Origin of the sequence: Shewanella sp. GD04112, assembly GCF_029835735.1 — a bacterium.
Lineage (GTDB): Bacteria > Pseudomonadota > Gammaproteobacteria > Enterobacterales > Shewanellaceae > Shewanella.
The window spans coordinates 286178-343848 of record NZ_JAOEAL010000001.1 but is presented as its reverse complement, the minus strand read 5'-3'; the positions used below and the strand labels follow the sequence as shown (position 1 = coordinate 343848).

Annotated in this window: 52 protein-coding genes, 1 pseudogene and 1 riboswitch (2 of these 54 running past the window's edge); of the genes and pseudogenes, 23 read left to right on the top strand and 30 right to left on the bottom strand. The window is 48.6% G+C overall.

The genetic code is table 11. From position 1 onward, the window contains the following. Positions 1 to 692 carry the 3' portion of an aspartyl/asparaginyl beta-hydroxylase domain-containing protein gene (locus N7386_RS01630; RefSeq protein ID WP_279766844.1) on the top strand. It extends 319 nt beyond the left edge of the window, so the window shows 692 of its 1011 coding nt (coding positions 320–1011); its start codon lies beyond the left edge, outside the window; it ends in the stop codon at positions 690 to 692. Further along, the gene (locus N7386_RS23495; protein ID WP_347815248.1) at positions 658 to 750 is read left to right on the top strand and encodes an SEC-C metal-binding domain-containing protein; all 93 of its coding nucleotides are present in this window, start codon (positions 658 to 660) and stop codon (positions 748 to 750) included. Before N7386_RS01630 ends, N7386_RS23495 begins: the two co-directional genes overlap by 35 nt. A 351-nt stretch (positions 751 to 1101) precedes the next feature. Here the strand turns inward: N7386_RS23495 and N7386_RS01625 are convergent, their stop codons facing one another. Continuing rightward, positions 1102 to 2679, bottom strand: coding sequence for a sulfotransferase (locus N7386_RS01625; RefSeq protein ID WP_086903228.1), 1578 nt, complete (start codon positions 2677 to 2679; stop codon positions 1102 to 1104). Positions 2680 to 3156: 477 nt separating this feature from the next. On the opposite strand from N7386_RS01625, the gene N7386_RS01620 reads away from it, so the two are divergent. Beyond that, positions 3157 to 4371 (top strand): 4Fe-4S binding protein, encoded by a 1215-nt coding sequence (locus N7386_RS01620; protein WP_279766843.1) that lies wholly within the window; start codon positions 3157 to 3159, stop codon positions 4369 to 4371. An 86-nt stretch (positions 4372 to 4457) separates the two neighbouring features. Here N7386_RS01620 and katG read toward each other — a convergent pair whose 3' ends face one another. The 4 genes from katG to N7386_RS01600 form a co-directional block, all read right to left on the bottom strand. Next, a complete protein-coding gene (katG, locus tag N7386_RS01615; protein ID WP_279766842.1) occupies positions 4458 to 6644 on the bottom strand; it encodes a catalase/peroxidase HPI in 2187 nt (728 codons plus the stop codon). Between the two features lie 350 nt (positions 6645 to 6994). Continuing rightward, positions 6995 to 8056 (bottom strand): zinc-binding dehydrogenase, encoded by a 1062-nt coding sequence (locus N7386_RS01610; RefSeq protein WP_279766841.1) that lies wholly within the window; start codon positions 8054 to 8056, stop codon positions 6995 to 6997. Positions 8057 to 8065: 9 nt separating this feature from the next. Next, positions 8066 to 8572 carry a 2,4'-dihydroxyacetophenone dioxygenase family protein gene (locus N7386_RS01605; protein WP_089068692.1) on the bottom strand — a complete coding sequence of 169 codons (507 nt, stop codon included), beginning with the start codon at positions 8570 to 8572 and terminating at the stop codon, positions 8066 to 8068. Positions 8573 to 8619: 47 nt separating this feature from the next. Further along, positions 8620 to 9381, bottom strand: a complete 762-nt coding sequence (locus tag N7386_RS01600) for an SDR family oxidoreductase (protein WP_086903233.1) — start codon at positions 9379 to 9381, stop codon at positions 8620 to 8622. A 138-nt stretch (positions 9382 to 9519) separates the two neighbouring features. Between N7386_RS01600 and N7386_RS01595 the strand changes: the two genes are divergently transcribed. After that, positions 9520 to 10527 (top strand): AraC family transcriptional regulator, encoded by a 1008-nt coding sequence (locus tag N7386_RS01595; RefSeq protein WP_086903234.1) that lies wholly within the window; start codon positions 9520 to 9522, stop codon positions 10525 to 10527. 94 nt (positions 10528 to 10621) lie between these two features. Here N7386_RS01595 and typA read toward each other — a convergent pair whose 3' ends face one another. After that, entirely contained in the window at positions 10622 to 12433 is a 1812-nt protein-coding gene (gene typA / locus N7386_RS01590) for a translational GTPase TypA (protein ID WP_011715535.1), read from the bottom strand. A 986-nt stretch (positions 12434 to 13419) separates the two neighbouring features. Here typA and glnA point away from each other — a divergent pair. Then, positions 13420 to 14829 carry a glutamate--ammonia ligase gene (glnA, locus tag N7386_RS01585; protein WP_011715534.1) on the top strand — a complete coding sequence of 470 codons (1410 nt, stop codon included), beginning with the start codon at positions 13420 to 13422 and terminating at the stop codon, positions 14827 to 14829. A gap of 405 nt (positions 14830 to 15234) precedes the next feature. Beyond that, entirely contained in the window at positions 15235 to 17472 is a 2238-nt protein-coding gene (locus N7386_RS01580) for a TonB-dependent siderophore receptor (RefSeq protein ID WP_279766840.1), read from the top strand. A gap of 127 nt (positions 17473 to 17599) precedes the next feature. On the opposite strand, the gene N7386_RS01575 is transcribed toward N7386_RS01580, so the two are convergent. Continuing rightward, a complete protein-coding gene (locus N7386_RS01575; protein ID WP_181382208.1) occupies positions 17600 to 17779 on the bottom strand; it encodes a hypothetical protein in 180 nt (59 codons plus the stop codon). A 404-nt stretch (positions 17780 to 18183) separates the two neighbouring features. On the opposite strand from N7386_RS01575, the gene N7386_RS01570 reads away from it, so the two are divergent. Together N7386_RS01570 and N7386_RS01565 are read left to right on the top strand one after the other, a co-directional pair. Continuing rightward, entirely contained in the window at positions 18184 to 19386 is a 1203-nt protein-coding gene (locus tag N7386_RS01570) for a dicarboxylate/amino acid:cation symporter (RefSeq protein WP_086903237.1), read from the top strand. Between the two features lie 184 nt (positions 19387 to 19570). After that, a complete protein-coding gene (locus N7386_RS01565) occupies positions 19571 to 19894 on the top strand; it encodes a YceK/YidQ family lipoprotein (protein WP_220054436.1) in 324 nt (107 codons plus the stop codon). Between the two features lie 136 nt (positions 19895 to 20030). Here N7386_RS01565 and N7386_RS01560 read toward each other — a convergent pair whose 3' ends face one another. Then, positions 20031 to 21155: an aminotransferase class V-fold PLP-dependent enzyme gene (locus N7386_RS01560; protein ID WP_279766839.1), complete on the bottom strand. Its 1125-nt coding sequence runs from the start codon at positions 21153 to 21155 to the stop codon at positions 20031 to 20033. A 4-nt stretch (positions 21156 to 21159) separates the two neighbouring features. Continuing rightward, positions 21160 to 22338, bottom strand: coding sequence for a monodechloroaminopyrrolnitrin synthase PrnB family protein (locus N7386_RS01555; RefSeq protein ID WP_279766838.1), 1179 nt, complete (start codon positions 22336 to 22338; stop codon positions 21160 to 21162). Positions 22339 to 22621: 283 nt separating this feature from the next. On the opposite strand from N7386_RS01555, the gene N7386_RS01550 reads away from it, so the two are divergent. After that, on the top strand, positions 22622 to 23965 hold the full coding sequence (locus N7386_RS01550; RefSeq protein ID WP_279770941.1) for an anaerobic C4-dicarboxylate transporter: 1344 nt from the start codon (positions 22622 to 22624) through the stop codon (positions 23963 to 23965). Between the two features lie 78 nt (positions 23966 to 24043). On the opposite strand, the gene N7386_RS01545 is transcribed toward N7386_RS01550, so the two are convergent. Continuing rightward, positions 24044 to 24655: a TetR/AcrR family transcriptional regulator gene (locus N7386_RS01545; protein WP_279766837.1), complete on the bottom strand. Its 612-nt coding sequence runs from the start codon at positions 24653 to 24655 to the stop codon at positions 24044 to 24046. Positions 24656 to 24808: 153 nt separating this feature from the next. On the opposite strand from N7386_RS01545, the gene N7386_RS01540 reads away from it, so the two are divergent. From N7386_RS01540 to N7386_RS01525, 4 genes are all read left to right on the top strand, one after another. Continuing rightward, positions 24809 to 25879 carry an MBL fold metallo-hydrolase gene (locus N7386_RS01540; protein WP_279766836.1) on the top strand — a complete coding sequence of 357 codons (1071 nt, stop codon included), beginning with the start codon at positions 24809 to 24811 and terminating at the stop codon, positions 25877 to 25879. A gap of 189 nt (positions 25880 to 26068) precedes the next feature. Then, entirely contained in the window at positions 26069 to 26770 is a 702-nt protein-coding gene (locus N7386_RS01535) for a CHAP domain-containing protein (protein WP_279766835.1), read from the top strand. Positions 26771 to 26786: 16 nt separating this feature from the next. After that, positions 26787 to 27365, top strand: coding sequence for a hypothetical protein (locus N7386_RS01530; protein ID WP_279766833.1), 579 nt, complete (start codon positions 26787 to 26789; stop codon positions 27363 to 27365). A gap of 21 nt (positions 27366 to 27386) precedes the next feature. Beyond that, positions 27387 to 27899, top strand: coding sequence for a M23 family metallopeptidase (locus tag N7386_RS01525; RefSeq protein ID WP_279766832.1), 513 nt, complete (start codon positions 27387 to 27389; stop codon positions 27897 to 27899). Between the two features lie 12 nt (positions 27900 to 27911). Here N7386_RS01525 and N7386_RS01520 read toward each other — a convergent pair whose 3' ends face one another. Beyond that, positions 27912 to 28103 (bottom strand): DUF2986 domain-containing protein, encoded by a 192-nt coding sequence (locus N7386_RS01520; RefSeq protein ID WP_011627483.1) that lies wholly within the window; start codon positions 28101 to 28103, stop codon positions 27912 to 27914. 304 nt (positions 28104 to 28407) lie between these two features. On the opposite strand from N7386_RS01520, the gene N7386_RS01515 reads away from it, so the two are divergent. Continuing rightward, a complete protein-coding gene (locus tag N7386_RS01515) occupies positions 28408 to 30579 on the top strand; it encodes a TonB-dependent receptor (RefSeq protein ID WP_279766831.1) in 2172 nt (723 codons plus the stop codon). Positions 30580 to 30644: 65 nt separating this feature from the next. On the opposite strand, the gene N7386_RS01510 is transcribed toward N7386_RS01515, so the two are convergent. Then, positions 30645 to 30812, bottom strand: coding sequence for a YqaE/Pmp3 family membrane protein (locus N7386_RS01510; RefSeq protein ID WP_011787651.1), 168 nt, complete (start codon positions 30810 to 30812; stop codon positions 30645 to 30647). A 157-nt stretch (positions 30813 to 30969) separates the two neighbouring features. Between N7386_RS01510 and N7386_RS01505 the strand changes: the two genes are divergently transcribed. After that, entirely contained in the window at positions 30970 to 32145 is a 1176-nt protein-coding gene (locus tag N7386_RS01505; RefSeq protein WP_279766830.1) for a GGDEF domain-containing protein, read from the top strand. On the opposite strand, the gene N7386_RS01500 is transcribed toward N7386_RS01505, so the two are convergent. The 11 genes from N7386_RS01500 to moaA form a co-directional block, all read right to left on the bottom strand. After that, the gene (locus tag N7386_RS01500) at positions 32142 to 32828 is read right to left on the bottom strand and encodes a TIGR01621 family pseudouridine synthase (protein ID WP_279766829.1); all 687 of its coding nucleotides are present in this window, start codon (positions 32826 to 32828) and stop codon (positions 32142 to 32144) included. The two genes, N7386_RS01505 and N7386_RS01500, sit on opposite strands and share 4 nt — an antisense overlap. Before the next feature lie 32 nt (positions 32829 to 32860). Further along, complete coding sequence (locus N7386_RS01495) at positions 32861 to 34117, bottom strand: HAMP domain-containing histidine kinase (RefSeq protein ID WP_086903949.1); 1257 nt, start codon at positions 34115 to 34117, stop codon at positions 32861 to 32863. Between the two features lie 49 nt (positions 34118 to 34166). Further along, positions 34167 to 34844 carry a response regulator transcription factor gene (locus N7386_RS01490; protein WP_011621087.1) on the bottom strand — a complete coding sequence of 226 codons (678 nt, stop codon included), beginning with the start codon at positions 34842 to 34844 and terminating at the stop codon, positions 34167 to 34169. A gap of 46 nt (positions 34845 to 34890) precedes the next feature. Next, positions 34891 to 35412, bottom strand: coding sequence for a hypothetical protein (locus tag N7386_RS01485; RefSeq protein ID WP_086903948.1), 522 nt, complete (start codon positions 35410 to 35412; stop codon positions 34891 to 34893). Positions 35413 to 35737: 325 nt separating this feature from the next. Next, positions 35738 to 36841 carry an ABC transporter ATP-binding protein gene (locus N7386_RS01480; protein ID WP_279766828.1) on the bottom strand — a complete coding sequence of 368 codons (1104 nt, stop codon included), beginning with the start codon at positions 36839 to 36841 and terminating at the stop codon, positions 35738 to 35740. Then, positions 36822 to 37502, bottom strand: a complete 681-nt coding sequence (gene modB, locus N7386_RS01475; protein ID WP_011621084.1) for a molybdate ABC transporter permease subunit — start codon at positions 37500 to 37502, stop codon at positions 36822 to 36824. The genes N7386_RS01480 and modB overlap by 20 nt, the downstream gene beginning before the upstream one ends. Before the next feature lie 8 nt (positions 37503 to 37510). Next, entirely contained in the window at positions 37511 to 38314 is an 804-nt protein-coding gene (gene modA / locus N7386_RS01470; RefSeq protein ID WP_279766827.1) for a molybdate ABC transporter substrate-binding protein, read from the bottom strand. Between the two features lie 42 nt (positions 38315 to 38356). Beyond that, positions 38357 to 38824 carry a molybdopterin synthase catalytic subunit MoaE gene (moaE, locus tag N7386_RS01465; protein ID WP_086903944.1) on the bottom strand — a complete coding sequence of 156 codons (468 nt, stop codon included), beginning with the start codon at positions 38822 to 38824 and terminating at the stop codon, positions 38357 to 38359. A 1-nt stretch (position 38825) separates the two neighbouring features. Beyond that, positions 38826 to 39077 carry a molybdopterin synthase sulfur carrier subunit gene (gene moaD, locus N7386_RS01460; protein WP_086903943.1) on the bottom strand — a complete coding sequence of 84 codons (252 nt, stop codon included), beginning with the start codon at positions 39075 to 39077 and terminating at the stop codon, positions 38826 to 38828. Between the two features lie 19 nt (positions 39078 to 39096). Next, positions 39097 to 39576, bottom strand: coding sequence for a cyclic pyranopterin monophosphate synthase MoaC (gene moaC / locus N7386_RS01455; protein ID WP_011074083.1), 480 nt, complete (start codon positions 39574 to 39576; stop codon positions 39097 to 39099). Positions 39577 to 39688: 112 nt separating this feature from the next. Further along, positions 39689 to 40669 carry a GTP 3',8-cyclase MoaA gene (moaA, locus tag N7386_RS01450; RefSeq protein ID WP_041412503.1) on the bottom strand — a complete coding sequence of 327 codons (981 nt, stop codon included), beginning with the start codon at positions 40667 to 40669 and terminating at the stop codon, positions 39689 to 39691. Then, a riboswitch (molybdenum cofactor riboswitch) is annotated at positions 40657 to 40790 on the bottom strand. (Overlaps the previous gene by 13 nt.) 252 nt (positions 40791 to 41042) lie before the next feature. On the opposite strand from moaA, the gene N7386_RS01445 reads away from it, so the two are divergent. Then, a complete protein-coding gene (locus tag N7386_RS01445; RefSeq protein WP_279766826.1) occupies positions 41043 to 42692 on the top strand; it encodes an electron transfer flavoprotein-ubiquinone oxidoreductase in 1650 nt (549 codons plus the stop codon). Positions 42693 to 42995: 303 nt separating this feature from the next. After that, entirely contained in the window at positions 42996 to 44912 is a 1917-nt protein-coding gene (locus N7386_RS01440) for a methyl-accepting chemotaxis protein (protein WP_279766825.1), read from the top strand. An 82-nt stretch (positions 44913 to 44994) separates the two neighbouring features. Here the strand turns inward: N7386_RS01440 and N7386_RS01435 are convergent, their stop codons facing one another. The 4 genes from N7386_RS01435 to N7386_RS01420 form a co-directional block, all read right to left on the bottom strand. Continuing rightward, a complete protein-coding gene (locus N7386_RS01435; RefSeq protein ID WP_011621077.1) occupies positions 44995 to 45351 on the bottom strand; it encodes a DUF4870 domain-containing protein in 357 nt (118 codons plus the stop codon). A gap of 36 nt (positions 45352 to 45387) precedes the next feature. Then, the gene (locus N7386_RS01430; protein ID WP_220057050.1) at positions 45388 to 46083 is read right to left on the bottom strand and encodes an MOSC domain-containing protein; all 696 of its coding nucleotides are present in this window, start codon (positions 46081 to 46083) and stop codon (positions 45388 to 45390) included. Positions 46084 to 46201: 118 nt separating this feature from the next. Further along, positions 46202 to 47659, bottom strand: coding sequence for a sensor domain-containing diguanylate cyclase (locus N7386_RS01425; protein ID WP_279766822.1), 1458 nt, complete (start codon positions 47657 to 47659; stop codon positions 46202 to 46204). A gap of 303 nt (positions 47660 to 47962) precedes the next feature. Beyond that, positions 47963 to 48802 (bottom strand): PfkB family carbohydrate kinase, encoded by an 840-nt coding sequence (locus N7386_RS01420; RefSeq protein WP_279766821.1) that lies wholly within the window; start codon positions 48800 to 48802, stop codon positions 47963 to 47965. 367 nt (positions 48803 to 49169) lie between these two features. On the opposite strand from N7386_RS01420, the gene N7386_RS01415 reads away from it, so the two are divergent. Beyond that, a complete protein-coding gene (locus N7386_RS01415; protein WP_220054420.1) occupies positions 49170 to 49367 on the top strand; it encodes a hypothetical protein in 198 nt (65 codons plus the stop codon). Positions 49368 to 49375: 8 nt separating this feature from the next. Here the strand turns inward: N7386_RS01415 and N7386_RS01410 are convergent, their stop codons facing one another. Together N7386_RS01410 and N7386_RS01405 are read right to left on the bottom strand one after the other, a co-directional pair. Beyond that, complete coding sequence (locus N7386_RS01410; protein ID WP_041412499.1) at positions 49376 to 49771, bottom strand: hypothetical protein; 396 nt, start codon at positions 49769 to 49771, stop codon at positions 49376 to 49378. A 143-nt stretch (positions 49772 to 49914) separates the two neighbouring features. After that, on the bottom strand, positions 49915 to 50898 hold the full coding sequence (locus N7386_RS01405) for a 2OG-Fe(II) oxygenase (RefSeq protein ID WP_279766820.1): 984 nt from the start codon (positions 50896 to 50898) through the stop codon (positions 49915 to 49917). A gap of 300 nt (positions 50899 to 51198) precedes the next feature. Here N7386_RS01405 and ovoA point away from each other — a divergent pair, with 300 nt between their 5' ends. Further along, on the top strand, positions 51199 to 53298 hold the full coding sequence (gene ovoA, locus N7386_RS01400) for a 5-histidylcysteine sulfoxide synthase (RefSeq protein ID WP_279766819.1): 2100 nt from the start codon (positions 51199 to 51201) through the stop codon (positions 53296 to 53298). Between the two features lie 147 nt (positions 53299 to 53445). On the opposite strand, the pseudogene N7386_RS01395 reads toward ovoA, so the two are convergent. Next, a pseudogene (locus N7386_RS01395) lies at positions 53446 to 54612 on the bottom strand (methyl-accepting chemotaxis protein); the annotation flags it as partial. Positions 54613 to 54872: 260 nt separating this feature from the next. Between N7386_RS01395 and N7386_RS01390 the strand changes: the two are divergent. The 4 genes from N7386_RS01390 to N7386_RS01375 all read left to right on the top strand — a co-directional run. Beyond that, entirely contained in the window at positions 54873 to 55184 is a 312-nt protein-coding gene (locus N7386_RS01390; protein WP_279766817.1) for a pyrimidine/purine nucleoside phosphorylase, read from the top strand. 116 nt (positions 55185 to 55300) lie between these two features. Further along, positions 55301 to 55897, top strand: a complete 597-nt coding sequence (locus N7386_RS01385) for a TetR/AcrR family transcriptional regulator (RefSeq protein WP_011715501.1) — start codon at positions 55301 to 55303, stop codon at positions 55895 to 55897. Positions 55898 to 56046: 149 nt separating this feature from the next. Next, a complete protein-coding gene (locus tag N7386_RS01380; protein ID WP_279766816.1) occupies positions 56047 to 57204 on the top strand; it encodes an iron-containing alcohol dehydrogenase in 1158 nt (385 codons plus the stop codon). 274 nt (positions 57205 to 57478) lie between these two features. Further along, a protein-coding gene (locus N7386_RS01375) for a DUF4124 domain-containing protein (protein WP_279766815.1) crosses the window boundary here: on the top strand, positions 57479 to 57671 show its start. 341 nt of this gene lie beyond the right edge of the window; 193 of the gene's 534 nt are visible here — the first part of the coding sequence; the start codon lies at positions 57479 to 57481; its stop codon lies off the right edge, out of view.

The following is a 57671-nucleotide window of genomic DNA, read 5'->3' as shown; positions in this document are numbered from 1 at the left end:
ACTGGTATAAACGTGTCAGAGTACATATTCCCATAACTACCACCGACACTGTTATTTTCCAGTGTGCTAACAAACGTATACATATGGCTGCTGGTGATTGCTGGATTTTTGACTCATGGGAATTCCACAAAGTTGAAAATAACAGTAACCAATCCCGTGTCCATTTAGTGATTGATTTTGCTGGTTCAAGCCATTTTTGGGATATGATCGAAAATATCCACGAAGATGGTTCGACATCTCGTAAATTCCTTAATTATCAGCCTAAAAAACGGATTGAACTTCGTACAGAAAAAAATAATTACCAAATAATAATGTCACCTGGTGAAGTTGAATTATTAGTGAATGATTTAATAACCGAGGTACAGTCTTACAGCCAAAGTTCTGAATCAACAAAAGCACAATTTGCTAAACTATTAAAGAATTTTGTATCTGATTGGCGTGAGTTATGGTTTTTATATGGTGAAGATAAAACTGGCTGGCCTTTATTTCATCGATTACGAAATGAAGTGCTGAAACAAGCAAGCCAGTTTGATAAAAATATTTTTATCAAAAATGGTACTTCCGCTGTAAAAATTTTAGCACAGCTGATAATAGGTCCATCAATGAATGTAGAATTAGCACTGCCAACCACTAACGTTATTAAGTCCATAAATAAAAATGAATCGAAAAAAAATAGGATTAACTCGAAATAGTACATGCCATTGTGGCTCTGGTGAAAAATATAAAAATTGCCATGGAAAGATAAGTTAATCTTACATCAATAAAATACTGACTACTTAGTAATGCTGCCTCTCTAAGAGGGCAGCATTTTTCAAAAAATTGAAATACTTTTAGTTCAATGCTTCGTGAATATCACCATACCACCCAAAAAAAATAATCGATTGAATTATATTAATTTAATGATTTGAGGAGCCATTTAACACTTTATACGTTTGCAAATAGGTAAAATTTCGCTGGTGATTAAATATTACAGTGTCGGCACGAATTTTCAAATCACACCATAAACAACAAGTAGAGCTAATCCACCCCAAGAAGATGAACAAGCTCTCCGAGACAATCCATAACTCTATTCTAAATAATAGCTATCTGGACCGTTTTGGGTTAAATTTTTGCACTTAACAAACATTTTTTAACTTTAGCATTGATCTCCTCAAAATCGAGATAGTCTTGTGCCATAAATGGCTGATATTTTTCGCATTGCCCTATAGCCTTAGTGTTCATGGGCTGTCTAACTTGACTTGCACTAGGTGTCAAAACAGGTCGCGTAGACTGATAAAAATTTAGACAATCAACTTCAAATTCTACACCACAGTATGCAAGCAACTTAGGAATTTGATCGTCAGGCTGAGTAACTAGTCTTTCGAAGCAGAGATGATATATTTCTTGCGGAAATAGACGATCCCAATGCTTCATCAGCTCGAGATAATTTTCCCAATACACTTTGATATTATCTAATGAGTAGGAATAATTGTGCCCAACACTGAAGTATTGTTTAAATACACTGAGGGCATTATCCGTCGTATGCCGAATGACATTTATAATTTTTGCCTGAGGGAAAAGTGTTTTGATCAAACCGATATGAAGGAAATTATTGGGATTTTTATCAATGAAATAATAAGGAACCTCTGTAAAATACTGAGCAGATTCTTGTAAATATTGCTGTTGATACTGATTTATTTGCTGTTGATTAAAATTTTCCAGTTGTTTAGCGTAGCCACCTGCTTGTTCAAGGGTTAATGCTATTCTCTCTATATAAGGTAGCTCATCGGTTGCACCAATTAAACTATGGCTCGCAAGAATCTGTTCGACTAATGTTGTCCCTGAACGGGGCATACCAACAATGAAAATGGGGATAGAGCCCCCATCAACTGCCATACGTGGAGTCAAGTTTGTATGGAGTAGAGATTGTACAGTGTTAACAAATAAGGCTTTTTTAAATGGTTTTAGTGGCACCAAGAGATTGTTAGCCCTAACCATAGCATCAAATGCTAGCTTATTATCACCTGACTGTTCATAGATCCGATTCAGTGTATATAATAATAATGCAAGGCTTGCATCTGACTGCGATGGAGTATTTATGGCAGTAATGACTTCTATTTTATCCATTTCTGAAAACGTATAATTTTTTAAATCTGCTAACCCCCAAAATCCGGCAGCTTTCTTTTCTGGTTTTTCTGCAATAAATTCATGGTAATAAAATGCAGCAAGTTGTGTATTACCTGTCGCTTTGTAAATATGGCCTAAATTCAATTTTACAGCGCCATTATCATAATTATTTTTAACACAATAGTTTAATTCTTCGGTTGCCAAGACCATGTTTCCAGTTTGTAGTGCCGCTATACCGAGTTTAAAGTGTAGCTCGAGATCGTCTGGAGTGATTTTGATAAGGCAATTGATAATATCAATTTGTTCAAAATAGCGTTGCCGAACTTCTAACAAATGTAATTTACTTCTAAGTGCACTCACCGAACTGGGATCCAGTATTAAAATAGTGTCGAATTTAATTTCAGCATCCTTGAAATCATTCGCTTCAAGCGCAAGTTGCGCCAAAATTAATAATGCATCTAGATTTTGAGGTTGAAGGCGAATCACTTTTCGCGCATACCTGCTCGCAGATGAAAATTGTCGTGCAGCGAAACAAGCCTTGGCATCTTTTAAATATTGTTCTTCTTGGCTCAAGTGACCCCCCCCTTGTCTTGTTAAAAAATGTTTACCATTAAGAGATTTCAATGTTAATGCTGACAGTATAAACAAGTTTACCTTTAGCCTAAAGCTTTCACGGACTTAAAATTTATGCCGCAGATTTCACGGAAAGCTCAATAAGGGGGGACTCACCATAGACTGGGATATCACCTCTAGTTTATTAGTTTTACAGACAAGAGGTTGTTGCTGTATAAATAACACTCAAAAATATATCGATAGCCAAAAAGCGAGTTCCATTTAACAGGTCTATGATAAAGCGACTAGTTTCACCCTCCCTGCATTCTCTGTTTCTTTTGTGCAAGGCTAAGATATTTGGCTTTGTGAGCTAAGGCGCGCTTTGGTTTCTCAATCGTATAATTATTGGATCTACCGCACAAATTCACTTTTAGCTCAAAAACTTATCCCGTCAGTTCGACTCAGACTGAATACGTGTATTCTATTTGCAGTATTAACATGACTTTTATTGAATCTCTTACCCTGATGTTGGCCCTGATGTATATCGCATCCCTAAGCTATTGGAGCGGTAAAAAATGGGGAGCAGTGGCCACCTTACTCCTGAGTGTTGGCGCCGTGGCGATTAGCCTCTACTGGCCTTTGGCGCTCGCCCTAGCCATTGCCTTGCCGCTGTGCCTGATTGCCAACAAGTTTGTCCCTGAGGAATTAAAGGGCGAGATAAAAATCAACACCCTACGTGAAGGCTGCCAACATCTGCTCGCGCTCTCACTGTTTATCGTCGCTATCCAATACTGCATCAATGCTATCCAGCTTAAACAAGGCATAGTGCCTTGGTTGATGCGCCCCGATGTCGTCGATGCCTTCTTACCTATCGCGGGTGGCATTGAGCTAAAAGCCATAGTGACGCTCAACCTGTGGGACCAAACCCATCCCGCCGCAGCCGTCATGCTCGCCGCCGTGCTACTCACGGGCCTACTCTGCAAACGCGCCTTTTGTGGCTGGGCCTGCCCATTAGGGCTTGCAGGCGAATATCTCTACGCCTTACGCAAGGGCTTTATCAAGGCCGAACTGGCGCCGCCCGCATGGTTGGACTGGCCACTGCGGATGCTGAAATACTTATTGCTGCTGGGGCTGTTTTACATCGTTATCGGTATGCCTAGCGAATCGATTCCCTATTATCTACAGGGCAACTACCACAAGATTGCCGACCTTAAGATGGCGCTGTTTTTTGTCACGCCAGGCCTCATCACCTTAGCCTGCTTTGCGCTTATCCTCGCCTTAGCGGCGTGGCGTCGCCAAGGATTTTGCCGCTACTTGTGTCCCTATGGCGCCATGCTTGGGATCTTAAGTTTTGCCAGCCCGCTCAAGATCCGCCGCAATACTCAACATTGCCTGATCGAAGCTAAAGGCATGAAATGCGACAAATGTACCCGCGCCTGCCCAGCCAACATCATAGTGCACACCAAAACCACGGTTCGCAGCGACGAGTGCCAAGCCTGTATGCGCTGCGTCGCCGCCTGTCCTAAATCGGCGGCACTCGGTTTTAGCCTAAAATCTGGCCACAGCGTTAGCCATAAGGGCTTGTTAGTCTTGTTATTATTGGCGCTCTTTGCCCTGCCACTCGGCGCCTATTTAGCCGGATTCTGGCACAGCCAAACACCGGACAGTATCCGCATGGAGCTTATCCAAGTGATTGACCGAGTGGGCCATTAACTCTCTGATTTATTGCTAAGTAGACATAAAAAAGGTGCAGCCCAAGCTGCACCTTTTATGTTCGCGCTAAGCTTAAGCGCTAGTGACTAAGCCAAATCGAACCTATCGGCATTCATCACCTTAGTCCAAGCGGCCACAAAGTCATGCACAAACTTCTCTTTGGCATCATCCTGCGCATAGACCTCGGCATAGGCACGCAAAATCGAGTTAGAACCAAACACCAGATCGACGCGGGTAGCGGTCCACTTCACCGCGCCAGTTTTGCGCTCGACTATCTGATAAAGATTGCTGCCAGCAGGCTTCCAGTTGTAGGCCATGTCGGTCAGATTCACAAAGAAATCATTGGTTAACACACCTACTTTGTCGGTAAACACACCATGACCTGTACCGCCATAGTTAGTGCCTAACACCCGCATTCCGCCAACCAGTACTGTCATCTCATGGGCAGTTAACCCCATCAGTTGAGTACGATCGAGCATCATCTCCTCGGGCTGAACCACATAATCCTTTTTCTGCCAGTTACGATACGCATCGTGCAAGGGCTCAAGCACGGCAAAGGATTCCACATCGGTCATTTCCTGCGTCGCATCGCCACGGCCGGGGATAAAGGGCACAGTCACTTTCACTCCCGCCTCGTGGGCGGCCTTTTCAATCGCAGCGGCGCCGCCCAGCACGATTAAGTCGGCGATGCTGACTTTTTTACTTAGGCTTGCCTGCAGCTCAGTCAATACTTTAAGCACCTTCTGCAGCCGCTCGGGTTCGTTCGCCTGCCAATCCTTTTGCGGTGCTAAGCGGATCCGCGCGCCATTGGCGCCACCACGGAAATCCGAGCCTCGGAAGGTGCGGGCACTGTCCCACGCCGTTGCTACTAACTCGGATACGCTGAGTCCCGACGCTAATAATTTCGCCTTCAGGTCGACAATCTCACTGGCATCTAAGCGATAATCGACGCTTGGGATCGGGTCTTGCCAAAGCAAATCCTCATTCGGCACTTCTGGCCCCAAGTAGCGGCTCTTCGGACCCAGATCGCGATGGGTTAACTTAAACCAAGCTCGGGCAAATACCTCGGAGAAATAGGCGGGGTCCTGATAAAACTTCTCAGAGATTTTGCGATACTCAGGGTCCATCTTCATCGCCATATCCGCATCCGTCATGATGGGATTAAACTTGCGATTCGGATCGCCCACAGAGACGACTTTATCTTCCTCTTTGATATTAATCGGTTCCCACTGCGAGGCGCCCGCTGGGCTTTTTTTCAATTCCCAATCGTAATTTAACAGTAGGTGAAAATAACCGTTATCCCATTGAGTGGGATGAGTCGTCCAAGCGCCTTCTAGGCCACTGGTCACGGCATTTGCGCCAATGCCTGGGCCTTTTTTGTTGAGCCAGCCTAAACCTTGAGCCTCAAGATCTTCGCCCTCAGGCTCGGGGCCAAGATCCTGCGCCTTGCCATTACCATGGCACTTACCCACAGTGTGGCCACCCGCGGTTAAGGCCACTGTCTCTTCATCATTCATCGCCATTCGCGCAAAGGTGACACGCACATCTTGGGCGGTGCGCAGGGGATCGGGTTTGCCATCGACCCCTTCTGGATTCACATAGATCAGCCCCATCATTACGGCGGCCAAGGGGTTTTCAAGGTCACGCTCGCCCGAGTAACGGCTGTTGGGATTTTCCGTTGGCGCTAACCATTGTTTTTCAGAACCCCAATAAATGTCCTTCTCTGGGTGCCAAATATCCTCGCGGCCACCAGCAAAACCATAGGTTTTTAGGCCCATAGACTCGTAGGCCACATTGCCCGCGAGGATCATTAAATCCGCCCATGAGAGTTTATTGCCGTATTTTTTCTTAATCGGCCAGAGTAAACGGCGCGCCTTGTCTAAGTTGGCGTTATCGGGCCAGCTATTGAGTGGGGCAAAGCGTTGATTGCCCGTTCCCGCGCCGCCACGGCCATCGGCGACTCTATAGGTCCCGGCCGAGTGCCATGCCATACGGATCATCAGGCCACCATAGTGTCCCCAGTCGGCGGGCCACCAATCTTGGCTGTCGGTCATTAAGGCATTGAGGTCGCGCTTCACTGCGGCGAGATCTAAGCTGTTGAAGGCTTCGCGATAGTTAAACTTAGGATCCATAGGATCCGTCTTCTTATCGTGCTGGTGCAAAATATCGAGGTTAAGTGCCTTCGGCCACCAATCCATATTGTTGCTGGCGACCGCTGAATTTGCCCCATGCATCACGGGGCATTTACCTTGGGAGCTTTGAGTCTTGTCCATTGAATATTCCTTTACTTAGCTTGCACTAACGGGAGTAGCGCGCCCTAAAACTCTTGCTAGACACACTACGGTCAAAACGAGAGCCTTCACAGTTTGCCAAGGCTTATTGGCAATCTTGTGACAGCAGAAAAGACAAATTTGGTAACAAAGACAATGCCATCACTAAGGATTGGCCTAACAATTAACCCTAGGCTACATTCGCTAAAACACAATCGAAATCGGCTAAAAGTCGCTATTTTGTGAGCCCATGCAGGATTAAAAATTAGCCAATTGAGGATATCAAAAACGCTAACAATGAACAAAAAAGCCGCACATTAATGTGCGGCTTTATTAGATTGAGTGTCGAGCGATTAGCTGAGCGTCTCTAGCTCGCCATTTCGCCAAGGCTCTATCACAACTTTAATGTGTGGATTCGGTTGCATTAATTGCTTGAATGCCCCCGATACACCATCCATCCCCACTTTACCCGTGAGCAGCTTACGCCAAGGAATAGTACCTTGGGCTAATTCCGCTAAACAGGCGGCAAATTCCGCCGGCTGATAATAGTAGGAGAAGCGCATATCCAATTCTTTGACCGTGGCATAGGCGTAATTGATATTGGCATTGGCAGTGTGAATGCCCGTCACCACTATCGTCGCCTTGGCGGGCGCGCGCTGCACAAAACCTTCGATAAGCCTGTGGATACCGACACATTCGAATATGACCAAACGCTTACCCGCAGCAAGCTCGGCGGCGAAGGCGACTTCGTCCTGCTCGCTGGGGTTCACTGTATGAGTCGCCCCAAATTCACGGGCTAATTGCAATTTATCGCCCTGTAAATCCGCCGCCACTATCTTTGTCACGCCTTGTAAGTGCAGCGCGGAGATCGCCGCCAGACCAATAGGGCCGCAGCCCACAACCAGCGCCACATCCCCGGCCTGCATATCACCCCGATTCACCGCATGCAATCCCACGGCTAAGGGTTCAGTCAGTGCCACGGCCTCCGGCGGTAAATGTTCAGGCACAGGCATCAATAGGGCTTCATCGAGAATAAAATATTCAGAATAGGCCCCATTCATCCCAGGCGTGACTCCTACTCCCGCACCATTTTGGCTCATCAGAATGGGAACAGATGTCACCCGAGTGCCAAGCGCTAAGGCCTGCTGGGTCTGTGGACCAAACTCGACAATTTCGGCACAAAACTCATGGCCGAGCATCACAGCGGCATGATTGTCAACACCTTCGGGCATGACCCCAAGCTTACGATAAAAATCAAACACTTCACTGTAGTGACGAGTGATATGAATGTCCGAACCACAGATCCCACAGGCGAGGCTACGCACTAACACTTGGCCCGCCTGCGGCTTAGGTTGCTCGACCCGTTGCAGGCTGACGTCGCCATCCTGCATCACAATGGCATTCATCATGCTCATAGCGGGCTCCTATTCTGCATCGCTCATGCGGGCTAAGGCACCGGGCTTGATATAACGCGGCTTAATTCCCTGCGCTTTTGCTGCCGCCAAGAGCGCCTGCTCAATCCAGCCTGCATCCATAATAAACATGAAGTTACCATCGGCATCGAAGTTAACGTTCACCCCAGTAATCACCATCACCCCATCGGCGCCTTCAGAATCCGCTGGGCAATGGAAAGTGTGGATAGAACCGCCTGGCTCATACAAGTAGCTACCCGCGGTTTGCGGTTGGTCTGGGTATTCAAGGTAGTTCCAGCGACCCGCTAAGGTATAGAAATGCACCACACCCGTGTGGAAATGCTTAGGTAAGGTAATACCCGGCTTAAACTTAGCGCGGATCACCCAAACCCCGTTTTCAGGGTCTAAAAATAACGGGTACACATCAACGCCCGGTAAAGCATCTTTGATGATCTGTTCTTCATTGGTGTTGAGGGTTAATAAAAAGTCTTGATGATTAATCACTTCTGGTAGAGCCATGTTTGCATTCCTCATTGTTGTTATTGTGTTGTTGGGTCGAGCTACCACTACCCCAGCAGTGGATATTTAAAGTTTTCAAAGCCGTCGGAGGCGTTCACTGTGCAGCCATTGATGCAGTTGGCCTCGTCACTGACGAGAAATGCCACCACATCGGCAATCTCATTCGGTTGGGTAAATTCTTGGCGCATTTGTTCTTTGCGAATGTGTTCCCACAATCCGAGCGCTTCGTATTGGCGCAGCATAGGCGTATCGACTCGGCCCGGCGCCACGGCGCAGACCCGCACGCCAAGCGGCGCATACTCTAGCGCGGCGCATTTGGTCATCATGTCGACGGCCGCTTTACTGACGTTGTAGGTAAAGGTCATTTCTGAGGCGAGCTGCGCGTAAACTGACGAGGTATTTAAAATCACGCCCCGAGAGCCTTGGGCTTGGAATTGACGGCCACCGGCGAGGATGCCGTGGTACACGCCCTTTTGGTTCACATTGGTGACAGGTTCAAAATCATTAATAGGATCATGCTGTAACAGCGGTTTAGCCAAACCGATGCCGGCGTTATTGATCAGAATATCGAGCTGGCCAAACTGCTTGGCCGCCTGCTTGACCATGGCCTCAACTTGGCTGTAATCAGTCACATCGACACTAAAAGTGACGAGCTTGTCGCTGGGGACATCGTTAAACACCTTGAGCGCATCGACGGACAAATCGGCGGCGACAACCCTAGCCCCTTCGGCAAGCAGTTTACGAATAATAGCCTGCCCTATGCCCCCGGCAGCCCCCGTCACCACGGCGGTTTTATGTAATAAACGCATAGCTGTCCTCTGTTTGTATTTATTCATTTAATTATTAAGACGATGTTAATTTAGACGCTTAATTACTCAGCATCTTGACTTTTTACGAGCCAAATTTGATATTTTACGAGTCTTATAACAAAGTGAACTAAGCGTCCCATGTACCTAGTCCGAAGTGGTGCCGTCGCTCAATTTGAGCAATTAGTCCTAGAATTGGGGCAAAACCCCATTGAAATGATCCAGCAAGCGGGGCTGCGACAGGCGCAGTTTCGCGATCCCAATACCTATATCGCCTATCCACGCTTAGCCGAATTATTGGAAATTGCCGCCCAGCGCTGCCAGCAGCCCTTGTTTGGCTTAATGTTGGCGCAGCGGCAAACCTTGCATGTACTTGGAGATCTGCCGATGTTGGTGTCGCACACGGCCACAGTGGCCGATGCCCTTGCCCGAGTGAATGACTATCTGTATTTACACGCCTCTGGGGTGTCATTGCAGCTACAGCCACAGACTGACATTGTGCGACTGGCGCTGTTGATCAATGTTCACAGCCCTAGCGGCATAGAACAACTGATGCAAATGAGTGTGGCGCAGCTGGCGATGTTTGTCTCGAGCCTGCTCAATATGAATATCAGCAACATTCCTTTGTATTTGTGCCAGAACAAACCTAGCGGTTCTGAGCCACAGCGCTTTATCCAGCCAGTGCGTTTTCGCGAAGCCTTTGATGGCGTGGTGCTCAAAACCTCACAACTCTTGGGGCGTAACTATCACGATGAAGAGGCACTTAACCGCCACCTCCAGTCGCACCTGCAATATTTACAGAGCCGCTACCCCGACAACCTTGCCGACCAAGCACGGGACTTAATCCATCGGTTGCTCCCCACGGGAGAGTGTTGTATCGAACGGGTATCGACGGCGCTGGGTTTACACGAACGCACCCTACAAACGAGGCTGAAAGAAACGGGGCAAAGCTATCGACAATTGCTACAGGATGTTCGGCAAAACATCGCCCAGCAGCAACTCAGTTATGGCACGCAAACCATCACCGAACTCGCACTGCAACTTGGGTATGCCGAAGTCGCCGTATTTAGTCGCCACTTTAAAACTTGGACAGGATTTTCCCCAAAACAATGGCAGCAGCAGTATCGTAAGGGACAAATTGAGAATTGAAGATTGAAGGCTGATAAAAAAAGCCCCGCTAAGTTGCCTTAGCGGGGCCTTATTCATTCACTGTGCAGTCACTTTATCACGACCACAACCACCATTAGCCGCGGCTAGCGCGCTTACGGTCGTTTTCAGTTAAGTGTTTCTTACGAACACGGATGCTCTTAGGTGTTACTTCAACTAATTCGTCATCATCGATAAACTCAAGCGCTTGCTCAAGAGTTAAGGTGATTGGAGTAGTCAGTACTTGAGCTTCGTCAGTACCAGAAGCACGCATGTTAGTCAGCTGCTTACCTTTCAGACAGTTAACTGTCAGGTCGTTAGAACGTGAGTGGATACCCACAACTTGACCTTCGTAAACTTCAGCAGCGTGGCCGATAAACAGACGACCGCGGTCCTGCAGACCGAACAGTGCGAATGTCAGCGCCTTACCAGTCGCGTTAGAGATCAATACGCCGTTAGCGCGTTGACCGATATCGCCACCTTTGTGCGGACCGTAGTGATCGAATGAGTGGTAAATCAGACCAGTACCAGAAGTTGCAGTTAAGAACTCAGTTTGGAAACCGATTAAGCCACGGCTTGGGATGATAAAGTCAACGCGCACGCGGCCTTTACCGTCAAGCTGCATGTCTTTCATCTCAGCTTTACGTACACCCAGCTTCTCGATAACTGTACCTTGATGTTCTTCTTCAACGTCAACGGTCAGGGTCTCGTATGGCTCACACAGTTCGCCATCGATGGTTTTTAAGATAACTTCTGGGCGAGAAACCGCTAATTCGTAACCTTCACGACGCATGTTTTCGATCAGGATAGATAAGTGTAATTCACCACGGCCAGATACCGCGAAACGGTCTGGGCTGTCAGTTTCTTCAACACGGAGTGCCACGTTGTGCACTAATTCCTGTTGCAGACGCTCAAGAATGTTACGTGAAGTCACGTACTTACCTTCTTTACCTGCGAAAGGTGAAGTGTTGACTTGGAAAGTCATGGTCAGTGTTGGTTCGTCAACTGACAGTGGTGGCAGCGCTTCAACATTACCTGCAGCACACACAGTGTCAGAAATTTTCAGCTCGCCTAAACCGGTAATAGCCACGATGTCGCCAGCGTTTGCTACGTCAACTTCGGTACGCTCTAAGCCCATGTAACCTAATACTTGGCCCATTTTACCGTTACGAGTCTTACCATCAGCGCCGATCACGGTCACTTGTTGGTTAGTCTTGATGCTACCACGCTTGATGCGGCCAACACCGATAACACCCACGTATGAGTTGTAATCGAGCTGAGAAATTTGCATCTGGAATGGACCTTCAGCGTCAGCTGCAGGTGAAGATACTTTTTCAACGATAGTTTGGAACAGTGGCGTCATATCAGTGCCAACTTCATCCGGATCTAACGTTGCGAAGCCGTTTAACGCAGAAGCGTAAACAACAGGGAAATCTAATTGCTCGTCAGTCGCACCTAAGTTGTCGAACAGGTCGAATACTTGGTCGATAACCCAATCAGGGCGAGCACCAGGACGGTCAATCTTGTTGATAACAACGATTGGTTTTAAGCCTTGGGCGAACGCTTTCTTGGTTACGAAGCGAGTCTGTGGCATTGGACCGTCAACGGCGTCAACCAGCAGTAATACTGAGTCCACCATAGACAGTACGCGCTCAACCTCACCACCGAAGTCGGCGTGGCCTGGGGTGTCTACGATGTTAATGCGGTAGTCGTTCCACTTGATGGCAGTATTCTTTGCCAGAATCGTGATCCCACGTTCCTTTTCAAGATCGTTGGAGTCCATCACCCGCTCAGTAGCTTCTCCCCGGGTTGCAAGGGTTCCTGATTGCGACAGCAGCTTGTCAACCAGGGTCGTTTTGCCATGGTCAACGTGCGCAATAATGGCGATGTTACGTAAATTCTCTAGCACGGATAAACCTCTTACCATCAAACAAAAATAGGGATATTTCAATATTCGTTATAGCAATCTACGTTGAGTCGCCATAAAAAAGCGTGACATTCTACTCCAGAGCGGCCTCGCCGCACAGGATTATTTTTGAACACTTATAAAACAATTTTTTGAGCACTGTGCTCAAAAGGTACTCTCTTGCCCGAGTCAAATAGCCTAAATGCACCGTTAATGCGCAGGCGATTCGCCAGTTTATCTTGTCATCAACTAAGCTAAGCAGCTGAATTCACTGTTTTTCACTCAGTCCTACTTTTATCGCTCGGCCCAAAGCCGCCATAAGTATAGTCAATCCACGCCATCCAGCCGTGATGCGCCACAGTGGGCCATAAAAATAAGCGCAGCAGGCATCAGTTAGCGGTTTCTGCGGATGCCTTTGGCCTCAGTTTCAACAAACTCTATTCCACATTGCGAACAACGCTCTTAATGATCTGATAATTAAGCACTATTCAATATAACCAGCCATAACCGCCCCGCGAAAAACAGCTTAGGTTGCCACAGTTTTGTGACATTATTGCGGGCGATTGAAATAGTGAGCTTGCACGGTTCTCTCGCCACACTAATGTGCTAAATTCGTTGTGCTTTGTTTGGTTTCGAATCTTGTCAAAAGCCAGAATTGAGATATTAATCCGGCTTGCCTCTGTGCTTAATGGGCCGACGAGTTCGGGATAAATGGGCGTTGCGAGATTGCACTCAAGTTGCTTGCACTAAAATGGTGTTGTGACGGTGCGCACCAAAATGGATTAATGCACCAAAATGCCACATGCAAACGCACCAACATAGTGCAACACGAAGTGAATTGTTGTGCACTAAAATATATAGCCTTTGATTATCAACACCTTAAATTGTTGGCATAGATATCGCTATATAGCTTGTAAGTTTGGCTCAAGCGCGACTTGAGTTAAAAGATTATAGAAGGGACATCCCTTTACCCTACCGGAGACTTGAGAATGTCAGTTGAATCAGTTTTAAAGCAACTTGAAGAATTAGAAGTTAAGTTTGTTGATTTACGTTTTACCGACACCAAAGGTAAAGAGCAGCACGTATCTATCCCTGCTCATCAGGTAGACGCTGATTTCTTCGAAGACGGCAAAATGTTTGACGGTTCGTCAATCGCTGGCTGGAAAGGCATTAACGAATCAGACATGGTGCTGATGCCAGACCCAACCACGTTTGTATTAGACCCATTCACCGAAGAAACCACTGCCCTGATCCGCTGTGACATTCTCGAGCCAGGCACTATGACTGGTTATGACCGCGACCCACGTTCTATCGCGAAAAAAGCGGAAGAATACTTACGCTCTACCGGTATCGCTGACACTGTATTAGTTGGACCAGAACCAGAATTCTTCCTGTTCGACGACGTACGTTTCGGTACTGACATGTCTGGTTGTTTCGTGAAAATCGACGCTAAAGAAGCGGCATGGAACTCTGGCACTAGCTACGAAGGTGGTAACACTGGTCACCGTCCATTCGTGAAAGGCGGTTACTTCCCAGTTGCTCCTGTTGACTCATCACAAGACTTACGTAGCGCTATGTGTTTAGTGCTCGAAGAAATGGGGCAAGTCGTTGAAGCTCACCACCACGAAGTGGCGACTGCGGGTCAAAACGAAATCGCAACTCGCTTCAACACTCTGACTAAGAAAGCGGACGAAATCCAAATTCTGAAGTACGTAGTACACAACATGGCTCACGCCTATGGTAAGACTGCGACTTTCATGCCTAAGCCAATCGTTGGCGACAACGGTAGCGGTATGCACGTTCACCAATCTCTGTCTAAAGACGGTGTGAACCTGTTCGCAGGCGACAAATACGCTGGTTTAAGTGAAACTGCACTGTACTACATCGGTGGTATCATCAAGCACGCTCGCGCGCTGAACGCTTTCACTAACCCAAGCACTAACTCTTACAAGCGTTTAGTACCACACTTCGAAGCACCAGTGATGTTAGCTTACTCAGCACGTAACCGCAGCGCTTCAATCCGTATTCCAGTGGTACCAAGCCCTAAAGGCCGTCGTATCGAAACTCGCTTCCCAGATCCACATGCAAACCCATACTTAGGTTTCGCAGCGCTGCTGATGGCGGGTATCGATGGTATCCAAAACAAGATCCATCCAGGCGAAGCTATGGATAAAGACTTGTACGATCTGCCAGCTGAAGAAGCGGCTGAAATCCCACAAGTAGCGACTTCATTAGAAAATGCGCTTGAAAACCTGCAAGCTGACCACGAGTTCTTAACTCGCGGCGGTGTATTCAGCGAAGATTTCATCCAATCTTACATTGCACTGAAATCTGCAGAAGCTGAGCGTGTAAGCCGTACAACTCACCCATTAGAGTTCGAGATGTACTACAGCCTGTAATGGCTAACGGCATCAATTAGCTGCACAACATCTACCAGCCCCGACGGTCTTCTGTCGGGGCTGTTTTGTCTCTATCGCACAGTGATTCCCAATTATTCCCCTGCCTATTCAACACCTCTACACGCATACACTCCGACCTCTCGTTGTTATCTGTCCATTTGTTGTCGCCTCGTGATTTGGGGTGCATAAAAAAGTAAAGGCTTTGTAAATCCAATTAAGAACTATTCTCGATTACAACTATAATAATGCGTCTTTTTTGGAGCCAAAAACGGAATACTCCCTATTCATATTCAGTTAGCGCATTGAATACAACCCATTAAAAACGCTTTCTGGGTCGCGAGGAAAGGCACCACAGTGCAGTCCTTTTGGCTTCTCATGTACCTATTGTTTTTGATGGAGAATACTATGCCTAAGTCTATCGGGCCGATAAGCCTAGTCGCCGCCGCAGTTATCTGCCAACTGGGGCTTGTTAATGTGGCAACAGCCACTGAAAACGATATGGAGCGCATGGTGGTCTCCGCCACCCGCTCACCAACCCAAATCAGCGATCTCTCCAGCACTGTGTGGATCATTGACGAAGCCAGCATTCGCGAGCAAACCGATAGCGGCAAAGGTATTAAGGAAATGCTCGCCGCCTTAGTGCCGTCGATGGATGTATCCAGCCAAGGGCGCACCAACTTTGGCCAGAATATTCGCGGTCGCGCCATGGTGGTCCTAATCGATGGCGTGTCGATGAACACCTCCCGCAGCATCAGCCGTCAGTTAGACAGTATCGATCCATTCAATATTGCCCGCATCGAAGTGCTCGCTGGCGCGTCGGCTATCTATGGCGGTGGCGCACTGGGCGGTGCCATTAATATTGTCACCAAAAAAGCGGCTGACAGCAGTGATACCTTCGAAGCCGAGGCAGGATTCAAGTCCGGCTTTAATAGCAGTGATGATTTAGATTACCGCACCGCGCTGGCGGTGACCGGAGGCAGCGATTCGCTTAAAGGGCGCTTCAGTGCCGCTTGGCAGGAAAACGGCCAATGGTTTGATGGCAGTAGCAACCCTGTGATGCTGGACATTACCCAAACCGGAATGCAGTACACCCAAGGTTATGATTTAATGGCGAATATGGATTGGCAGCTTGCCAATGACGCCAACCTCAGCGCCATGGCACAATACTATCGCAATGGTTCAGACGATGAACATGGTCTGTACATGGGTGAGAACTTCTCCGGCGTCACTGGCGATGCCTCAGTGCTCGAAACCCGTAAGGGATTAGACGCTGACCGCAGCCCCGCCACCGAGCGCACTTTGCTGAATCTGTCCTACTCCCAGAATGAGTTTCTTGGTCAAACCCTGTATTTACAAGGCTTTTATCGCAAAGAGAATCTGGATTTCCATCCGTTCCCCTATGTCAATGAAACCAGCGGCGTCTACAACTTCTCAGCATCGGCCCAAAACACCAGCATCTATGGTTTGAAGGCAGTCGTGGAATCCAAGCCCGTCGATAGCCTCACTCTCACTTGGGGACTGGATTGGGATAAAGAAAGTTTTGATTCGAGCCAAATGAGCTTCGACCTCGATGCCGCCAACCAACACGGCGGTTTAGTGATGCGCGAGCTGTTCACTACCGGCCGTTATGTCGACTTTTCGGTCGAATCCATTGCTGCATTTGTCCAAAGCAGTTGGGAGATGAATAGCTTTTTGGTGCTAAACGCAGGCTATCGTTATCAACACATGGAAAACAGCGTTGATGATTTTATCGGTTATAACCAACAGGTGGCGATTGCCTCTGGCAAAGCCAAGGGAGCCGATGCCATTAAAGGCGGCAGCACTGACTATAACATAGGGTTAGTCAACCTCGGCTTGGTGGCTAAATTGAGCCAAGACCAACAACTCTGGCTTGCCTATTCCCAAGGCTTTGAACTACCAGACCTATCGAAATACTATGGCCGCGGCACCTACAAGGCCGATGCCGACGGTTACTTACAGCTGCAAAACAGCATCAATATCAATGATACTCGCCTTGATGGGATCAAGACCGACTCCATGGAACTGGGATGGCGTTATCTTGCAGACCGTTGGCAGGCGCAAGCCAGCGTCTATTATGCCGTGTCTGACAAGGTCATTGAGGTCAACAGCAAAGATCTGACCATCAATGTCAAAGACCAAGATAAGCGCAGCTATGGACTAGAGGCACAACTGAACTTTGATATCACCTCCGACTGGCAAGTCGGCACCAACCTGCATCTGGTGCGCAGTGAAGTGAAGGATGAGAATAATTGGATCGATGAAACCGTCACTTATGCCTCGCCCTCTAAGGCCACCGCCTTTATTGGCTGGCGCGGCGACACACAGAAGATCCGTTTACAGGCTGAGCACAGTTTTAGCGCCGAATCTGACTATCGCTTCAAAACCAACGATGGCCTAGCGAGTGAGCTTGATAGCTATACGACGCTGGATTTACTGGGCTCTATCGATTTAGCGGTCGGTACCTTGAGCTACGGCATCGAAAACCTGCTCGATAAAGACTACAGCACCCTGTGGGGCCAAAGAGCGGTGTACTTCTACAGTCCGACCTACGGTCCTGAGTCTATGTTCGACTACCATGGCCGTGGCCGCACCTTTGCCCTCAATTATCAACTGAGTTGGTGATAACAGGCTAAAAGGTATCAATCACTTGTGTTCAGCCTTCCCTTAAGGCGGGTTGAGCAAATGCCACAAACAAAAAACGGTCCACTTGGGACCGTTTTTTATGCTGATACATGCAGGATCAAGCTGATTATCTGCAACGACCAAGGCGCGAACCCGTGGTCATGACTTTGTTGCAATCTTTTTTGCTGACTTTCTTCTCGGCGCTGCTTGCTACCGTCGAATCGGTATCAGTATCACTGACCGAGGCGCAGCCACTCAAACCTAATACGGCAACGGGTAACAGTATCGCAATCCATTTTTTTAGCATTTGATTCATCCTGATTAACTAGTAATTTTGGCCTTGGGTGTTTGCATAAAACCCAGACTGCGTAAGCTAATCAATAAACGAACGAGGCACAACGTTACAAACGAGCCTAACTAGGTAAATACACCTTTCTACTGACGTGCTCTCGCCGTGCGGCTAATACACCTAAACAGAAGCGATCATGTTAACAAGAGTCACATCGTCCGAAATCAGATGCAGAATAGACTCAAGCACTCTTGTTAACCGTTACCCAAAACCCAAAAAGAGTTTATTTCCAATCCCTTCTTGCGCTTATGCGAATGACTCGCTAGCTTGAGCATGTCCATGCTGCATGATTGACTCCTCTCATTTGGGCGCTCCTAATGACTCACCAACACAATGATAAAAATAACAATAGGCGCTTAGCTATGTGGCAAAAACTCAAACCCTATCAAGACTCTATTGTGCTGCTCAGTGCATTATTACTTGGCGGCATGATCGGCATCTATTGGCCATCCTTGGCGCTCAAGCTCAAGCCCCTAGGGCAAATCTTTTTAAATCTGTTGTTTATGATTATCGTGCCCTTAGTGGCAATCAGCGTAACCTCATCGATTGCCCGCATGACGGACTTAAAAAAGCTTGGGGCGATTTTAGTGTCGATTATGGGCGTCTCGATTCTGATGGCGATTATTCCCGCCGTCGGCATCACCTTACTGGCACTGATGTTTGATCCAGCCCAAGGCGTGACCCTCGATCTTAATCAAACCGTTAGCGACACCTCGGGGAAGATGGATTTTGTGGCGCTGCTGACCACCAATGACTTTTCTGGATTACTCTCCAAATCCAATATCTTGGCGCTTATCATCATGTCGGTGATTGCCGGAATCGCTATAGGTCAATCGGGAGAAGATGGCCGTAAAGTCTCGGCACTACTCGACAGTTTTAATACCGTCATCATGAAGATAGTCGCCATTATTATGCTGGCCGCCCCCGTCGGCCTTGGCGCTTACTTTGCTTCCACCATGGCGAGTCAAGATCCGCAGCTTGTGGTGACCTTTGCCCGCGCCGTGGGATTATTTTTAGTAGCCTGTTTTATCTACCTCACCGTCGGCTCCACCTTTTATGCCTGGCTTGGCGGCGGCATGCACGGAATTAGACAATTTTGGCGCCACGCCCTCGAACCCGCAGTGACAGCATTAGGCACGACTTCCTCCCTCGCAACCCTGCCCGTCACCTTAAGGGCGGCGCTGAAGATGGGAATAAAACCCGAAATCGCCGATATCAGCCTGCCACTGCTGGTGAACTTGAATAAGGGCGGCGCATCCATTATCACTGCACTGAAGATTGTGTTTATCTACTCTCTGCTCGGGTTAGATTTCACGGTCGATGTGTTTATGGTGACCATACTCATCTCCGTCCTATCCGCCTTCATCATTGGTGGCGTGCCGGGCGGCGCCTTCCTCGGGGAGATTTTTATCGTCACCACCTTAGGGTTACCAATGGAAACCATCCCCATTCTGGTGGTGATAGGCGCCATTACCGACGCACCTTCCACCGTGATAAACGTCGTCCACGATCTCAATGCCAGCCAGATTGTTGAACGCCTCAATCGCAAAAGGCTTGAGCCATAGGGCTGTAATTGCCGAATAATTGACAACGAAACGCATCTGATTAGAATGCCAAACCATTGAAACAGAGCACATTTGTGCCGAGTAAAATCAGCTATGCTACCGCAGTACCAGAACACTGAGTCGATCAAACGAGTCAGCCACATGGAAGCGATGCGTTTTTTCAAACATAAACAATGGAGTGGTTATGCGTTGGTTGGCTTGGTTAGTTGTATGCGGGTATCTCAGTGGATGCGCAGCGGTAACGTCGAGAATGGGAGCAGATTCAACCTGGGGTCACTCTTTTTCGAGTGTGCAAACAGCTGTCGATAATGGCGAGGAGTGTGTGGTGATATCCGCGATATCCGCTCCGCCTCTGCTGCTGTTTACTATCCCTCTGACACTAGTGGATATGGGCGGCTCACTGGTAGTCGATGCAGTGATGCTACCCGTCGATTTGGCTATCACCCCAAGCAATCCTGAGCTTCGTACACCGCGTTCTATGTTCTGCCGCTATAACTACAGCATTTAAACATATTCGCCAGCCATAAATGACCTTAGCCTCAACCCTGAGGCTAAGGGGTAATGTCATATCGGCATAGGGGTGCAACTAGGTCACCTTAGCGCACCCCATTCGTAGCCGCTTCGAGCAAGCCCTGTTCAATCCGTTAACGATGGGCTTTTATCACCTCCAGCAATTTCGCGATATCGGCCTCATCGTTATAGATATGCGGCGATACGCGTATTCCTAAACTGCGGGCATCGACACTGATATTCGCCTCCGCCAACGCCGCCATGATGGGGGCTTGGCGCTCGCCAAATTGCAGGATCAAGGTGCCACTGCGCTTATCGGCTTCCCGTGGCGAGACCAACTCATGCTCCAATGTTTGGACGACTGTCTCCATCAACTGCAAGTTATGTTCACGCATCGCCTGTGAGCCAATATTGGCAAAATATTGAATGCTGTGGGCGGCAATCGCATAGGGCGCGATAGAAGGCGTACCGCCCCAAAACCGTAGCGCAGTTGGGTGATAGCGGAAATCATGGATATCAAACTCAAAGGGATTTTCATGGCTAAACCAACCCACATCCTGCGGCTGGCACTGGGGCAAAATAGCCGGATTGACCCACAGATACGCGGCTCCCGGGCCTGAGCATAACCATTTCACACTCGAACCAATCATAAAGTCCGGCTGTAGTTTGGTTAAATCCAGCGGCAAAATTCCTGCCGATTGCGCCACATCCACAAGACTCAAGCAGCCGCGCTCACGGGCAAGGGGAATGATCTGCGCCAATGGCGCCTGCTGACCAGTATTAGAATAGGCATGGCTGACAAAGACTAAATCGACATCGGCACAAATATGCGCGTCCCACACGTTGGGGTCGGTGACATCTAAGCCCTTGGGAATAAAGCGCAGCTCACAGCTTGCGGGCAATGCCTTTTTCAGGGCAAACCCAATGCTGGGAAAATCAATCTCGCTCATCAGCACCACGGCGCCGCTATCTCGCGTAAATCTATCGAGGGACATCACAATTTTGGTCAAAGCGCTCGATAGGTTTACCTGCGGGCAAAAGTCCTGCGGCTGACCATTAAAAAGGCTCGCCAGCGCCGCGGTAAAGTTATCGATGACGCCCAACCATTGACCCCAAGGCTCGCGGCCAGACTCCTGCCAAGGCGCAAAAAATGCCTGCTTAAACGCCTGCTCGGTCGATTTGAGTGGCCGCCCCACTGAATGGTTGAGCAAATAGCCTGGGCCTGCGAGGCAAAAGTCTTGTTTTACATTTAGCAGCATGGCCTTACCTTAAACTGTCTTTGAGTTTTTTCAGATCGTGATAACGGGTGCGAATATCGCTGCGCAATACCGCGGCGCGTCTATCCCTTAAGCGCTCGAGGGAGCCAAGCAGTACATGCAACGGTGGGCCGCTGGCGGTGACCTTGGCTAAATGTTGCTGCTCCATATTCACCGAAGGCTCGGCAATGTATTTAGTCACCAACTCATTGTGGTGTTGAATGGCGGTTTCGCCATGCAATTCACAGACTTCGATAAACAGCTTAAGGTTTTCCTGATACCAATCCTGCTGCACGCAGGCCTTGGATTGTAAAAAGTCATCCATCAAATTCGGACGGCGCATACACTCCCGCAGGATTTGTTGATCCTCTGGCATCATGTATAAAAACTTATCCACCAGCATTTGCGAATAGGCCGATTCGTTGGCAAAACATAGACCTAGAGTTAAATCGATAACGTTAATTCCGGCAAAGTCGCCAGCATTGGCGCCGCGATACACCACTGAGCCAACCCGATAGGGTTTGTAATAGGGGCGCACGCAATAGAAGAAGCGGTCGGTATCTAAACGTTTGAATAACTGCTGGTTTGACTCAATCACATCCTGCAATGCTTGCTTGGCGACCCGCAGCAAATCGTGGCTAATAGGATGAGAGATCCCCAAGGGCTGAATTTTTAATAAGGCATCGCTGGCACGCTTATAGGCCAAGATGCCCTTAGTGTTGTAATCCACAAACAGCTTCTCGTCGGGCAGATCGGTAAAGCGTTTGTAGATACCATTGTGGGCACGGTTATGGGTGGTCAAATGAGCAGTAGCAAAGCGTGGCGTCACACCGATGGAGGCGCCGATATGCATAGCGAGCGCCGACGCCTCGACCAGTGGCGAAGTGGTTTCCCGCGTCGGCTCGGTAATCTCATGGCGACGACAGGCGGCCATATACAGGCCGACATTCCCTAGTAGATCGAAGGCACTGTCGAAGCCTTCATCGGTATTGCCTTCATCGAGCAGCGCCTTAATCAGCTCACGCCCTTCACTTTCTAATGTTTGCTTAAGCTCGGTGCCGATATCTTGCACATTGGCGCGGTCGGTCTGCTGATAATAAAGCTGTTCGAGCAGGGAGTTGAGTTCCACAAAGCGACTGCGGATCCACTCATCGAAAGCTTCGGTGTTATAGGTGGCAGGTTTCACTTGGACATCCTTGGAAATTGTTATGGTTATTTTTACCGGAGCAAGTACTGATAGACGCGTTTTTACTTGGCTACTGGCGTCTTTAGCGTATCCGAGTTAACAAGAATGCAACTTCTGCACGCGCGTTTCTAGCGCTAGCTCAAATTTATGAAAAATCCAATGCCACTTTTTATTTACACCTTGCGCCAGCGCAAGTTCTCAAATCCATTCCCCTCGCACAATAGCGCCAAATATAGCTAGTCCTAATGCAAATCGCGCGGCAGGTTCCGCAGGGGTGAATCAAATGATTTTAATGGAGTTTATTGTCGTACTCGGCTGTTTACTGCTCGGTACCCGCTATGGCGGTATGGGGCTAGGACTGATAAGTGGTATTGGCTTATTTTTACTAACATTTGTGTTTGGTCTCGCCCCCGGACAACCGCCCGTACAGGTGATGCTCACCATTCTTGCGGTGATCGGCTGTGCCTCGGTGTTACAAACCGCAGGTGGTTTAAATGTGATGATGCAGTTTGCCGAGCGTTTACTGCGCCGCCATCCACAGTACATCACCATTCTGGCGCCACTCACCACTTGGACCTTAACCTTTTTATGCGGAACCGGCCACGTGGTTTACACCATGTTTCCGATCATCTCCGATATCGCCCTGAAGAAAAATATTCGTCCAGAACGCCCGATGGCGGTGGCCTCGGTCGCCTCACAAATGGCGATTTGCGCTTCCCCAGTGTCGGTCGCCGTGGTCTCTATGGTATCGATTTTGGCGGCGCAGCATGGTGTCGGCCATGCCTACAGCATGCTGGAAATTTTAATGGTGTCTGTACCAGCATCCCTTTGCGGTGTGTTAGTGGCGGCACTCTGGAGCCTGCGTCGTGGTAAAGATTTAGATAAGGACGAAGAGTTTCAGGCGCGAATTAAAGATCCCGAACAAAGGGCGCTTATCTACGACAAGAGCGAGACTCTACTGGATCAAACCTTTCCTAAGGAAGCCTATTGGGCGACGGGGATTTTCTTCACCGCTATCGCCGCCGTGGTGTTACTTGGCTCCTTTAGCGAACTGCGCCCAGTGTTTGAGGTGAAGGGCAAACTGGCGCCGCTATCGATGAACTTAGTAATCCAGATGATGATGTTGATCGCTGGTGCTTTTATCTTAATGAGCTGCAAGGTCAAACCCACAGAAATTGCCAACGGCCCAGTGTTTAAAGCTGGCATGGTAGCGATTTTCTCGGTATTTGGCGTGGCTTGGATGAGTGATACTTACTTTATCAGCCATATGGATGTACTGAAGGAAAACCTCTCCCATTTGGTGCAAAACCAACCTTGGACCTATGCCTTAGTGCTGTTTTTAATCTCAAAACTGGTCAACAGCCAAGCGGCGGCGCTCACGGCTATCGCGCCCATGGGCTTGGCCTTAGGTGTCGATCCTAAGTTGTTGATTGCCTTTTTACCCGCAAGCTATGGTTACTTTGTGCTACCTACTTATCCAAGCGATTTGGCCTGTATCGGCTTCGACCGAACAGGGACCACCAAAATTGGTAAGTTCATCATTAACCACAGCTTTATTATCCCGGGATTGATAGGCGTGGGCACAGCATCGACCGTCGGTTATCTGCTGGCAACCACCTTACTGTAAGCACGGTTTGAGGCGATAAAACACATAAGGCCGATAACGTGAAAACGTTATCGGCCTTATGCTTGAAACAAGTGAAAGTTAAGCGCGATACATGGCGAGGAACATACGGATATTGGCATCAATGATCTCTTGCCGCTGCTCATCGTGATTTTTCAAATGGAACAATTTCGGCCAAAAGGCGAAGGCCTTAAACATGCCCCAAAACTGGGTTGCCGCCAGTGGAATATTATCGATTTTTAATGCCTTATGGGCCACGGCTCCGGCAAGCCACGCCTCTAATCCACCTTCTTGCTTAGCTAATCGTTCCATGGCCTCGGTCGCTTGAACCGGTGAACGAATAAACTCGGCCATCACTACCCTTGCCACTCGCAGGAAATCCGGTTGCTGATACAGCTCCCAGCAGCGACGCGCAATCTGTTGCAATTGTGATTCGAGGCTCTGCTCAGGATTAAATGCCAAGGTGGCCGCTTCCTTAGTGCGCGCCCACAGGTCACCAGTTGTCGCCTCGAATAACACTTCTTTGCTGGGGAAATGATTGTAAACCGTGCGCTTGGAGACATTGGCACGCTGGGCAATTCTATCCATGCTGGCGCCGGCAAAACCATTGACCATAAATTCTTCCTGTGACGCGTCGAGGATCGCCAAACGCTTCAGTTGGGAATGTGTCAGTTTTACTGTTTTTTCTGCCATTGTGGTATGCCATCAAAATATTTGCCGAGATTTTACACTATTGAGTTTACTTTTGCACAGCCTTGAGTAAACTACACTGTGTAGTTTACTTTTATCAAGTTTACGATGCGACTCAAAATCACCTTGGCCATACTGTTACTCGGGAGTGTTATTATGACCTTAGATCCCAACACCATTCAAACTGCCCCAACTCAGGATCAACGCTTTCGTAATGAAGCGCCGAACGCTCACAGTGGTGAAGGTAATTTACCTGCTATTTTATGGCGTTACGTCACTGAACGTATTCCCGATAAGACTCCGAGCCAAGCGCTACCTATTCAGCCCATGCAACTGTCCGCCACGGCGGGGGCAACGCCTATGCTGTATAAAATCAGCCACTCGACTGTGCTGTTACAGCTAAACGGCCAGTATTGGTTAACCGATCCTGTGTTTTCAAAGCGCGCCTCACCCAGCCAATGGTTTGGTCCAAAACGTTTTCACGCTCTGCCCATTGAGCTCGAGAACATTCCGCCGCTCGCTGGGATTATCTTGTCCCACGATCATTATGATCACTTAGACAAGCAAAGCGTAGTGGCGCTCGCTGCGCGCACTCAGAAGTTTATTGTGCCACTGGGTGTCGATAAACATTTGATTGCTTGGGGGATACCGAAGGAAAAAATTATCACCCTGAACTGGTGGCAAGCAACCGAACACCAAGGTGTGCGCTTTACCGCCACCCCCGCACAACATTTTTCGGGCCGAGGACTGAAAGACAGAAATCAAACCCTGTGGGCATCTTGGGCTATTCAATCCCCTGAATTAAATATCTTTTTCAGTGGCGACTCAGGCTATTTTGATGGTTTTAAAAAGATTGGCGATAAACTGGGCCCCTTCGACCTCACCTTAGTCGAAACTGGTGCCTACGATGAGATGTGGGCCGATATTCACATGCAGCCTGAGCAATCGCTGCGGGCGCATTTAGATCTTCAAGGTCAATACCTTATCCCAATCCACAACAGCAGTTTCGACTTAGCGCTGCACAGTTGGTACGAACCCTTAGAGCGGATTGCCGCGGCGGCGAAAGCCTATGCAGTCCCCCTGCTGACGCCTGAGTTTGGTCAGGGGATTAACCTCAATGATCTAGCCCACAGCCCAGCGCTCAATCAAGGGTGGTGGAAGTCATACTTACCCAAAGACAGACCCGAGTTTGAAGTAGTTCCAGTCAAACTCGCCTCCAATAAATAGTCATAGAAGTATCTCCTTAGCGGCGCTTCATCAGTGCGCCGCTAAGGCTCCTACCCACCTTAAGCACAACGAAAGTATTAAGCTCCCGGTAAACAGCCCGTACGCCTAGACGTTTTTAGCGACATCAGCATACAATCCGACCTTGTATCCTGCTGAATCAATTTATCTTTTGAGAATGTCGTACTAAAGATGGTGAAAGGTTTTTGTTTATTGATACTCGCAGCGAGCCTAGTCTGCGGCCTTGGTTATCTCGGCTACCACGGGCTAACTCGTTATAACTTAAATACGGACTTCCAAGTGGGTGATGTACTCGACTCACTCAATGGCGTCGAGATTTATTATAACGGCGGCGTCAACACTAACGAGGGGCGCAACCTCTCCCTCGACGGCTATAACCTGGGTATCAAATACCAATGCGTAGAGTTCGTTAAACGTTACTTTTATCTGCGTTATCAACACAAAATGCCCGACAGTTTCGGTCACGCCAAAGACTTCTTCAATGACCTGTTGCCCGATGCGAGCTGGAATGAAAAACGTGCCCTACGGCAATATACCAATGGCAGCCAAAGCAAACCTATGGCCGATGATTTACTGGTATTCGCGCCATGGATATTTAATCCCTACGGCCATGTCGCGATTGTCGCCAGCGTCACTGAGACTAGTATCGAAATTGCCCAGCAGAACCCCGGCCCTTTTGCGCCGTCACGGGAGATTTTCCCCTTAGTGCAACGTGAAGGCCTGTGGTATATCGATGCCCCGCGTACCAAGGGTTGGCTACGCTGGGAAGCTCCTGCGACCATGATTGTGGCGGGAGAGGTTGAGGAGAACGTTGAAGGAAGTACTGAGGGGAATCCCCAAGCAAACCAACAAGCGACTCCACTTAAACGCTAAGAGTGGGAGGACAAAAATGGGACTACTCGACTGGCTAAAACGACACCTCGGCCCTAAGGCGAATACAGACTCACAGGCAGCGGATCTCCAAGCGATTTTTAATAAGCCCTTACCTCGCCTGCTTTTGCCCAGCCATCAAGTTTATCCCATCGTCACCCCCGCGATGCAGCCAGATCTCGCCGCCTATCAAATACATTGCTTGTTGAGTAACCAAGATAAACCGCGACTCGATGCCCTGCTCACCGAGATGGCATTCGCGCCTGTTGTTGAAAAGGATGCAGCATCGAGTAAGCTGTTGCACCATGCCCAAGAACCAAGCCATGTTTTTCTACATCAATATGCTGATTTTGCAGGAGTCTGCGTGCTACTCATCAGCAATGATATCGCGCTGCTGCAACGACTAATCGGCTTTAAGGCCGCGCCACCAGCACCGTGGGAAAGCTTTCCTGATGTCGATCCTGATACACTCGGGAGTCTGCAGGGCAATATTGAGTTTTGGTGCGATACGTTTTGGCGGCCCTACTGGCTATCACTCAGTGAGGCCGAGCGCAGTCAGTACCCCGCGAATTGGCATGAATTCAGTGAGTTCCACTAGCAGCGTTAAACGGAGGTCAAAATGAAGCTCAAATTTATCACGCTCGCCATGCTGCTTTTTATTCTTGCAGGGAGCCTAGTGCCAGAACAGCCCGTCATCCCAGTCAAAGGCGCCAGCAATAAGGATTGGAATAGCCAAACCTTTTGGTATGAACCCTGGGGCAGCTCAGGCACCCACAAAGGCATTGATATATTTGCCGCGGCCAATACGCCCGTAATCGCACCAACGCCGTTGTTACTTCTGTATAAAGGGGAGTTTTTTAAGGGGGGTAAGGTGATCGTGGGACTCGGCCCGAAATGGCAAATCCACTATTTTGCCCACCTCGACAGCCTTAACGCATCGACAGGGTTATTTGCGGGACGCGGGGATGTGCTAGGTACTGTAGGCACAACGGGGAACGCCCAAGGCAAACCGCCCCATTTGCACTATTCCATTTTAAGCATGCTACCCAGACCTTGGTTAATCGACACTTCAACCCAAGGATATAAAAAGGCGTTTTACTTAAATCCAATCGACTATTTAGACCCTAAGTAAAAGGTTGGTCGGTTAAGCATTCCCGTTGGCAACGACCTCAGCGGGTTGTTCAACGGGTTGAGTCACCTCGGTTTCTGCCGCGATAGCCTGCGCCGCTCGCTCGGCTTTAGAAACGTATTTAGGCTTATTGCTGCTATGCAACTTGGCATTGGCTTTTTTCGCCTTCTGTTTAAGCGTTTGGTTAATCTTCTTTTTACGGTTCATATCGGCACCAAGGCGAGAAAAAGGTCGCCATTATATTCTTCCTTCGACTCGGCAACAAATCGGCGGCTCAGCCTACGTGCAAACCCTCAATCTAAATGCACCTATATTGATAACCGAGTCACAAGTTCAAGAAAGTGCCACTTTTTCCACGCATTTTATTTACAACTCGACTAGACAAGCCCAATTCACTTCCTTAAAATCAGCCGCAATAAAAATCGTTATCATTTGCAATGTTGTTTAACGGAATAGTCTGATGCCAAGGATATCGGTGTAGCAAATTCACTCGCCCTTAGCAGGAAGTTATATGACGTTCAAAACCTCGTTTGTTGCCCTCGCCGTATTTGCCGCCCTCACCCAATCCGCAGTGGCTCAAGAAGCCCCAGATACGGGAACGAATAAGAATAAAGACATCGAAAAAATCACTGTCACCGCGAGCCGCATGGATAAATCGCCAAGCTCCATTCCCAATACAGTGACCATTATCGACCGCGTGCAACTCGAAGAGCAGTTCCGCACCACTAAAGATTTGTCGACGATTATCGGCAACTTAGCACCTAGCTTTTCACCCAGCCGCCAGAAGATGAGCAACACGGGCGAAACCCTGCGTGGCCGTCCGCCATTAATAATGATCGATGGCGTCCCCCAATCCAACCCACTGCGTAGTGGTGGTCGTTCGGGACAAACTATCGACCCTGCGATGATCGAGCGTATCGAAATTATCCACGGCGCCAATGCGATGCACGGCTTAGGCGCACAGGGCGGTATCATCAACTACATCACCAAAAAACCAACGGGTGATAACCAACACGTCGTCAGTTTCGATGTTACTGTGCCCGACTCGCTCAAATCGAACGGTGTAAGTTTTGGTGCCAGCTATGCGTTTTCGGGCGAATCCGAGCTGATCGATATGTTGGGCTCGGTGAGCTATCGCAATAACGGCGTGTACTACGATGCAAACCACGATGTGATTGGGGTGGACACGACGCAAGGTGAGTCCATGGACAGCCAGAGCAAAGACTTCTTTATCAAACTCGGCCATAACTTTGCCGAGTCGCGCTTAGAGCTGATGGTTAACCATTACAACATGGAGAACAATGGCGATTGGATGCCGGTGAAAGGCGATATCACCACAGGTAAACCAACGGGCGCAATCGAAGAAAAACAACCTTGGGAAGCGGCCAACAACCAAGTCACGACGACTAGCCTCACTTACACCCACGAGAATATTGCCGGTCAACAGCTGAGTATTCAGTTGTTTAATCAAGATTTTGAGGCCGTGTATGGCGGTGGCTGTAACAAGACGTTCTACGATCCTGCATTTGCCAATAACGACAACTTAGTACAATGCGAAGGCCCTAAAGGCGAGAGTTGGTACTATGAGCAATCGCGTAACTCTTCAGTCAAATGGGGATTAAAGACCTCGTTAATTGCCAAAAATATTGCCGATACGGGTATCGATGCCGCCTATGGTATCGACCTGTTCCGCGATACCACTGAGCAGGATTTAGTGCAGACTGGTCTGTCGTGGGTGCCTGAAAGCACCTATGACAACTTCGCGCCTTATTTGCAGTTAGATTATGATTTAATTACTGATCTAACCCTATCGACCGGCGTACGCTACGAGCACGCTAAACTCAATGTCGATGACTATAAGACGCTCTACGGCGCGGGAAATAAACAAATCGAAGGGGGCGAAGCGAGTTTTGACGAGACCCTATTCAACATAGGAGTCTCCTACAAGATCACTCCAGATATCCGCGTTTACACTAGCTATAACCAAGGCTTTGGTATGCCGGATATCGGCCGCATTCTGCGCGACGGTAACAGCTTCCCTGGAGCGAACCCAAGTATCAGCGACTCTCTATCCCTTGCACCGATTGTGACGGATAACGTGGAGTTTGGCGCCGATTACCAAGGTGAATTCTTGAGCGCTAAGATTGCTTACTACCGTTCGGCCACCGATTATGGCGCCCGTTTAGCCTTAAACAGCGACGGCTTCTACGACGTTAAACGTGAGAAGAGCGTGATTGACGGTATCGAAGCCAATATCACCGCCTACCTGACCAGCAACGACGATCTGGGCATGAATCTAGCGATTCAGCGCGGTGAATACGATTCGAATGATGACAACAAAACGGATACCGATCTCGATGGTGCCAACATTTCACCGAATCGTATCAACCTGTTCTGGAACCATAATTTCGATAACGAAATGTCGACGCGCGTACAGGCAAACTACTTTATGGACCGTGATTTCGAAGATGCCACAGGCGAGAAATATGCCGAGTTTAATGGCTACACCACTGTCGATGCGTCATTCTCTATGCCGCTCTACACTGGCACCTTAACCTTAGGCGTACAAAACCTGTTTAATAAGGATTATTTCAACTACTACTCACAAACTATGGGTACTAATGATCGTTATTTCAAAGGCATGGGTCGCACAGCAACACTCGGTTATACAGTGGCTTTCTAGTTAGCACACCCAATTTACCGTATAAAAAAGCGCAACCTAAGTTGCGCTTTTTTATTGGGGATTCACTAATCTTTCGTCACCACCCAGAGTGCATGCAACAAACCGGGGAACCAGAAAAATAAACACAACACTATGTTGATTAATAAGTCCTTGCCTGCACCCGCCTTTAAAAATACCGCGACTGGAGGTAATAGAATCGCAATGATGACTAAGAGTAATTTGTTTGTATCCATAGCAGGCTGTCCTTAATTGACCATATCTTTAACTAACTTCGCAGTTAGTGTGCAGGTTTGCAACTTTTTCATCGTCAACAGTTTTGTTTGAGTGGTATATACGTCCGCACAAACTGAAAAAGCCATCTATAGTTAAAGGAAAAAATGAACCCTAACCATGGATCCTCAAGCCCTTTTACTGATTAAGTTTATCTGCCTGCTCACGGGCACCGCCGCTATTGCTTGGGGATTAATCGCTCAACCGTTAAAAATCGCCACCTTAGCCAGCATGCGATTTTCCCTCGCCAACCTTTTTGTGCTGTTTGGCATCATACTCAATACCCAACGGACAGAATCAAACAGTTATCTCTATTGGTTTTGCTCGGATATCATCATCTTGTTGGGATTTATCATGCTGCGTTGGGGGACCCAGTATCTCTTTCGCTTGAAGCACAGCACTCAGTTCGATCTAACCATTCTTACTATCACCGCAGTATTGATGTTAACGGTTCCCCCGAGCTCACACTCAGAGCCAGTGCTGGCCATGCTGTTTTCAGCCAATGCCGCCCTTACCTTTGTGATGCTGACTCGAGATAATTTTATTGCTATCAAGCCAGATGCTGGCAGCAAAGTCGCCACGGCGATGGTGCTGCCATTAGTCGCCATGGTCATTATCTTCACTCTTCGCTTCTTAATCGCCCTGCTTTCATCGAACGAAAACCATGTCTTTATCGCCATCTATCGGGAGGAGGCAACGCCCGTGCTGTGGTTTTATGTTGTCCTCGCCCTTATCATCAACATAGTAATGATTGGCAATGCGATAACACGCCTTGTCAGCAAAATCAGAGTATTAGCCGAGCGAGACCAACTGACTGGGCTGTGGAATCGGCGGGCGATGCAAAAGCGGCTTACGGTTATCCATCAACGCTGGCAAAAAAATGCTGAGCCCTACAGTCTGATATTGCTCGATCTCGATCATTTCAAACAAATCAACGATCAATATGGCCACGCCGTAGGCGATCTCGCCCTACTTACGGCTGCAAGACTATTTAGCACTGTATTGAGGGAACATGACGTCCTATGCCGCCAAGGTGGAGAGGAGTTTCTGGTATTACTGCCCGCCACCAGTGCGTCCGCCGCCAGAACCGTCGCAGATAAGTTACATAGGGTGTTGAGGGAAAATCCGCTTCAATGCCAAGGGCAGGAGATCCAACTCTATGCCAGCATTGGTTACGCCACCATTTACCGAGGCTGTGAGCCAGACAAGCTCTTAATCGAAGCCGACCATGCCATGTATCGCGCCAAATCAGAGGGGCGAGACAGGATCTGCCAAGCCCTAACACCACAAGCCTAACGATCGGGCCAGTCTAATGACTCGGGGGCTTGCCACTGCTTAAGCGCCTCTGTCACGCCCTGCATACTAAAGACCTCGCCCTGTTGCGGGATATCAAAATACTCATAATCATGCCAACTGCCATCCTCATATTGATAACGAAAATGCAGGCAATAGGCGTGCAGATAACAACGGTCGGCGACATCCGAGCCATAGAGGGCATCGCCTAAAATTGGTACCCCGAGGCTTGCGAGGGCAACCCGTAACTGATGGGTTTTCCCCGAGTGGGGCTTGAGTAAATAAAGCCTAAGCCCATCGCCAACACTGGTGGAGAAGAATTGGGTAATCGCTGGGTTTTCTTTTGTACGCATCAACTTAAACATGCTGCGGCGGGATTTAGCCATATCGCCAATCACCCAGCCTTGCTTCTTCTTCGGCTTACCTTTGGCGAGTGCAAGATAGTATTTCTGCACTTGATGGGCGCTAAAAAGCTCGGTCAACTGCCGCGCCGCCGCAGGATGTTTGGCTAACAGTAACAGCCCTGAGGTCGGCGTATCGAGCCGATGCACGGCAAAGAGTTTTATCCCTAAATCCTGCTCCAGCTGCGCAACGACACCCGCAGTGCCATCTTGACTGTGAAAATGCACATTCGGCGATTTAGAAATAACAAGAAAATCAGCCTCATCGGCTATGATTCGGTACATGGGGTTCTCAACACTGTCACGCGGATATTGGCCTAAAACTGAATGGTCACTACTAGGCCTGGATGATTATCCGAAAGAGTAATTTGCGCATTGTGCCGCGACATGATCGCTTTGACCATAGATAATCCTAAACCTGTGCCCTGCAAATGGCGGCTGGGGTCGAGACGCACTAATCGCTCAAACACCCTTTCCTTGCTGTCATCGGGGATCCCCGGGCCGTTATCGCAAATCTTAATTTGGGCGCCAGATTGAATAATATCGATGCGAGCGCCTTGGCCTGAGTACTTCATCGCATTGTCGACCAAGTTATATAAGGCCTGAAACAACAAATACTTGTCACCATAAATCTTATGGTCTGATAGGAGCGATAGACTCAAGGTTTGCTCATTCGACTCGGCGACCGCGTCGGCCATGTCCAACAAATCGGTACATAGCTGCGCCAAACTCAGTTCCTGCAAGTCTAAGGTTTGCTGTCCTTCCTCGATACGTGTTAGCGAGAGCATGGCATCGAAGGTCGCAAGACAGTGGTCGAGCTCTTCGGTCAAAATCGCGCAACCTTCGCTGATTTCATCGGGGGATTTGGCCGCTAACTCCTCAAGACCAATGCGAATATGGGATAAGGGTGTACGCAAATCGTGGGCAATGTTATCTGTCACCCCGCGCACCGCCATCAGGTTATTCTCAAGAATATCCAGCACGTTATTAAACTGCAGCGCCAACATATCGAACTCGTCCTGACGCCAACTGAGCGGCAGACGCGTATCGTAATGCCCCCGCTCAATTTGCTCACTCAAGCGGTTGTACTGCACTAATCGGCGCAAAATCGCCTTAGAAAACAAATAGCCCAGCGCTAAGGTTAACACTATGGTCAACATCACGGCCGTGGCCGCCGCACTGATAAATTTATCGATCAAGGTGGCTAAGTTATCGGTACGGGTGGCGATGAGCACTGGGCCATAGCGGGTCATCACTAGGCCACCAGTAAGGATATGCAGCTTATCAGGGCCGCCAGTTAAAATCGGGAAATCCCGAGTTTGCGGCAGCATGGGCATGCCTTCTGGCATAAAGCTTAAGGCACCAACCATGTCATAACTGTTGCGCCAGGCGATGAGGGCCGTCTGCGGATCAGCGGCACGAATTTGCGCCGCAAAACTACGACGGTCGACAGTAAGAGCAAGCTGCTGATAGCGTTGGGTTTCTGACTCGAGATACTGAGTCACTTGGTACTGCTGTTCGATAATCAGTTGCCGATAAAGGGCAAACAGCAAAGCGCCTATGATCACAGTCACTAAGGTCGAGAAGATAATAGTGATGCGCCAGGCGCTGCTTTGGTAAGGCTTAATGCCTTTGGCGTAAGCGATAACCCGCTCCCCTTACGGTTTCAATCAATTCACCGTGGCCTAACTCTTCAAACTTACGGCGTAACTTGGCGATATGCACGTCGATCACATTGGTACGGGGATCGAAGTGATAATCCCATACTGCTTCGAATAATAGCGTGCGACTAATTACCTGATTGGCGTGTTCCATCAGATACTTAAGCAGTTGGAATTCTTTGGGTTGCAGCATTAAATCGTGACCATCTAAAGTCACATTGCGAGTAAGCAGCTCCATTTTTAAGCCGCCGACCACCAAATCTGTGGTAATAGGGACGGATTGACCCCGTTGCATCAACTTTTCGGCACGCACGAGCAGCTCCGAAAAGGCAAAGGGCTTAGTCATGTAATCATCGCCACCCGCACGCAGGCCTTTCACTCTTTCATCCACATGGGCCAGCGCCGACAGGATAAGCACAGGGGTTTGATTGCCCGTAGCTCTGAGGGCGGCCAGCAGTTTCAAACCGTCGAGTTGGGGCAACATGCGGTCGAGAATCAAGAGGTCGTACTGACCACTCGTGGCTTGCAGCAGGCCTTGATGACCATCGCTGGCGGTCTCAATATTATGCCCCTGCTCAAGAAATCCTTTAACGATGTAGTCGATCGTTGTCGCATCATCTTCAACTAAAAGTATTTTCATCTGTATGCTGCGCTCCCCAGTCTTCGCTTAGCGGTGATGCTCAGTGCTAATCCCACTTAAGTAAAGGTAGTTGCCGTAAATTTTCAATATCGAATGCCAATTTATACTTACCAGTATCATCCAGCAACTTTAACTCTAAGTAACTGATACCTAAGTCATGATCTAACTTTGCGTCGGTCAAAAAGGCCTTATGATCCTTAGTCGCCATCGCAATAATGCCAGAGAAGGTTTGATGTTTAGTGCTGATAAGGCGCGCGGCTTCCACTTCACCAACATCGTCGGCCGTGACTTTGCCCGCTTTTTGTTTCAATAACTTACCATCTCGCGCCCGATATTCGAAACGGGTAATCGCATTCGCCAGCGGATTAATCAACTCAAACTGGTAGACCAATTCGCCTTCCTGCATTTCCATTTCAAACTCGGCAATCACGCCGGGAAAATCCTTCTCAATTTGCTGCATCACACTTAACGGCGGCTGATACTCACCGCTCGAAAGCATCGAATACATGCTCTGGGCTGCGGTGGCAATCCCAGATACCAACATGAATCCTAGCAACCATAGTCTCATGGCTCCTCCATAAAAATCGGCTAAGTTTGTATCTTATGAGACAATCAGTTAGATGTCGATGGCGTGCTAAAACCCCATCGTTTTTATCCCTGTTTGCCCATGATGGCGCCTAGTTCATCACCCATGTGGATTGCTCAATCCGATTGATTCAGGCTCGGCAAGCACTGACGAATGTATTGAGTTTACCTAATACCTACTGAAACACCGATGGAAACAAGATTAAGCTTTGATCATCTAGGGATTTAACGGCAGCGCAGCTTCGCAAATCAAGCTGAGTTATTCGTTAATGGAGAATAGATTTCGCGAAATGAGGCAAAAAACTTAGTTACTCTAAAATATGAATTTGTTCAGATTTGAGCGCAACCGTGGTTTGCATCCCTTTGGTTAAGCCAAGTTTCTGCGCGAGATGGAGCGACACTTCCGTATTAAGTTGCAACTCAGTCCCAGTGGCATAACAGACCACGCGCACCGACTCGCCCATCACCAGCAAGGAGTCGATGGTGACATCTAACTTATTAAAACTGCGGCATAAACGTCCATTTGAGATGGCGTTAAATCTGATGCCTTGATTCGGGATCACCCAACGCACTTTACTGCCCACGCTGCGGTCTTTGCCAAAATCACTGGCGATCAGCTGCTCGCCAAATTTGAGCCAAGTAATGTCCTTAGTACGGTCTTGGAACACCACTTCGCCATCGAAAATATTTCTTAAGCCCATCTGCCGCGCAACCGCCTCGTTACGTGGACGCGATAACACCTCAAACGGCGCGCCCTGCTGCAACATCTGACCTTGGCTAATCAAGATCATCGAATCGGCCAGCAACAGCGCTTCATTTAAATCGTGGGTCACCATAATCACGGGGCAAAGCAGCTGCTCTTTTAGGCGAGCAAGTTCGAGGTATAAACGCTCGCGGGTTTCTCTGTCCACCGCCGAAAAGGGCTCATCGAGTAACAACACCGACGGTTCACGGGCAAGGGCGCGAGCAAGCGCAACCCGCTGGCGCTGGCCTCCAGAGAGGTGCATAGGCAGTCTATCGGGCAACCCATGCAAATTGACCCGTTCTAACCAGTCCTTCGCCCTCGCAATTCGCTCCGATTTGGGAATATGGTCAAGCCCTGCAACCACGTTCTCGAGCGCGGTAAGATTGGGAAATAGCCCAAAATGCTGTGGCATATAGCCGATATGGCGCTGCTGTGGCGTCAGTGCGGTGCGACTTTGATGGTCGAACCATGGCGTTTCACCAAACACAATACTGCCCGCATCGGGATGATTCAGCCCTGCGATCATCCGCAGCAAGGTTGTCTTACCGCCCCCCGAAGGCCCGACAACAGCCAACACCTCACCCGCCTTACAGTTAAATTCGGCGCTCAGTTTAATATGCTTTTGGTTTTGGATTTGGCAATGCAGATCAGCGATGATTTGCGCCACGCTGACCTCCTAAACGCCGCGATAGACTGGTGGTGAGCGCCAATGCGGTAATCGCAAATAACAGCAATACCAGAGACATAGTACCTGCAGCACCAAAATCGAAGGCCTGAACACTGTCATAGATGGAAATCGAGATAGTTTTGGTCTCGCCGGCAATATTCCCGCCCATCATTAACACGACCCCAAACTCACCGAGTACATGGGAGAAACACAGCACTAAGGCGGTCAGCACCCCAGGCCACACCATAGGCAATTCAATTTTCAGCAGAATCTTAAGTTTGCTCATGCCGCAACAGGCTGCAGCATCGCGCACGTCGTGGGGAACCGCTTCAAAGGCGCGTTGTATCGGTTGCAACGCAAACGGAATATTCACCAGCACAGACGCCAGCACTAACCCCGAGAAATGAAACACTAACTGCTGCCCGGTTAGGCGCTCTAACCATTGCCCTAACCAGCTTTGACTCCCTAGCCCCACCAGCAAGTAATACCCAATCACAGTCGGCGGTAAGACTAAGGGCACCATGATTAAGGCCTCAACCCAAGACTTACCCACAAACTGACGATAGGCTAAGGCTCGCCCCGCCAGAATCGCCAGCGGGATCAATACCAATACCGTGATACTACTGAGCTTGACCGATAACCAGAGTGCCTGCCAATCCATGTCTGGCCTTATCGAGCGGGTAGACCAAATCCGTATTGCAGGAATACGGCTCTGGCGGCATCAGATTGAAGATATTGATAAAAACGCTCTGCGGTTGCTCCCGCTTTTGGCATCAAGGCCATGCGTTGATTGAGTGGACCATGCAATTCTTCGGGCAAGGCAATCGCCTGACCTAAGGCCTTAAACTGTGGCGCTAAGGCAAGGGATAACGGAATAATCCCGCCTTGGGTGGACCCACTCACGGCAAATTGCGCCGCTTGGGAGGCATTTTCGCCCAAGATTAACTTAGTTTGTAGGCCATCCCACAAACCTAATTTTTGTAGAAGTTCGCGAGCGCGCTCCCCATAGGGCGCATGTTCTGGGTTGGCAATCGCAAAGCGCTCCAACTTGCCTGCGGCGAGCAAGTTTTTTACGCCATTCAGCTCGGCATCTAAGGTTAAGGGAGACTTATTTGGAGCCACTAAGGCTAGGCGACCGACCGCGTATTGCACGCCAGCATCGCGGGTAAAGCCAGCTTTTTGCAGCTCATGAATATAACGCTCATCGGCACTGAGCAAGAGTTCAAACGGCGCACCATGTTGAATTTGCGCGACAAAATTCCCCGACGAGCCATAGGATACTCGCACCTTGAGCCCGGTTTCGGCGCTGAAGTTTTTAACAATATCATCGAGGGCAAACTTGATATTGGCGGCGGCCGCAATCGCTGGCACAGTCTCGGCGCGGCTAACGGCAGGCATCAAGGCGACACAGCACGACAAGCCGAGAGCAAATACTAAACTCCAGATTTTGCCTAACCCTGCCACACTGTGCATAAACTCACCCTCACTCTCGCCTACTACTGACTCAGTCTTACGTTAGTCTTTGTGTTGCCACAATTGCGCCGCTTGCTCATCGGCGTCCTTGGCTTCGACCCAATTCTTGCCCTTGTCCCCGGCTTCTAATTTCCAGAAAGGGGCTTTGGTTTTCAAAAAGTCGATTAAGAATTCGCAGGCCGCAAAGGCCGCCTTGCGATGGGCACTGGTGACGCCGATAAACACAATTTGCTCACCCAGCGCCATAGTACCGACACGGTGGATAACCGTAACTTTATTGAGCGGCCAACGCTCACGCGCTTCGACCACGATTTGCTCGAGCACGCGCTCCGTCATACCGGGATAGTGTTCTAAGGTCAGGTCCGTCACCACTGAACCGTCGTTAAAGTCGCGCACCTTGCCCACAAAGGTGACAACGGCGCCATCGCTATTGTCTTGGGCTAATTGGTGGTACTCATCGGCCACATTAAAATCGACGGTTTGCACCCGCACATTTGGCAGTAAACGCATATCAACCTCCGGTCACAGGCGGGAAGAAGGCGACTTCATCACCATCGCTCACTCGGGTATCCCATTGACTAATGGTTTGATTCACCGCCACCAGCAATTTGTCCGATGCTAACACTTTGGACCATTTATCGTCGGTGGCCGCGAGTGTTGCGCGTAATCCTTCTGCGGTTTGTGTCTGCTCACTCGCTTCAACACTCAGCTGGGCAGTTCCTAAAAGCTCACGAACTTGGGCAAAAAACAACACGTTAATCATATTCTTATCTCGCTTTACGTTATTCAGCTTTAAAGTGTCCCGACTTGCCGCCGCGTTTTTCGAGCAGGCGCACCTGTGAAATCACCATGTCTTTTTGCACGGCTTTGCACATGTCGTAAATCGTCAGCGCTGCGACAGAGGCCGCCGTGAGCGCCTCCATTTCGACACCGGTTTTACCTGATAATTTACACAGGCTAGTGATGCGCACGCGATTATGTTCAGGCTGAGCCTCGAGCTCGACTTCGACCTTAGTTAGCATTAGTGGATGACATAACGGAATTAAATCTGAAGTCTTTTTCGCCGCTTGGATCCCCGCGATACGGGCGGTGGCGAACACATCGCCCTTATGGTGGCTGCCGCTCATGATCATCTCGAGGGTCGTGCTCGCCATCTCGATAAAGGCTTCGGCACGGGCCTCGCGCTCGGTCACGGCTTTCTCGGTCACATCGACCATATGGGCATTGCCGTCGGCGTTAATATGGGTAAATACATTGCTCATTGAAGCGATCCTTTAAACTGATGCCAAATTCAAGCATAGGGAAGTTAAGCGCCATCGCGAAATCTAACCTAATGAAAGATAACGCGATAAGCAGACTAAGACCTAAGTTAGATTAACCGCCAATCGAGGCCAGATGTTGCGTCACGCCAGTAATGCCCTGATGCAGATAATGGGTTTCCTTCTTCTGCGCCAGTTGACCGTGTAACCGCTCGATTAATTCCGCTTGTTGACTCGGGTGTTGCAGTAGATCACGCAAATCGATGCCAGACTCGGTAAAGAGGCATAAGTGCAACTTACCCTTGGCCGAGACCCGCAAGCGATTACAGCTCGCGCAGAAGTTAGTGGCGTAGGGCATGATCAAGCCGATACGGCCCTTAAAGTCACTGTGGCTGAAGTTTTGCGCAGGGCCATCGTCGGCGCGAGGCGTATCTAATTGCCAGCCCTCGGCTTGCAGCTGCGCTTTGATATCGGCACCCGCCAAATGGTGAGCTTGGAAATACTCGCGGCCAAGGCCTGTTTCCATCAGCTCAATAAAACGCAGGTCGATGGGCGTGTGCTTAATCCAATTCAAAAAGCGCGGTAAATCTTTATCGTTCATCCCCTTGAGCAATACCGCATTGACCTTCACGCGCTCAAAACCCGCGGATAAGGCGGCATCGATACCACGCATCACCTCGTCGAACTTATTCTCGCCGGTGATCTGGTAAAACATCTTAGGATCTAAGCTGTCTACCGACACATTGATACGGCGCAGCCCTGCGTCGAACCACTCTTGGGCATGCTTCTCGAGCCTATACCCATTAGTGGTAGTAGCGACGGTATGAATACGAGGGTTGTCGGCGACCACTCGAATGATATCGGTAAAATCTTTACGCAGCGTGGGTTCGCCGCCAGTGATACGAATTTTTTGAGTGCCAACCTGGCTAAATGCGGACACAAGGTTTTCTATCTCACTGAGAGATAAAAACTGTTGTTTGCCATTCGGATGATAACCATCTGGGAGGCAATAACTGCATTTGAAGTTACAAACGTCAGTGACTGACATTCGTAAGTAATGAAATTTACGACCAAAATTGTCTTGTAATTGAGACATGATCACCTTTCCAAGTGTGGGAGGCGAGTGCATTTCTTTACTCACCCCAGTGGCCTTATTGCCACGGCTACACCCCCATATCTGTTGACTTAGGTAGGCAAGCTCGGAGAACCGTCAACCGTGATTATAAGCCGAAAGTATTGCCTAGCTATACCCCCAAACAGGTATTTCTTGATCCGCTTCAAGTGGGCGTGAACAATCTGTGACAGCGCTCACCCAAAGATTTGTCATTATTTAGGCTAAACAGCCCGCTTAGCCCCTGTGCCCTGCGGTGATTTTGAGGTAAGGTGGACATCAGCAATAAAACGCCCGTTTACAAACAAACTACAACACCCGGTAAAAATCGGGGATATGCGAAGGAAGAGGTGAACTGATGGAACGCGAATCAATGGAATTCGATGTTGTTATCGTCGGCGCAGGCCCAGCTGGCTTGGCCACTGCGTGTCGGTTGATGCAGATATCACAGAGTTCAGGCAAAGAAATTACCGTCTGCGTGGTAGAGAAAGGCTCCGAAGTGGGAGCACACATTCTATCTGGCGCCGTATTCGAACCACGAGTGTTAGATGAGCTATTTAGCGACTGGCGCGATTCAGGCGCTCCCGTCACCACAGCCGTGACCCACGATGAAATCTATCTACTCAATTCCGCCACCGACAGCAAGCTGATGCCCAATGCGTTTGTGCCTAAAACCATGCACAACGAAGGCAACTATATTGTCAGCGTAGGTAACCTCTGCCGTTGGCTCGCGACCCGCGCCGAAGCGCTCGGCGTAGAAATCTTCCCTGGTTTTGCCGCCAGCGAATTACTCTTCAATGAAGATAACAGCGTGAAAGGCATCCTGATTGGTGATATGGGCGTCGGTGCCGACGGTCAGCCGAAAGACAGCTTTATGCCTGGCATGGAACTACACGCCAAATATACCGTGTTCTCAGAAGGTTGCCGTGGTCACCTAGGCAAACAGCTGATCGCGAAATACCACTTAGATAATGGCAAGACACCACAACATTACGGCTTAGGCTTTAAAGAAATCTGGAAAGTCCCCGCCGAACAACACGAACAAGGTAAAGTGGTGCACACAGGTGGTTGGCCATTAACCGATGGCGCATCGGGTGGCGGCTTCCTCTACCATATGGAAGACAACCAAATTGCCGTGGGTCTGATTATCGACCTCAACTACAAGAACCCCCATTTAAGCCCGTTCGATGAATTCCAACGTTATAAGACTCACCCTGTTATCGCCAAATACTTAACTGGAGGCGAGCGTTTGACCTATGGTGCTCGCGCAATAACTAAGGGCGGCCTGAACTCACTGCCGAAGATGAGTTTCCCCGGCGGTCTGCTGATTGGCTGCGATGCAGGTACCTTAAACTTTGCCAAAATCAAAGGCACCCACACCGCCATGAAGAGCGGCATTGTCGCGGCCGAAACCTTAGCTAAAGCGATGCTGGCCGAGGTCGAAGGCGGTAAAGATCTGGATTGTTTCCAAAACCATCTGGAAGAAAGCTGGTTACACGAAGAGTTGTATAAGTCGCGCAACTTTGGCCCAGCAATGCACAAGTTTGGCACTTTCCTCGGCGGCGCATTTAACTACATAGATCAAAACTGGTTCGGCGGTAAGTTCCCTATCACTCTGCGTGATGAGCACCCAGACTATGCACAAATGGCCCCTGTCAGCGCCTACAACAAGATTGATTATCCCAAGCCCGATGGCAAACTCAGCTTCGATAAGCTCTCTTCGGTCTACCTGTCGAGCACTTATCATGAGGAAGATCAGCCTTGTCATCTGCGCTTAAAAGATAACAGCATCCCGCTCGGGATAAACCTGACGCAATTTAACGAGCCGGCCCAGCGTTACTGCCCTGCTGGCGTGTACGAAATCGTTGAAGAAGCAGGTCAGCCTAAGTTTGTGATCAATGCGCAAAACTGCATTCACTGCAAAACCTGCGACATTAAAGACCCTAGTCAAAACATTACTTGGGTGACGCCCGAGGGCGGCGGTGGTCCAAACTACCCGAATATGTAACTTAAACGGAATAAGGCGCTCATTGAGCGCCTTATTTTTGCTTGCCTTCACGCCACACTTTGGTCACAATTGCGCCATAAAAATCACATGCTTCAAATCAGCAACTCATTTCCATCTATACTCTACATAACAAGATCTACCGCAAGAGCAACAGGTTAGGCCCAATAAATGTCTTGTACGCTGTTTTATTCGGCATTCGACCTAAACAAAGGTTAACTTTTAACATTTCTGTCCGATACTTGTTATTGGCTAGAAAACGTCGACCGATATTTCTAAACGTCTAACACAGGCATATTGATATTTATGATATTGAATAACCTTACTATTAAGCAGAAAATCCTGCTGACAGTGACATTTGCTGTGCTGCTGTCGACCATACTCGTGGGCGTCCTCAGCCAACGTAGTGCAAAAAGCGTGGTACAGCAGCGTATGCTCGGGTCGGAAATGCCCAGCCTAATGATGCAGATCCGCAACAAGATTGAGCTAGATATTTCGAGCTTAATGAATGCCGCCGAACAACTCGCCAGCAGCCGCATGTTACTGCAATGGCTTGAAAGCGGTCGTCCGCAGGAGCAAGAGCCTCAAGTCGTTGCCCAATTAAAGGACATCACCCGCCAATATCATTTGGCCCAAGCCTCCTACGCCGATAGACAAACCGCCGCCTACTACACTCAGGATGGTTTTTTACGTGTACTCACCCCAGCGCAGGATGGTTGGTTTTTCGGTTATCGCGACAGCGGCCAAGAGCGGATGCTTAACGTGTTTACCGAAGCCAATGGCGAGGTAAAACTCTTTATCAACTATCAGCAACCTAATGGCCGCGGACTCGTTGGCCTCGCCAAATCCCTCGATGATATGGTGCGTCTACTGGGTTCCTTTAAGATTGAAGAAACCGGCTTTGTCTACTTAGTCGATGCTAAAGGTGAGGTAAAACTGCACCCCGACGCCAGTCAAATTGGCAAGAGCAGTCTTAAGAGCTTGTACTCGGGCGCGAATATCAGCTCATTGCTCAATCGTAGCGACTTCAACCTGGTCGATACTCAAATCCAAGGTGAAAACACTTTCGTAGCCAGCAGCTATATTCCCTCCATGGATTGGTATTTAGTGGCACAAGTGCCCGAAGCCGAAGTGTTCGCCCTACTGACGGATGCCGCCTACCAGATCTTAATTTGGACCTTAATCATTGCCGCGGGCTTTATCATGCTGGCGATTGTGGTGGCCGGTTCGGTAAGCCGCCCTATCGCACAAGTGGCGGCCATGTTCCGTGATATCGGCGAAGGTGAAGGCGATTTACGCCAGCGCCTCCCCGTTAAAGGTGAAGATGAAATTGCCCAACTGGCACAAGGGTTTAATAGCTTTATCAGCAAAATCCAAGACTCAGTGATTGAGGTTGCGCAAACCAGCGAACAACTCGGCTTCTCGGCGAAGGATGTATCGAATCAAGCGCAGCAAACCCTTGAAGACAGCCATGAGCAAAAAGATCGCACTATGATGGTAGTGACCGCCATCAATGAGATGGGCGCCACGGTGAATGAAATCGCCAGCAATGCCGCCCAAGCAGCTGTTGCGGCGAAAGATGCCGATACCGAATCCAATAGCGGCCAAGTGGTGGTGACCCGTGCTCGGGATACCATCAATCAACTCTCCCAAGATGTAGAGCAAGTCGGTGAAGTGATTGAATCCCTTGCGACTCATACCAAATCTATCGGCGGCATTCTTGATGTGATCCGCGCGATTTCGGAGCAAACCAACCTGTTAGCGCTGAACGCCGCGATTGAAGCTGCACGTGCCGGAGAAGCGGGACGAGGCTTTGCCGTGGTAGCCGATGAGGTCCGTAATCTGGCATCGCGCACCGCCGCATCGACCAACGAAGTCCAAGGTATGATCGACAAGTTGCAATCCGAGGCCAGCCGAGCGGTGAATGCCATGGCCCAGAGCCGTGCGCGCTCCCACGAAGGGGTGGCCGCCGTCGATGAGGCGAGCCAATCTCTGGTGGGCATTAGCGACCGTATTGGCCTGATCAGCGATATGAACATTCAAGTGGCAGCGGCGACGGAAGAACAATCGACCGTGGTAGAAGACATCAACCGTAACGTCACCGAAATTAACGAGATCACCCAGCGCACCGCCAGCACAGCACAGGCTGCGGCACAGGCGAGCTTAGCGCTAAACCAACTCGCCCACCGCTTAGACACCTTAGTGGCGAAATTTAAGGTGTAAGCCCAAGATAGGTTAAAACCAAACAAAAACGCCTTAGCGAGTTCTCCCTAAGGCGTTTTTTATTACTCAGCGCAAAAGGCAATTAGTTATCTGAAAGGAACTTAATCGTCAGCGGATAACGATACACTTGCCCTTCACTCGCCTTAATGATCCCAAGGATAGTGCAAACTAAGTCGAGAATACCGAGGATAATCAAAAAGATAAACCCAATGCCCACAAAGGCTAACAGCCCGCTGATAATCACATAGATCAACAGGCTTAATTTAAAGTTCAAGCAACTACGGCCGCATTGGTCGACAAAAGCCGACTCTTCACGCTTCATCAACCACATAATCAGTGGTCCGAGAATCGAGCCTAATGGCACTAAATAACCGATTAAACTAGAGGCATACACTAGTAAGCCAAAATCTCTTTCACTCTTAGTTACTGACTCTATCATTACACTTTCCCTGTATTATCGTTTGAAAAATAAAGTTTATTTACCTTTTGGCCCATACAAGCGCATCTGCCAATCTTCGACTTGTTGTGTCGCTAAGCGACGCTGCAGGCTATTCACCCAGCTTTGTGCCAACCCTTCACAGGAGGCGAGTCTATCATAGGCTTTGGCATCGTATTCGGGTGAGAAGTACAGCGCCATGGCCTCGGCGACACTGATATCGGTTTTACGCTCGACTAATTCTATCCTGTCGTTTAGATGAATCACACCAGGGGTTAATACTCTGTAAAACCAACCGCATAGCTGACTCTGCTGCATGGCAAGGGCAAAGTCTCTATGTCCAAATTGCAGGTTCAATTTAAAGCAAGGTGAGCGCGGCTGAGTCACCTGCACTGTGACGGCACCGATTTGCAGGATATCGCCGATATTGACCTCGGTTTCATTCAAACCAACAGTGCTGATGTTTTCACCCATGCTCGGCGCATCTTCGAGTTGGGTGATTAAATCCCAGCGACGGTACTGACCATAATGCTCACGGGGGAAATGATGCAGCACTCGGTCGAGGCCTCCATGGTGCTTAGGATCGGCTTGCGCATCGCCTTCGACACGGTCGACATTCACTCGTAACTGCTGCGCCGATTTTTTACCGTCGATACCAGTAGAAACACCGTCGATCTCTTGCAGAACCGCCCCTAAATACAAACCCGATAATCTATTTACCAACAAGGTCGACATTTGTTACTCCTACATCATCGCTATCCGTCACCTACCTCTGCCCGAACTGCTCAACCACTCAAACGCGGCAGTGAGCCCAAACAATCCCCTTGGCAGATTCGGCCATCATAGCAGCATACTACTGATTGAGAACCACTTGATTGCGCCCCGCTTCTTTCGCCTGATACAGGGCGAGATCCGCTCGCTTAATCAAATCTTCCGCAGGCTCGAGTTTTTGGTATTCGGCAACCCCAATACTCACAGTAATAGCAATGTGCACGCCATTCACTTTAAGCTCCCGTTGGGAGATTAAATCGCGAAATTGTTCTGCCAGTTCAGCAGCCTGACTTAAATCCTGCTCTGGCACTAATATCAAGAATTCCTCACCGCCCCAACGACACAGCACATCCTGGTTTTTTAGTTGACTTCTTAGTAGGTTAGCCACAGTTTTTAGTACTAAGTCACCAATGCTATGACCATAGCTATCGTTTACTTTTTTAAAGTGGTCGATATCGACGAGCAGAATGGAAATCGGTGCTTGGGATAACTTGGCCTTCTCTAATGCCTGATGGAAATACTCTTCAAACACTTGGCGATTAGCGGCGCCTGTGAGCTTATCGGTTGAGGCCATGACCTCAAGTTTGCGCTGATAACGACCTAAGGTCATGTTTGAAATCAGTAAAATCCCAATCGTCACCAGTAAACTTAAGGCTAAGTTACCCCAAAAGGTATTGAGCAGCTCTTGCTCCTGCGGCGCATCCTCCTGCTCTACGATAAGATACCATTTAAATTCAGGCACTAAGCGGCTGTTCAAATAAGCGGTTTTACCGTTGCGTTGGTAGCTAAAGGCCTCACTTGGGCTGGTTAAAATCCGTGTAGCGAGTTGCTCAAGCCCTACGCTGGTTTGCAGCGAATCGGCACCATCATATTCATCGCCATGGAGCGTGACACGACCTTGTCTATCGGTGAAGAACACCCGACGGTTGTAGCGCTTCTGATAGAGTTCAATCAATGCCTTGACTTTCTCAACCGCAAGGCCAACGCCAGTAACACCAATAAACTTACCTTCAAAATCAAAAACCTTATAGTTCACAAATACGGTTGTCTTAGTGCGATCCGCGGTATCTGAATCGATATTGATTTCGTAATGCTCAGACTCAGGTAAAGAACGTACACGAAAATACCAGGCATCGTTTGGGTCGATATCTTGGATTTTCTTCAATATGCCCGTCGAATGGTAATAGTTGCGACTCTGCTCCGAGACAAAAAAGCTGGTGACTGTATCGTATTTTTCTTGAATTTCTTTGAGGTAACGGACCAGTTTTTCGGGGGCTTGCTCGTGATTCAACATCCAGTCACGCACAAAGGTATCCTGCGCCATCAGCGAGGAAATAAAGATGGGACGCAGCAGATCCTGTTGAATTTCTGAATAAATATTATCGCTGGTTAGGGGTAAAGTATTGCTCTCAATCTGCTGACTCAAGGAGTCGTGGGCCACTTTATAACTAATGCCACTGGTGACTAAAAAGGCCACTAGCAACAGCACTGACAGTAGCCAAATAAACTTCTTTTTATCATTCCAAACGTGATTGCCCATTTCCAACTCCAACAACGGCAGGCTTATTATTTTATTTCAACGAGATGCGTTGCCTGAATGTTAACGTAATCCCTTGCCGACCGCACAATATTTCCACAATATGAACGTTCGGTAACGGAATAACATTATTCGAGCTAAAAAAATGCCCCGTTGGGGAAACGGGGCAAACATGCGAACCAACAAAATGGGAGAAAAGCACAAGAAAACGTTAAGGGACAAGAGCTATCGTCACTGAGCACACTCTATCAAGCCCAGATGACAGAAAGATGACTCCCTTTTATTCCCTGCTATTTATCTCCCAACTTATGCTTCTAAATACTGCTTCAATGCATCGCCAGGGATAGAACTGTCGGTGGCCACGGCAAATGCCGCCCAAGTTGCCCCTTCGGCCATGGCTTGGGTAATGGTTTTTCCCGCGCATAATCCATGGATAAGCCCTGCGGCATAGGCATCACCCGCCCCTGTGGTATCGACAACCTCAGCAGGCACAGCCGGGACATGCTGCACCTCATCTCGGGTGTACACCTTAGCGCCGCGCACACCGTCGGTGACGACAAAATAGCGTAATGATTCACCGCCAATGCTTACGCCATAATCCCAAGAGGCGACATCACAGCGGCCTTGCATATCACTCACGGAAGCCAGCAACACGTGGCAAGGACGCGGTCTGTCATCCTTCGCTAGCTGCGCGATCACAAGGCAGTGATCCAGTGCGGTTTTCGCCCAACTAACCGTGCCCTCAGCCGAGGTATTGAAATACAGCGCATCCCAGTGTTGCCATTTAGGCGGCACCGATAACTCAAAAATAGGCCGCTGCGGACGAATGATGGTGCGCTCACCATCGGGCGTCATCACCAGCAACATTTCACAGGTATTTCCTGCGCGGCGCTGCACTAAACGACAATCCAGCCCTTGAGTACTCGCTTCAGCGATGACCCAGTCGCCCATTTCATCCCGCCCGACTTGGCTCACCAGGGCAACCCTATGGCCCGCCCATACCAGTCCAAGCCCAGTATTGGCGCCACCACCTCCTAACCTTTGTCCGCCATCTTGATAATGAAAGCGACCGCCTGTTTTCAGCGGCTTATCAAGGATCAACACTCGGTCACAGTTAAGATTGGCCACCAGCAAAATATTTGCCATGACAGGACTCCATAATGAAAGAACAGACCGCGCTAACTCTCGGCGAAGACTCGGTTAAAAGAGCCCTCAATCTAGACCAAAACGCAGGGTGGCACAATCTCATCAGCCAATAAGCCGTACCAGCGCATGACAGCTTAAACAGGCTTTGGCTGTAAGACTTTGACTATAATCAAATTCAGTAAAGGAATACTGAAACACTAAGAAGCTCAAGCAAATCAAAAGTAAACACATGAAAAATAATAAAAATATTCATTAAAGTGTCTATTTCAGAGGCTAAGTCATAAAAATGTCATCAAGATTCAACCTTTTCTTAGATTAGCAAAAGGTTAAACTGGTGCTTCAAGGATGAAAAACTGAAGGAATTTGTATGCTAATGGAATGGCTACATAGGGACATTGATGGTGAAGAACAACTCCGCCGCTATCGCGAATGCTTGGAGGAATTTAACGAGTTGGAATTTCATGATGCTTATGTCGCGAAGATTCAACACGAATATCAGTTACTACAAGTGTTGTTTGAGGAGCAGTCGGTTCAACATTATGAGCCTAACTGCTCCGAAAAATAGGATTGACGTTAATCGACCGTCTTAAAGGGTGAAAGCGAGGTAAACTTTACATCCAACCGCCAATCTTGAATCACCATCTCCGAAGGTTGCCAGCTGTCATCCACCCATTCGTAAATAAGGCCAGGATCTTCCTCCGCATTGACTAGCAAGCGACGACCATCCTTTAACACAACCGTATAATCAAGCCCTTGAGCATCAACACTTTCAATATCCCCCAATACTTTGTGATGAATGCTTGAAATTGCGCCTGTCGCTTTCACTGCGTCAGTTTCTTTCGCGCCGCTGTAAAATCTCAGTGCCTCATTGGTAGCGGGTTTATGAAATACAAACTCTTCAGTCACGCCCACAACGATCGACGGATCAAGCTCATACCAAGCGGGTATCCATAATGCGTTCATTGCCATCCCGTTATATCCTGCATAATAATTTTACGGACGAGAACATTCTGCCTTAACCTTGGCAGATAAAATACTGGTCAGGGATAAAATAATTTTAACCTTCTGCAGACATCTTTAAAACGGCAATCAATTTCAGTAAATACCTAAAGTTAGGTTAGCAACCCCGCTCTTAACCAAAATGGTTTATCCCTAAACCATTGCGTGCAAACCCATTTATGACCAGATGTTACTTCGCAACCGCGATGCAAAGAGGAAGGTATTGGTTTGCCTGACTTATCTGTATTATCAAAAACTAAAATAGCAGCAGCCTGAGGCTTTACTTGAATATAAGGCACTTTGAACTCGGTTTCTCCCCCTTGAAAATCATCATTAAGGTATAAAATACCTGTTCGGCACCTTTGCCCAAAACGTTCCAATTCAGCTTGAATCTCGGAAGTGTGCGCATGTATTGCATCATAATGCCATTGATAAAACTGACCCGGCTCGTACCGTAACACCACCATTGGCTCTGCATAGGCAATCTTTATCCCTGAAAATTTTGCTGTCACTCTTTCAGCACAAGCCAGTGCAACGCTTCCATTAGGTATGGGTGTCGGATAATGCATATTGTTACGGATCCCAGCTTCAATACTCCCCTTACCTTGATGTCCATAGACTGTAATGGGTTGTAAATAAGGTAATGAGGATTCCTTAACTTCTTCTAATAGGTTCGAAGGTAATTGGGAGTAAAACAACTTAGCCGATTGTAGCTGCTGTCCAACTGATATAGGACTTTGCTCAAAAGCCAATAAAGCAGAGAAGACACAAATAGCGTCGGCATGATAAGGGGAAATTGTTGTTAACCAAGGGTTCAACTCACAAAAACGCGCTTTCAAACGTTCATGTTGTTGAAGACTTTCAATCACAACATAATCATTCCAGAACGCTTTTAAGCGAGAAAGCTCTTCTAACTGCCACTCGGCACTAAAAAACAACGCTAAGGCTAACTCTCTTTCTGAAGCAGAACTCCGCACACAATGAACTAGCCAAAAACGAACAAAATCAGCTGATTCTGTTGCAAATTTCATAACGACCTTTGCAGGAAGTCGGTTGAAATAACGTTCTTCTAATAATTGAATGAATAGCTGCTGCATAAAACGAACGTCCTCTTTCCTACACTACAAATACTATATCCATTAAAACTGAACCACACTTGCAATGAAACATTTTATTTACAACTCATTCTTTAATGGCCGCATATAAGCTATCCGTATTGAGCATAAAAACACGTGAGCAGTTTCACCTACCCCCTCCTTTCTGTTAGCTTGAAAAAAACAGCTCAATAACTGCCACATTTTTTTGATAGAGTGATCCAATAAACCCGCGCCACGTATTGAGCCTGACAACCCATAGCCACCACTATGGCGCCAGCTTGCCCTATGGAGAAATCGAATATGCCAGTTTTGCAAACACTCAAACTTACGGGTGAGAATGAGGCGCTGAAACGTCAAGAGCTTAAACAATACTTCAATCAAACCTGGGCACTCTATGAATCCCTCTTCGAACTGATAAGGCACGACCAGGCTTATTACGTCAAAGCCGAACCGCTGCGCCATCCGCTGATTTTTTACTTTGGCCATACCGCCACTTTCTATATCAATAAACTCAAGCTGGGTAAGTATCTCGATGAACGAGTGAATGATCACTTTGAATCTATGTTTGCCATCGGTGTGGACGAAATGTCTTGGGATGACCTCGACGAAACCCACTATCAATGGCCAAGTGTCGCAGAGGTAAAAACGTATCGGGAGCAAGTCAAACAGGTCGTCAATCAACTGATTGATACCATGCCAATCACTCTGCCGATCAGCCAAGACAGCCCCGCTTGGGTCATCTTAATGGGCATAGAACACGAGCGCATTCACCTAGAGACCTCTTCCGCCATTATTCGCCAGCTTCCATTAGAGGACGTGCGTGCCAATGCCCAGTGGCCAGAGTGTCAGGATGTTGGCAGCGCCGAGCCAAATCAACTACTTGCCGTGGCGGGTAAAAAAATCACCTTAGGCAAAAAAGAGCAAGACAACACCTATGGGTGGGATAACGAATACGGTAATAAGAGTTTTAAAGTCGCCGACTTTAAAGCCTCAAAGTACTTAGTGAGCAATCAAGAATACCTAGCCTTTGTCGAAGCGGAAGGCTATCAAACTCAAGACTATTGGAATGAGGAAGGCCAAGCTTGGCTGGCGTATACCCAAGCTCAAATGCCACGCTTTTGGCGCCGCCGCGATGATAAATGGTGGCAACGTAACCTTACCAGCGAAATCCCTTTGCCGCTCAATTGGCCCGTCGAAGTGAATCAACTCGAAGCTAAGGCCTTTTGTAATTGGAAAGCGCGCCAAAGTCAGAGCAATATTCGCCTGCTCACCGAAGCAGAATGGTATATCTTGCGGGAAAATGTACCGAGCGATGCCCCCGATTGGCATGAAGTCCCTGGCAATACCTCGCTTGCTTATTACGCCTCTTCCTGTCCGGTAAACCGCTTTAAACACAATGATTTTTATGACATTGTCGGCAATGTCTGGCAATGGACCGAAACCGCTATCGACGGTTTTAATGGTTTTGCCGTACATCCGCTCTACGATGATTTTTCGACGCCTACCTTCGATGGTAAGCACAATCTGATTAAGGGCGGTTCGTGGATTTCAACGGGCAATGAAGCCATTGCAGCCTCACGCTATGCCTTTAGGCGTCACTTTTATCAACATGCCGGATTCCGTTACGTCGAGTCGTTGCAAAATCCAGAACAGATGGCCGAGGTTAATGTGTACGAAACCGATGAACTGATTTCCCAGTATTTAGAATTCCACTATGGCGCCGAGTACTTTGGTGTACCGAATTTTTGCGTTAATGGGGTACAACAAGCACTCAACGAGATCCAACTCGAGCACACCACCAAGGCCTTAGATATTGGTTGCTCTGTCGGACGCGCCAGTTTTGAGTTAGCCAAAGTGTTCGACCATGTGGATGGCATCGACTTTTCGGCACGCTTTATCCAGCAGGCTTACGCCCTGACCGAACAAGGCGAAAAACGCTACACCATTCGCACCGAGGGAGACTTACAGGAATTCAAGAGCGCCAGCCTTGCTAAGCTGGGTTACCTTGGCGAAGCTAAAAAAGTCAATTTTATCCAAGGGGATGCCTGCAATCTCAAGCCAATCTACACAGGATACGATTTGGTCTACGCCTCAAATCTAATCGACAGATTGAACGACCCGCAACACTTCCTCACCAATATTGGGCAACGCATCAATCAAGGGGGATATCTGGTTATCGCCTCACCTTATACTTGGCTCGAAGACTACACGCCAAAGGATAAATGGCTTGGGGGAATTAAAGTCAAAGGAGAAAACTTCACGACTTTAGATGGGTTAACCGAAACCTTGATAGGCCAATTTGAACTGGTCGCAGTGAAAGAAATCCCCTTCGTTATTCGCGAAACCAAGCGTAAATTCCAGCATTCGATTTCAGAGATGACGATCTGGCGTAAGCGTTAGTTTTGCAAGATTAATAGTCGCCCTAAAGAAAAATCCGCCAGATAATCCTTTCTGGCGGATGTATAACAAACGGCGCAGCAATAACAGTCATCCAGTTGCAAGAACGGCGAATGCTCGGCACTGCTTACTCATGCCTAGCACAGCGTCCTAGACCTTAAACTGAGCCGTTGTTAAACCAAGTTGATTCGCTAGCCCTAACAGGCTGCGGGTACTGACGGCCACTTGGCTGATGGCCGCGCTATTTTCCTCTGCCGCCGCACTGAGCCCTGCAATCCCCTGAGCAATCGTCGCCGACACTGTGGTCTGTTCCTCCGCAGCCGTTGCCGTTTGGATCATTAAGGCTTTGAGTGTTTCTAGCCGATTGGCAATATCATCCACCGCCGCTTGCATGCCTTCGGCATCCTCTGCGGTTTTAGATGCCTCAGATGAACAAGTCACACTATGCTGCGCCAACACAGCCGATTGCTGCTGAATGCCTTGTAATACCTTTCCAATATCCTGCGTCGCCTCTTGTACCTTCACGGCGAGTTGCCGCACTTCATCAGCGACTACGGCAAAGCCACGGCCATGCTCGCCGGCTTGGGCAGCCTCAATCGCCGCATTGAGGGCTAATAGATTGGTTTGCTCGGCAATCGCATTAATCACATCCAGAACACTGCCTATCTTTTGGCTATCTGCTTCAAGATTACCCACCTGCTGATGAATGGCGGCAAAGCTTGCTAGCGTCACCTGTAAACTTTGGCGGGTACTCGCCAGATTCTGCGAGAGAATGCCACTCGATTGAGTACAGGAAGAAACCTCATCGGAGGATTTCATGGTATTGGTGCTGATCTCTGCGGCGGCATAACTCATTTCCTCCACGGCCGTGGCTAACATATCGGTTTCTCTGGCCTGCATCTGAATACTGCTGTCGGCTTGGCTCATTGCCGCCGAGTTTTGCTCTGCGGCGGATTCCAACTCATAGCCCATCCCCACCAATTGGCTAATAATTTCCTTTAATTTGGTCTGCATCCTCGCCAGCCAGCTCATTAAATGATTATCGGCATGGGCGTGGGAGAGACTATGGGTTAAGTCCCCAGAAGCGATAAGGCTAGTCAAATGGCACATATCCTCGGGCTCACCGCCCAGAGGTTTAAGTACAAAGCTGGTCACGAGTTTTGCCGCCGCAATCGCCAGCACTATCGATAGCCCGCACACCACGAGTCCGATATACATCATATGGTAGGCAGGCGCGGCGATTTCACTCACATCAATCTCGGCCATTAAGCCCCACTTGAGCCCCATTTCAACGACAGGCGAGTAGGCAGAAAGAACTACCGTTAAAACTATAGGTGAAGATTGAAACCTCGACCAAGTGAGGCCATTTTTTTATTCAGTACGCAATCCCCTAATAGAGTAGACATTAACCTTACTCAGACGCTTTTATGCAAACCATCCCAAAACGTGTACTGCTCGATGAAGCAGAGCCGATAACTGGTTTATGAAATTAACGATGAAAATTTTCACATTGACGACAGCATAAAAATCACATTGAATTGAATACAAATTCAAATCACACACTTTGGGAGCGTAAAATGGAGTTAATCGAGCAAGTCTCAGTCGCGAAAAAAGCCAATATTTACTTTGAGGGTAAAGTTGCCAGCCGCAGCGTATTCTTCAGCGATGGCAGCAAAAAGACCTTAGGCGTGGTCCTCCCTGGAGAATATGAGTTTTCCACCTCTCAGGGTGAAATCATGCAGGTCACCAGTGGCAGTTTCGAGGTATTACTGCCCAATAGCCCAACTTGGCAAACCTTTAGCGAAGGCAGCCAATTCGAACTTGCAGCCAACGTCAGTTTCAAAATCCGTAACAATGCAATAGCCGAGTATTGCTGCAGTTACCTGTAATACCCTTATCGAGGAATGCTTAACCAGCTTAGGCATTCCTCAATCAGTTGCTCTCTACTATTGATGAAAACTCGACCACTAGACGACTGGTCTAATATGCTTTATGCTCCTTCGCCATGAAAACAGAAACCCAATCGACACGTCAGCATATTCTCGACGTTGGATACTCACTGATACTCAAACAAGGCTTTTCGTGCCTAGGCTTAGCCCAATTACTCAAGGCTGCCCAAGTACCTAAAGGCTCGTTTTATCACTACTTTAAATCCAAAGAGCAATTCGGTGAGGCCTTGTTAGCAGGGTATTTTGAGCAATACCAAGCAGAACTCGATAGCCTGCTCAACGAGACTCAACTCTCAGGCTTTGAGCGCCAAATGCAGTACTGGCAAAAATGGTTGCACGTGCAGCAGGACGGTTGTGTCGATCAAAAATGCCTAGTCGTTAAGTTAAGTGCAGAGGTAGCCGATCTCTCTGAGGCCATGCGCCTTGTGCTTTTAAAAGGCTCGGCTGGCATCATCGAGCGCCTAACCCAGTGCATTCAGGCGGGGATTGCCGATAAATCCATCTGTGAACAGGATGCCCAGGCAACGGCAGAGCTGCTGTACCACATGTGGCTCGGCGCCAGTTTGATGAATAAACTCGGCCACAGCCATGCCGCTTTAGCGCGCGCCCTTGCAGTGACCGAATCTATTTTAAAGACCAAAACCATGGGTTAATGCCAGCAACACTGGCACACCAATGAATCAGCAACCCGTTAATGAACAATAAAATATCGCCTCTTCGGCTTGATTTATCATTTAGTAGCCAACCAATCTAGACGACTGGTCTACTAAAATCATTTTCCAACCATAGGACACATAGCAGTATGTTCAATTTCGCCTACTACAACCCAACCCGAATCCACTTTGGTAAAAACACCATAGCTGAAATCGACACCTTAGTGCCTCGCGATGCCAGAGTCATGGTGTTATTTGGCGGCAGCAGCGCCAGACGAACTGGCACCTTAGCCGAAGTAAAACAAGCGCTTGGAAACCGTTTCGTGGTCGAGTTTGAGGGAATCGAACCTAACCCAACCTACGAAACCCTGATGCAGGCTGTCGAGCAAGTTCGTGAATTAAATATCGACTTTTTACTCGCAGTCGGTGGTGGTTCTGTGATCGATGGTACCAAGTTTGTTGCTGCGGCAGCGGTATTTGAAGGCGAGCCTTGGGATATTCTCACCAGCTGGGGCGCGAACGTGGCTCAGGCCATGCCATTTGGCTCGGTATTAACCCTGCCTGCGACGGGTTCAGAGATGAACAACGCCAGCGTGGTGACCCGTAAATCGTTGAAAGCTAAACTGCCATTCCGTAACGACTTGGTTTATCCGCAATTCTCAATCCTCGACCCTACTAAGACCTTCACCCTACCAGAAAGACAAGTGGCGAACGGCGTGGTCGATGCCTTTGTGCATATCACGGAGCAGTACCTCACCTATCCGGTCAATGCGGCGGTGCAGGACAGATTCGCCGAAGGCTTGCTGCAAATTTTGATTGAACTAGGGCCACAGGCACTCACACAGCCCGAGGATTACGATATTCGCGCCAACTTGATGTGGGTCGCGACCATGGCACTCAATGGCACGATTGCGACAGGTGTACCCCACGACTGGGCAACACATATGATCGGCCATGAACTCACCGCCTTGTATGATATTGATCATGCCCGCACCTTAGCCATTGTATTGCCAGCATTATTGCGCTGCACTAAAGCCGCTAAGCGTGAAAAGCTGCTGCAGTTTGCAGACAGAGTGTGGCATATCAACACTGGCTCTGAAGACGAACGTATTGAGGCCGCCATTGCGAAAACCCAAGCCTTCTTCGAAGCTATGGGTATTGCAACCCATTTATCTGCCTACGATTTAGGTAAAGAAGCCGTCGATGCTGTCGTCAATCAGCTTGAGCAGCATGGCATGGTTGCCCTAGGCGAACATGGCAATATCGATCCCGCCATGAGCCGCGATATTTTAACCCTAGCGCTCTAAGCTTTCGTCACCGCCGTCAATGCACCATAGTGGTGCGTTGACACTCCCCCAAAAGAGGCAAACTCGCCTGCGCCTCAACATCAAAGCCGCTCTCACCTTCTCCGTCCAAGATATTTGCTCTCAGAACCACACTCGCCGCAGATTTAAAGGCATAAAAACAAACCCGCGTTTATTCCCACGCTCAACCTTAAGCGAGCTGAATAAACACCATGATTTTTGATGAAAAAACGACTAATCTTGTAGAACTTCATCTCCAAGGCAAAAGGACTTTCGCATGCGTGCATTCACCCTCATCAGCTTATTGCTGCTCAGCCTGTTCGCCCAGGCAACAGTGTACAAATGGGTCGATAAGGATGGAAAAGTCCATTACTCAGATGAGCCACATCCCAATGCCGAGGTTGTTGAGTTAAAAGAGAAAACCCTCAATCAAATTGCACTCCCCCCCGTAAAAAATGATGCGGATGACT

What these genes read in the sequence shown, in the direction of transcription:
- N7386_RS01415 (WP_220054420.1), top strand. Translation starts at nt 49,170, where the DNA reads ATGCTAATGGAATGGCTACATAGGGACATTGATGGTGAAGAACAACTC.
- N7386_RS01570 (WP_086903237.1), top strand. Translation starts at nt 18,184, where the DNA reads ATGTGGCAAAAACTCAAACCCTATCAAGACTCTATTGTGCTGCTCAGT.
- N7386_RS01560 (WP_279766839.1), bottom strand. Translation starts at nt 21,155, where the DNA reads ATGCTGCTAAATGTAAAACAAGACTTTTGCCTCGCAGGCCCAGGCTAT.
- N7386_RS01420 (WP_279766821.1), bottom strand. Translation starts at nt 48,802, where the DNA reads ATGGCAAATATTTTGCTGGTGGCCAATCTTAACTGTGACCGAGTGTTG.
- N7386_RS01525 (WP_279766832.1), top strand. Translation starts at nt 27,387, where the DNA reads ATGAAGCTCAAATTTATCACGCTCGCCATGCTGCTTTTTATTCTTGCA.
- moaE (WP_086903944.1), bottom strand. Translation starts at nt 38,824, where the DNA reads ATGCGTTTACTGCCAAATGTGCGGGTGCAAACCGTCGATTTTAATGTG.
- modA (WP_279766827.1), bottom strand. Translation starts at nt 38,314, where the DNA reads ATGCACAGTGTGGCAGGGTTAGGCAAAATCTGGAGTTTAGTATTTGCT.
- N7386_RS01565 (WP_220054436.1), top strand. Translation starts at nt 19,571, where the DNA reads ATGCGTTGGTTGGCTTGGTTAGTTGTATGCGGGTATCTCAGTGGATGC.
- N7386_RS01530 (WP_279766833.1), top strand. Translation starts at nt 26,787, where the DNA reads ATGGGACTACTCGACTGGCTAAAACGACACCTCGGCCCTAAGGCGAAT.
- N7386_RS01500 (WP_279766829.1), bottom strand. Translation starts at nt 32,828, where the DNA reads ATGTACCGAATCATAGCCGATGAGGCTGATTTTCTTGTTATTTCTAAA.
- N7386_RS01605 (WP_089068692.1), bottom strand. Translation starts at nt 8,572, where the DNA reads ATGGCTCTACCAGAAGTGATTAATCATCAAGACTTTTTATTAACCCTC.
- N7386_RS01600 (WP_086903233.1), bottom strand. Translation starts at nt 9,381, where the DNA reads ATGCGTTTATTACATAAAACCGCCGTGGTGACGGGGGCTGCCGGGGGC.
- N7386_RS01580 (WP_279766840.1), top strand. Translation starts at nt 15,235, where the DNA reads ATGCCTAAGTCTATCGGGCCGATAAGCCTAGTCGCCGCCGCAGTTATC.
- N7386_RS01515 (WP_279766831.1), top strand. Translation starts at nt 28,408, where the DNA reads ATGACGTTCAAAACCTCGTTTGTTGCCCTCGCCGTATTTGCCGCCCTC.
- N7386_RS01535 (WP_279766835.1), top strand. Translation starts at nt 26,069, where the DNA reads ATGGTGAAAGGTTTTTGTTTATTGATACTCGCAGCGAGCCTAGTCTGC.
- N7386_RS01540 (WP_279766836.1), top strand. Translation starts at nt 24,809, where the DNA reads ATGACCTTAGATCCCAACACCATTCAAACTGCCCCAACTCAGGATCAA.
- N7386_RS23495 (WP_347815248.1), top strand. Translation starts at nt 658, where the DNA reads ATGAATCGAAAAAAAATAGGATTAACTCGAAATAGTACATGCCATTGT.
- N7386_RS01490 (WP_011621087.1), bottom strand. Translation starts at nt 34,844, where the DNA reads ATGAAAATACTTTTAGTTGAAGATGATGCGACAACGATCGACTACATC.
- N7386_RS01545 (WP_279766837.1), bottom strand. Translation starts at nt 24,655, where the DNA reads ATGGCAGAAAAAACAGTAAAACTGACACATTCCCAACTGAAGCGTTTG.
- moaD (WP_086903943.1), bottom strand. Translation starts at nt 39,077, where the DNA reads ATGATTAACGTGTTGTTTTTTGCCCAAGTTCGTGAGCTTTTAGGAACT.
- N7386_RS01425 (WP_279766822.1), bottom strand. Translation starts at nt 47,659, where the DNA reads ATGGGCAATCACGTTTGGAATGATAAAAAGAAGTTTATTTGGCTACTG.
- N7386_RS01435 (WP_011621077.1), bottom strand. Translation starts at nt 45,351, where the DNA reads ATGATAGAGTCAGTAACTAAGAGTGAAAGAGATTTTGGCTTACTAGTG.
- N7386_RS01505 (WP_279766830.1), top strand. Translation starts at nt 30,970, where the DNA reads ATGGATCCTCAAGCCCTTTTACTGATTAAGTTTATCTGCCTGCTCACG.
- moaC (WP_011074083.1), bottom strand. Translation starts at nt 39,576, where the DNA reads ATGAGCAATGTATTTACCCATATTAACGCCGACGGCAATGCCCATATG.
- N7386_RS01440 (WP_279766825.1), top strand. Translation starts at nt 42,996, where the DNA reads ATGATATTGAATAACCTTACTATTAAGCAGAAAATCCTGCTGACAGTG.
- N7386_RS01610 (WP_279766841.1), bottom strand. Translation starts at nt 8,056, where the DNA reads ATGAGCATGATGAATGCCATTGTGATGCAGGATGGCGACGTCAGCCTG.
- N7386_RS01510 (WP_011787651.1), bottom strand. Translation starts at nt 30,812, where the DNA reads ATGGATACAAACAAATTACTCTTAGTCATCATTGCGATTCTATTACCT.
- N7386_RS01380 (WP_279766816.1), top strand. Translation starts at nt 56,047, where the DNA reads ATGTTCAATTTCGCCTACTACAACCCAACCCGAATCCACTTTGGTAAA.
- N7386_RS01620 (WP_279766843.1), top strand. Translation starts at nt 3,157, where the DNA reads ATGACTTTTATTGAATCTCTTACCCTGATGTTGGCCCTGATGTATATC.
- N7386_RS01595 (WP_086903234.1), top strand. Translation starts at nt 9,520, where the DNA reads ATGTACCTAGTCCGAAGTGGTGCCGTCGCTCAATTTGAGCAATTAGTC.
- N7386_RS01385 (WP_011715501.1), top strand. Translation starts at nt 55,301, where the DNA reads ATGAAAACAGAAACCCAATCGACACGTCAGCATATTCTCGACGTTGGA.
- N7386_RS01550 (WP_279770941.1), top strand. Translation starts at nt 22,622, where the DNA reads ATGATTTTAATGGAGTTTATTGTCGTACTCGGCTGTTTACTGCTCGGT.
- katG (WP_279766842.1), bottom strand. Translation starts at nt 6,644, where the DNA reads ATGGACAAGACTCAAAGCTCCCAAGGTAAATGCCCCGTGATGCATGGG.
- N7386_RS01575 (WP_181382208.1), bottom strand. Translation starts at nt 17,779, where the DNA reads ATGCTAAAAAAATGGATTGCGATACTGTTACCCGTTGCCGTATTAGGT.
- N7386_RS01405 (WP_279766820.1), bottom strand. Translation starts at nt 50,898, where the DNA reads ATGCAGCAGCTATTCATTCAATTATTAGAAGAACGTTATTTCAACCGA.
- N7386_RS01445 (WP_279766826.1), top strand. Translation starts at nt 41,043, where the DNA reads ATGGAACGCGAATCAATGGAATTCGATGTTGTTATCGTCGGCGCAGGC.
- moaA (WP_041412503.1), bottom strand. Translation starts at nt 40,669, where the DNA reads ATGTCTCAATTACAAGACAATTTTGGTCGTAAATTTCATTACTTACGA.
- N7386_RS01485 (WP_086903948.1), bottom strand. Translation starts at nt 35,412, where the DNA reads ATGAGACTATGGTTGCTAGGATTCATGTTGGTATCTGGGATTGCCACC.
- N7386_RS01430 (WP_220057050.1), bottom strand. Translation starts at nt 46,083, where the DNA reads ATGTCGACCTTGTTGGTAAATAGATTATCGGGTTTGTATTTAGGGGCG.
- ovoA (WP_279766819.1), top strand. Translation starts at nt 51,199, where the DNA reads ATGCCAGTTTTGCAAACACTCAAACTTACGGGTGAGAATGAGGCGCTG.
- N7386_RS01520 (WP_011627483.1), bottom strand. Translation starts at nt 28,103, where the DNA reads ATGAACCGTAAAAAGAAGATTAACCAAACGCTTAAACAGAAGGCGAAA.
- N7386_RS01390 (WP_279766817.1), top strand. Translation starts at nt 54,873, where the DNA reads ATGGAGTTAATCGAGCAAGTCTCAGTCGCGAAAAAAGCCAATATTTAC.
- glnA (WP_011715534.1), top strand. Translation starts at nt 13,420, where the DNA reads ATGTCAGTTGAATCAGTTTTAAAGCAACTTGAAGAATTAGAAGTTAAG.
- modB (WP_011621084.1), bottom strand. Translation starts at nt 37,502, where the DNA reads ATGGATTGGCAGGCACTCTGGTTATCGGTCAAGCTCAGTAGTATCACG.
- N7386_RS01410 (WP_041412499.1), bottom strand. Translation starts at nt 49,771, where the DNA reads ATGGCAATGAACGCATTATGGATACCCGCTTGGTATGAGCTTGATCCG.